This window comes from Pseudomonas sp. Root71 (assembly GCF_001429045.1).
Taxonomy (GTDB): Bacteria; Pseudomonadota; Gammaproteobacteria; order Pseudomonadales; family Pseudomonadaceae; genus Aquipseudomonas; species Aquipseudomonas monachiensis.
The window spans coordinates 286436-327776 of record NZ_LMHY01000029.1 but is presented as its reverse complement, the minus strand read 5'-3'; the positions used below and the strand labels follow the sequence as shown (position 1 = coordinate 327776).

At 60.3% G+C, this 41341-nt stretch carries 26 protein-coding genes and 4 pseudogenes (1 of these 30 only partly in view); 14 read left to right on the top strand and 16 right to left on the bottom strand.

All coding sequences use genetic code 11. The features are described 5' to 3' along the window. A pseudogene (locus tag ASD95_RS29305) lies at nt 1–102 on the bottom strand (aldo/keto reductase); the annotation flags it as partial. 37 nt (nt 103–139) lie between these two features. On the opposite strand from ASD95_RS29305, the gene ASD95_RS25260 reads away from it, so the two are divergent. After that, nucleotides 140–1327 (top strand): ISL3 family transposase, encoded by a 1188-nt coding sequence (locus tag ASD95_RS25260; RefSeq protein WP_082587105.1) that lies wholly within the window; start codon nt 140–142, stop codon nt 1325–1327. Nucleotides 1328–1361: 34 nt separating this feature from the next. Here ASD95_RS25260 and ASD95_RS25255 read toward each other — a convergent pair whose 3' ends face one another. From ASD95_RS25255 to ASD95_RS25215, 9 genes are all read right to left on the bottom strand, one after another. After that, nucleotides 1362–2279, bottom strand: a complete 918-nt coding sequence (locus ASD95_RS25255) for a LysR family transcriptional regulator (RefSeq protein WP_056722740.1) — start codon at nt 2277–2279, stop codon at nt 1362–1364. A gap of 139 nt (nt 2280–2418) precedes the next feature. Continuing rightward, nucleotides 2419–3549 (bottom strand): glycosyltransferase family 4 protein, encoded by a 1131-nt coding sequence (locus tag ASD95_RS25250; protein WP_056722738.1) that lies wholly within the window; start codon nt 3547–3549, stop codon nt 2419–2421. Next, nucleotides 3550–4680: a glycosyltransferase family 4 protein gene (locus ASD95_RS25245; protein WP_056722736.1), complete on the bottom strand. Its 1131-nt coding sequence runs from the start codon at nt 4678–4680 to the stop codon at nt 3550–3552. Then, nucleotides 4664–6031 carry a glycosyltransferase family 4 protein gene (locus tag ASD95_RS25240; RefSeq protein WP_056722734.1) on the bottom strand — a complete coding sequence of 456 codons (1368 nt, stop codon included), beginning with the start codon at nt 6029–6031 and terminating at the stop codon, nt 4664–4666. Before ASD95_RS25240 ends, ASD95_RS25245 begins: the two co-directional genes overlap by 17 nt. Next, complete coding sequence (locus ASD95_RS25235; protein WP_056722732.1) at nt 6028–7281, bottom strand: ABC transporter ATP-binding protein; 1254 nt, start codon at nt 7279–7281, stop codon at nt 6028–6030. Before ASD95_RS25235 ends, ASD95_RS25240 begins: the two co-directional genes overlap by 4 nt. Further along, nucleotides 7281–8078, bottom strand: coding sequence for an ABC transporter permease (locus tag ASD95_RS25230; RefSeq protein ID WP_056722729.1), 798 nt, complete (start codon nt 8076–8078; stop codon nt 7281–7283). The genes ASD95_RS25235 and ASD95_RS25230 overlap by 1 nt, the downstream gene beginning before the upstream one ends. Next, a complete protein-coding gene (locus tag ASD95_RS25225) occupies nt 8079–9521 on the bottom strand; it encodes a mannose-1-phosphate guanylyltransferase/mannose-6-phosphate isomerase (protein WP_056722725.1) in 1443 nt (480 codons plus the stop codon). It lies immediately after the preceding gene. Nucleotides 9522–9524: 3 nt separating this feature from the next. Next, on the bottom strand, nt 9525–10496 hold the full coding sequence (gene gmd / locus ASD95_RS25220; protein WP_056722724.1) for a GDP-mannose 4,6-dehydratase: 972 nt from the start codon (nt 10494–10496) through the stop codon (nt 9525–9527). Next, on the bottom strand, nt 10493–11407 hold the full coding sequence (locus tag ASD95_RS25215; protein ID WP_056722753.1) for a GDP-mannose 4,6-dehydratase: 915 nt from the start codon (nt 11405–11407) through the stop codon (nt 10493–10495). Before ASD95_RS25215 ends, gmd begins: the two co-directional genes overlap by 4 nt. A 425-nt stretch (nt 11408–11832) precedes the next feature. Between ASD95_RS25215 and ASD95_RS25205 the strand changes: the two genes are divergently transcribed. From ASD95_RS25205 to ASD95_RS25185, 5 genes are read left to right on the top strand one after another with little or no spacing between them, the layout of a single operon-like run. Continuing rightward, nucleotides 11833–13410, top strand: a complete 1578-nt coding sequence (locus ASD95_RS25205; RefSeq protein ID WP_056722721.1) for a glycosyltransferase — start codon at nt 11833–11835, stop codon at nt 13408–13410. Beyond that, nucleotides 13404–14699, top strand: coding sequence for a glycosyltransferase (locus tag ASD95_RS25200; RefSeq protein ID WP_056722717.1), 1296 nt, complete (start codon nt 13404–13406; stop codon nt 14697–14699). The genes ASD95_RS25205 and ASD95_RS25200 overlap by 7 nt, the downstream gene beginning before the upstream one ends. Then, nucleotides 14696–15580 carry a class I SAM-dependent methyltransferase gene (locus ASD95_RS25195; RefSeq protein ID WP_056722716.1) on the top strand — a complete coding sequence of 295 codons (885 nt, stop codon included), beginning with the start codon at nt 14696–14698 and terminating at the stop codon, nt 15578–15580. Before ASD95_RS25200 ends, ASD95_RS25195 begins: the two co-directional genes overlap by 4 nt. Beyond that, a complete protein-coding gene (locus tag ASD95_RS25190) occupies nt 15577–16734 on the top strand; it encodes an acyltransferase family protein (protein WP_056722714.1) in 1158 nt (385 codons plus the stop codon). The genes ASD95_RS25195 and ASD95_RS25190 overlap by 4 nt, the downstream gene beginning before the upstream one ends. After that, nucleotides 16728–17561 (top strand): class I SAM-dependent methyltransferase, encoded by an 834-nt coding sequence (locus tag ASD95_RS25185; RefSeq protein ID WP_056722712.1) that lies wholly within the window; start codon nt 16728–16730, stop codon nt 17559–17561. Before ASD95_RS25190 ends, ASD95_RS25185 begins: the two co-directional genes overlap by 7 nt. 74 nt (nt 17562–17635) lie before the next feature. On the opposite strand, the gene ASD95_RS25180 is transcribed toward ASD95_RS25185, so the two are convergent. The 5 genes from ASD95_RS25180 to ASD95_RS25160 form a co-directional block, all read right to left on the bottom strand. Next, nucleotides 17636–18424, bottom strand: a complete 789-nt coding sequence (locus ASD95_RS25180) for an SDR family oxidoreductase (protein WP_056722710.1) — start codon at nt 18422–18424, stop codon at nt 17636–17638. 46 nt (nt 18425–18470) lie between these two features. Then, nucleotides 18471–20018: an amino acid ABC transporter permease/ATP-binding protein gene (locus ASD95_RS25175; RefSeq protein WP_056722708.1), complete on the bottom strand. Its 1548-nt coding sequence runs from the start codon at nt 20016–20018 to the stop codon at nt 18471–18473. Between the two features lie 64 nt (nt 20019–20082). Continuing rightward, on the bottom strand, nt 20083–20889 hold the full coding sequence (locus ASD95_RS25170; RefSeq protein ID WP_056722706.1) for an ABC transporter substrate-binding protein: 807 nt from the start codon (nt 20887–20889) through the stop codon (nt 20083–20085). A 46-nt stretch (nt 20890–20935) separates the two neighbouring features. Then, nucleotides 20936–22006 carry an isopenicillin N synthase family dioxygenase gene (locus ASD95_RS25165; RefSeq protein ID WP_056722704.1) on the bottom strand — a complete coding sequence of 357 codons (1071 nt, stop codon included), beginning with the start codon at nt 22004–22006 and terminating at the stop codon, nt 20936–20938. Between the two features lie 14 nt (nt 22007–22020). Beyond that, nucleotides 22021–22872 carry a sugar phosphate isomerase/epimerase family protein gene (locus ASD95_RS25160; RefSeq protein ID WP_056722702.1) on the bottom strand — a complete coding sequence of 284 codons (852 nt, stop codon included), beginning with the start codon at nt 22870–22872 and terminating at the stop codon, nt 22021–22023. Nucleotides 22873–23557: 685 nt separating this feature from the next. On the opposite strand from ASD95_RS25160, the gene ASD95_RS25155 reads away from it, so the two are divergent. Next, complete coding sequence (locus ASD95_RS25155; RefSeq protein WP_056722700.1) at nt 23558–24268, top strand: response regulator; 711 nt, start codon at nt 23558–23560, stop codon at nt 24266–24268. Nucleotides 24269–24313: 45 nt separating this feature from the next. On the opposite strand, the gene ASD95_RS25150 is transcribed toward ASD95_RS25155, so the two are convergent. Further along, on the bottom strand, nt 24314–25810 hold the full coding sequence (locus ASD95_RS25150) for a sensor histidine kinase (RefSeq protein ID WP_056722698.1): 1497 nt from the start codon (nt 25808–25810) through the stop codon (nt 24314–24316). Nucleotides 25811–25882: 72 nt separating this feature from the next. Here ASD95_RS25150 and ASD95_RS28930 point away from each other — a divergent pair, with 72 nt between their 5' ends. The 7 genes and pseudogenes from ASD95_RS28930 to ASD95_RS25125 all read left to right on the top strand — a co-directional run. After that, complete coding sequence (locus ASD95_RS28930; RefSeq protein WP_082562905.1) at nt 25883–26350, top strand: hypothetical protein; 468 nt, start codon at nt 25883–25885, stop codon at nt 26348–26350. 298 nt (nt 26351–26648) lie between these two features. After that, a pseudogene (locus tag ASD95_RS25140) lies at nt 26649–36755 on the top strand (peroxidase family protein); the annotation flags it as partial. Between the two features lies 1 nt (nt 36756). Further along, nucleotides 36757–37568 (top strand): annotated as a pseudogene (locus tag ASD95_RS30460) (calcium-binding protein); the annotation flags it as partial. Nucleotide 37569: 1 nt separating this feature from the next. Continuing rightward, nucleotides 37570–37851, top strand: a pseudogene (locus tag ASD95_RS30020) (calcium-binding protein); the annotation flags it as partial. A 390-nt stretch (nt 37852–38241) separates the two neighbouring features. Further along, the gene (locus tag ASD95_RS25135; RefSeq protein WP_056722695.1) at nt 38242–39552 is read left to right on the top strand and encodes an MFS transporter; all 1311 of its coding nucleotides are present in this window, start codon (nt 38242–38244) and stop codon (nt 39550–39552) included. 22 nt (nt 39553–39574) lie between these two features. Next, nucleotides 39575–40804, top strand: coding sequence for a Zn-dependent hydrolase (locus ASD95_RS25130; protein ID WP_056722693.1), 1230 nt, complete (start codon nt 39575–39577; stop codon nt 40802–40804). A gap of 70 nt (nt 40805–40874) precedes the next feature. Then, nucleotides 40875–41341: the 5' end (the start) of a histone deacetylase family protein gene (locus ASD95_RS25125; protein ID WP_056722691.1), read on the top strand. The gene runs 559 nt beyond the window's last position; the window shows 467 of its 1026 coding nt (coding positions 1–467); its start codon is at nt 40875–40877; its stop codon lies beyond the right edge, outside the window.

The window sequence follows — 41341 nt, the reverse complement described above, 5'->3', positions numbered from 1 at the left end:
TACCTGTTGCACCAGCAGCAGGTTTTTCGCGAAGTTTTCGCCCTGGAAGCGCGGGCTGAAACGACGATAATCGTCGGCCGCGAAATCATCCGGGCTTTTTATTGGTTCTTTGTCCCGTCCTGAATAAGGTTTACACCTTCTGATCTATTTTCAGGAGGGCTTTTCTGTTGTCACCATCAAGCCTGATGGCGATACCCTACAAATCGATCTAACCCCTCACGCCACCCGGTTCCCATCCTGTGGCGGGTGCCAAAAGCCCTGTTCAACCACTCATGAGTATTGCGAGCGAACCGTTCGTGATTTGCCCATCCTCGGCCATGCGGTGCGTCTCAGCGTGTTGCTCAGACGTGTTGGCTGCCGTGATTGCGGCAAACGCATGGAAGCCGTCAGTTGGCTGGATCGCTATGCCCGCATGACGCGCCGCCTGTCTGAGGCCGTCATTCAAGCCTGCGAGCGGCTGCCCACGCTGCACGTGGCTCAGATGTTTGGGCTGCATTGGGACACCGTGCGGCTGCTGGAGCGTCGAGCCTTGCAAGCGGCGTTGAGTATTTTGCCGAAGGCGCAGCCCCGGCGCCTGGTGATGGACGAATTCGCGCTGTTCAAAGGTCATCGTTACGCCAGCGTGGTGCTGGATGCGGATACCCGGCGCGTGCTGTGGATCGGCGAAGGCCGCAGCCGAGCGGCGGTCAGGCCATTCTTCGAAGAGCTGGGGCCAGAGGGCTGCGCTCGCATCGAAGCAGTGGCGATGGACATGAACACCGCATTTGACCTGGAGGTTCGCCAGCATTGTCCAAACGCGCGAGTGATCTACGACCTCTTTCATGTGGTGGCCAAATATGGCCGAGAGGTGATTGATCGAGTCCGCGTCGACGAAGCTAATCGGCTACGCCACGACAAGCCTGCGCGCAAGGTCATCAAGCAAGCGCGATGGCTACTGCTACGCAATCCGCAGAACCTGAAAACGCCGGAGCAAACGGTCCGTTTGGAGGATCTGCTAGCGGCCAACCAAGCGTTGATGACGGTCTACTTAATGAAGGCTGAACTCAAAACGCTTTGGACGCCGAGCACCGCCTGGGGCTGGCGATCAGCCTGGAAGCAATGGCTGAGCCATGCTCAAGAAAGTGGAATACCGGCTCTGATCCAGTTCGCAAAGCGACTAAAGGGTTACTGGCGGGGCATCGTCAGCCGGGTTCGCTGGCCAATGCACACGGGCCAGCTGGAAGGCATGAACAATCGAATAAAGGTCATTAAGCGGATGGCGTACGGTTACCGGGACAGCGAATTCTTTTTCATGAAGATCAAGAGCGTCTTTCCCGGTAATCCGTGAAGAACCATAAAAATCCCCGGCTCGCTCGCTGCGTTTAGTCCGTCAGCCGTTGTTGCAGGCTTTCGAGAAAGATCGTCTCGGCCCGGCTCATGCGCTGCTCACGGTTCCACAGCAAATGAATGTCCACATCGGCAATCCCTTCGTGGGGCGGCAGGCGCCAGAGCAATCCGGCGTCGACGTCCGCCGCCACCACGTGTTCGGGTAAGCAACCGATACCGAAGCCGGCGATCACCAGTCGCCGGACTTCTTCCAGGCTCGGTGACGACGCGACGATACGGCCGCTGAAACCCTGCTGATCGCGAAAAATCGTCAGCGGCGAGAGCATGCCGCCGATCTGGTCGCTGGTGAAGCTGACGAAGTTTTCCCGCTGCAAATCCCCTTCGGCGACGTCCTGTTGGCCGAACAATGCATGATGCTTGCCGCAGAAAAACGCATAGCGCTGACGCAGGAACAAACGCTGCTCCAGGCGCGGTTGCGGGCGCCGATTGAGGCTCAGGCCAAGGGTCGCGGTTTTTTCCTGGAGGGCGCTGACGATGTCGGAACTGCGCATCACATCGACTTCCAGATCCACTCGCGGGTGCTGTCGATGAAAGTCCGCAAGGAAGTCGTCGAAGCGCTCGGAGAAGATCCGGCTGATGATCAGCAACCGCACTTTGCCGATCACTTCATCGGCCGGTTGTTCCAGCACGCTGCTGACCTGGGACATTTGCCCGTAGATTTCCCCGGCCAGGGCGAAGATCTGCTCGCCGACTTCGGTCAGGGCAAAGCGTGGCCCGCGACGGGCAATCAGTTGGCGGCCCAGTTGTTCTTCCAGGCGCTTGAGTGCCTGGCTCACTGCCGGTTGCGTCAGGTGCAGGCGGGCGGCGGCGCGGCTGATGCTCTGCTCCTGGCCAATCACCCGAAAGGTGCGCAGCAGGTTCCAGTCCAGGCGGTCATTGAGCAGGCGTTGCATAGGCGCTCAGCAGAAAGTCAGGGGCCAATAGGGAGAGTCGACGGCTTGCACACATTCTGCGCAAGCCGTGGAGAATCTGCAGTCGCGGGATCGTAACACTGTTGGAGCGCAGCTGAGGCAATTCGGATCTGCAAAAAACTCATGCGTAGGCGAGGGCTTTTTCTTCCAGCAGTTCCTCATACAAGGCCGTCCATTTGCGGCCCATTTCATCCGCCGTGAACAGATTTTGATAACGGGCCTGGGCCTTCTCGCCCATTTGCGCCGCCAGCACCGGTTTTTCCCAAAGCGTGCGCATCGCCTCGCGAAATGCCGGTGGATTGCTCGGTGGCACCACCAGTCCGGTCTCGTTATGAATGTTGATGTAACTGGTGCCAGTGCCAATTTCACTGGAGATCATCGGTTTACCATACATCGCGCCTTCCAGCAGCGAAATGCCAAAGGCTTCGGAGCGCAGGTGCGATGGAAACACGATGGCATAGCTCAGTTGCAGCAGCGCTACTTTGTCCTCGTCCCCCAGACGCCCGAGGAAGTGAACATTGCGCAAACCCAAGGCGGCCGCCTGGGCATGCAGCTCTACTTCCAGCGGGCCGGCACCGACAATCACAGTCGGGTAATCCAGGTCCTTCAGGGCGTCGAGCAGGATGTGCAAACCTTTGTAGTAGCGCATCACACCCACAAACAGAAAGAACTTATCGCCTAGCTTTTGCCGCCAGTGAGCCGTTCGATCACTGTCCGGCTGAGGGTAACCTGTCTTGTTCAACCCATAGGGGATCACTCGGGTCTTGTGTTGAAACTGTTGCAACACATCACTGGTGTGCAGGTAATTGGGCGATGCAGCGACGATCCGGTCGGCGCTGTGCAGAAAGCGATTCATCAGCGGCCGGTAAAGTTTGAGCAGGTGTTTCTGGCGGATGATGTCCGAGTGGTACGTCACCACGCTGGGTTTGTTCAGGCCACTGGCGAAATGCACCAGGTCCATGAATGGCCATGGAAAGTGGTAATTGACCACGTCGGCCTCGGCTGCCAGCTCGCGAAACTGTTTGAAGACGCTCCAGGAAAACCCTGTGGAGGCGAACTGAATGTCGAGCCTGGCTCGATGGACTTCATGCTGGGCGATCTGCATCACCGGCGGTGTCGGATCGGCACTGAGCGTCAGCACCTTGCCTTCAACGCCGTGCAGGGCACCGCTTTCGCACAACTGGAAAATCACTTGTTCGATCCCGCCGACCGAGTCAGGCAGGTACGTCTTGAAAAAATGAAGAACTCGCATTCAACCTCCCATTGCCTGGCGGTAAGCGCTGGCCGTGACTTGCGCACAGCGTTCCCAGGTAAAAAGCCTTGCCTGTACCAACCCGGCTTCTCGGCATGCCTGCCAATGCGCTAGATCCTCGATCAGACGACTCATTGCATCGCGCAAGCCGTCGGTTTCATCCGGTTCAACATAGTTACCCGCAGAGCCTGCCACTTCGGGCATGGCTGAGCGACTGGTCAGAATGACCGGCGTGCCGCAGGCCATGGCCTCCAGCACCGGCAGGCCAAAACCTTCGTAAAGCGACGGAAAAATCAATGCCCGGGCACCGGCCAACAGCTGCGCAACGTGCTCGTCAGGCAGATAGCCGAGCAAACAGACATGACCGCAGGCCAGGGCCTGATGCAACTCTTCGCTGAACTGCTCGCGCTGCCAGCCGGCCATGCCGACGATCAGCAATGGAAAACGCTGACGGACTGATTCCGGCAATCGCGCGTGGGCGCGCAGGGCGAGGGACAGGTTCTTGCGCGGTTCCAGGGTACCGACACAGAGGAAGTATTCCCGCGCTTCGACGCCATGGGTCTTGAGTACGGCGTCGATAGCCTCGGGGAATCGCGGGTGAAAACGCGCGGCTACACCCAGCGGTGCGACGACAAATCGCTCGGCCGGTAATCCGAAATGCGCCTGGGCTTCGTCAGCAATGAACTGCGAGTCGGTAAGAATCAGGCTTGCCTGTCGCACGCCATCGGTCACGCGCCGTTCGATTTCTCGCAAGCGCGCCGGTGGCTGCGTTTCGGGATAGTGCAGGTGAGTCAGGTCATGCAGGGTGATGACGGTCGGGCCGTCGAACGACAGCGGCCACAAACTCGGTTCGTGATAGAGATCGATGGCTTGCGCGCGGCCTTGATCGAAGCGTTTCTGCTCCAGCCACCGTCGGGCCTGATAGGCGCCCGGGATCTGTCGCAGCAATGGTGTCAGCCGGGAATAGCCGGGCATGGCTGCCTCAGGCAGCACAGAGCTCCAGCCCCAGCCATGAAACAGCGCCAGTTCAACATCCGGTTCACTCGCCAAGGCGTTCGCCAGTTCGGCGACGTAATGGCCGATGCCGGTACGTGGCGCCTGGAGTATCCGCGCGTTAAGGGCAATTCGCATGTTGCCTCTCTTGCATGAGCGGCACGTCGACAAGATTGCGCAGGGTGCGTTCAGCCAATTGCGCACTGGCTTCACGCCAGCCGATCCAGCGCCAGTCCACGACGTCGCGAGTGGCCGGGAATTGACCGCTGTTCTCGAAACCAATGACCAGATCAGCCAGGCTTTTTGGCTCGGCCAGATCGAAGTACGCCATGAACTCGCCGCCTATTTCACGAAAGACCGCAATGTCGCTACCCATGGCCGGCAGTCCACGCTGCATGGCTTCTACCAGCGGCAGGCCGAAGCCTTCCACAAAAGACGGAAACACCAGTGAGCTGGCATGGTGGTAGGCATGCTCGAGGCTGGTGTCGCTCAGGTCATTGAACATGAACAGTCGTTGGTTCAGTTGGGGGTGATTGCGTATCCGGGCCAGCAGCGCATCGCATTTCCAGCCGATTCGCCCGGCAATGCACAGGCGGGCATTGGAGCCTGCCGCCCAGGCCCGTTCGAAGGCGTCCAGCAGGTAGTCGTGGTTCTTGCGCGGTTCGATGGTACTGACCATCAAAAATACCGGTTCCGGCGTCGCGAACAGCCGCGCAAGACGCGGTTCCACGGCTTCGCTGACTTCGCTCAAATCAAGTTCGGAGCCCAGGTGGAAATAGTCGAACCACAATGCATTGGCCTTGGCCGAGCCCAGGCGGCGCTGAACCTCATCACGCACCTGGTCACGCACCGTGGCGGAAATGGCCACGTAGCCATCGGCGGTTTGAGTGATCCAGTCGAACCACTCGTTGAACACCTGCACCAGCCGTGTGTCGTAGAACTGTGGGTGAGTCAGGGGAATCAAATCGTAGATCACAGAAACAATGCCCACGCCTTCACGTTTGAGCTGTTCGGCAAACGGGAAAAAGTCGGTGTGCCAGGACGAATCCAGCAACACCAGTTGATCTCCCGGTTGGTGCTGCAGCGGCGTGCAACGTTTGGGCAGTTGATACTGGTTGATGCCCTCGATCACACGCAGTGGAAGGCCGAAACAGGTAACCGCTGTCACCCGGTAGGCCACGTGCAGCAGGCGCTTGATCACTCGCGAGTTGCTTCGGTTGTGCAGGCGCTGATGCAGTTGCCAGAAGCGGTGAGCCAAGCGCCCAAGTCGTCCGCCAAAGGTCATCAAGGCATCGAAAATCGGAATGTTCAGCGCGCCGAGTTTCAGTACCCGATAGAGTTTGCCTTTAAGCAATACAACCGGGATGCATTCAACGCCGTCCACAGACCCCGGTAGCTGATTGACGACGTTGCGCACCACTCGCTGAATGCCCGAATTGACCTTGGGGTGCTGGAATACGTGCGTGCACTCCACCAAAAGACGCGTCATGGCGTGATCTCCGGAGTGACCGGCGCGCTCGAGCGCGAGACAGTGGTCTTCGCGGCCAGCCACGAGCAGCCGACAAAATCTTCGTGCCGGTTGTTGATCACATGGAACACCAACCCGTAATCGCGCCACTCGAAGTTGCGGTCCAGGTGCGAGTCCAGGCGTGACAAGCTCAACGCCACGGAATAGTTACCCTTGCCCAACCCCATGACGAAAGCAAAGCGATAAGTCACGCGCTCGCCAGCCTGCAGATCGGTCAGCGCCTGATCCTGGCGATGGGTGTTGATGCCGTACATGGCCTGGCCCAGGCGATCCTTGATCATGAAGCCCAGTACCAGCCGTTCGATGTCCTGGCGAACCTCGACATTCACCTCCAGCACGACCGGCTGGCCGACTTCGGCGGCGTCGATGGAGCGTTCATTTTTGTCGAGCAAGCGTACGGTCAGAATCCTGGCTTCACCCGTTCCCGAAATGGTACTGAACTGGCCGCCGGCGAGAGCTTCCTGGCGCACGGTCTGTCCCTCACGCTCGGCGAGCAGGGCGTTGTAGTAATCCATGACGGTTTCGGGCTTGTCGTGCATGGCCATATGGCCGTTTTCCAGGAGAATCGCCGAGTCGCAGATCGACTGAATCGCCCCACGGTCATGGGAGACGATCAGCAGCGTGGTACCGGCTTTGCGAAAGCTGCGGATGCGGTCGAAACTTTTGTGCTGAAAGTAGGCGTCGCCCACCGACAGTGCTTCGTCGACGATCAATATGTCCGGGCGCCGCGCGGTGGCCACGCTGAACGCCAGACGCATTTGCATACCGCTGGAATAGGTGCGTACCGGGTGGTCGATGGCGTCGCCTATTTCCGCGAAACGTTCGATTTCCGGCATCAACGCTTCTATCTCTTCGACCTGCATGCCCAGCAGTTGCCCGGCCATGACCGCATTCTGCCGACCGGTAAAGTCCGCATGAAAACCCATGCCCAATTCCAGCAGGGCGGCGACGCTGCCTTCGAGCTCAATGGTTCCGCAGGTGGGTTGGGTGGTGCCGGTGATCATCTTCAACAAGGTGCTTTTGCCGGCACCGTTGATCCCGACGATACCCACCGATTCTCCGGGGGCAATCTGGAAGGTCACGTCCTGTAGCACCCAGTGCTGACGATGGCGGATCGGCGAGAACGGGACTAGCCATTCAACCAGTCGACTCCAGCGTGTAGGGTATTGTTTATAGGCCTTGCCCAGGCCGGTGACGCGTATGTGTCCCATCAGAGTTCATCCACCATTTCACCGACTCTCTGCCGAAACAGCCGCAGCCCGATGAAGAAGAGCAATACGCTGGCGACCATGATCGGCAGCAGCGAACTCCAGACAGGCCATTGGCCGTACAGGAAGATGTTCTGGTAGCTGGTGATCAGGTTGGTCAGGGGATTGAGTTGCAGCAAGCGCTGGACCCAATCGGGCAGGATGCTCATCGGATAAACGATTGGCGTCAGCCAGAACCAGAATTGCAGACAGATGGCGAAAAATTGCCCGACATCGCGAAAAAACACATTCAATACGCCAAGAATAATCCCCAGCCCGGCACAGAACATCACCTGTAATACCAATAGAGGAATGAGCGCCAACAGCACAAGGCCCGGTAGTCGACCGGTGATCAACAGAAAACCGAGGAACAGGCTGATGATGATTGCGAAGTTGATACCGGCATTCAACAGCACGATCACGGGCAAGCAGATCCGTGGGAAGCTGATTTTTTTCAGCAGATTGGCGTTATCCAGAAACATGTTCTGGCTGCGCACCGTGATTTCTGCAAACAGTCCCCAGGTCAACAACCCGGCGCAGAGATAGATGCTGTAGGCCATGCCGTCATCTACCCCTGGCAAACGGGCACGCATGATGTGGGAAAAAATCACGGTGTAGACAATGATCATCGACAGCGGATTGAGCACGGTCCACAGGGCACCGAACAACGAATTGCGATAACGCGCCTGAAACTCTCGCTGGACGCTACCGAGGATGAACCCCCGATAGCTGCTCAGCGTGCGGTAAAGGGAAAGCAGCATTCAAACCGTCCTGCCGTATTGATCTTCGAAGCGGACGATGTCGTCCTCTCCCAGGTATTCGCCGCTTTGCACTTCGATGATCACAAGGTCGATCACGCCGGGATTCTCCAGGCGATGCTTGTGACCGGCGGCAATGAAGGTCGATTCGTTCTTGGCCACCAGATGAGTGCCGGTGCCATTGTTGGTGACCTTGGCCATGCCTTCGACCACCACCCAGTGTTCATTGCGATGGTGGTGCATCTGCAACGACAACTTGGCACCGGGCTTGACCACGATGCGTTTGATCTTGAAGCGCGGGCCTTCCTCCAGCACGGTGTAGGTACCCCATGGCCGGCTGACCGTACGGTGCAGGCGATAGGCTTCGTGCTCTTTGTCCTTGAGTTGCCTGGCCACCCGGCGCACATCCTGGGCGCGGTCGGCGTGGGCCACCAGCACCGCGTCGGCGGTGTCGACGATAATCAGGTTATCCACGCCCACGGTCGCGACCAGACGGTTGTCGCTCTGGACGAAGTTGTTGTGGCTGTCGATGAAAACCGACTCGCCGACGGTGCGGTTGTTTTGTGCATCCGCCGGTACCAGTGCGGCCACCGCACCCCAGGAGCCGATGTCGCTCCAGTCGAAACGGGCGGGCACGACGACCACCTTGTCGGAGCGCTCCATCAACGCATAGTCGATGGAAATGTCCATGATTTCGCCGAACAGGGCCGGCGACAGTTCCTGCTGCAGGCTCCCCGCGTTTTCCACTGCGGCGCTGGCGGCCATGCAGGTCTGCGCCTGCTCCAGCAAATCGGGAGCATGGATTTGCAGTTCGGCCAGTACGCTGGCAACCGAGAAGCAGAACATCCCGGAGTTCCACAGGAAATTGCCGCTTTCCAGGTAATGAGTCGCGGTTTGCAGGTCCGGTTTTTCGACGAAACGCCGCACGCCGGCAGCGCCTTTGTCGTCCAGCGGTGTGCCGGCTTCAATGTAGCCAAAACCGGTTTCCGGAGCGGTCGGCACCACACCGAAGGTCACCAGGTGACCGCTCCTGGCCAATGTCATGGCATGCTCGACCGCCTCCTTGAGCGCATCGACATTGACGATCAGATGGTCGGCGGGCATGACCAGCATGATCGCCTCGTCGCCATGCAGGGCCTGGAGGGAGAGGGCGGCGGCAGCGATGGCCGGCGCCGTGTTGCGCCCCGTCGGCTCCAGCAGGAAGTGCCCGCGATGACGGCCCAGGTGCGCGTCCCGAAAGTGATCCTTGCTCTGGAAGTAGTATTCGCGGTTGGTCACCGTGACGATATCGCCCCAGCCGTCGAGCAGGTCCGCGGCACGCCGATAGGTCTTGCCCAGAAGCGACTGGCCGTCAGGCAAGGCCATGAACGGTTTGGGATGGCCTTCACGCGACACCGGCCACAACCTTGTCCCGGCACCGCCGGAGAGAATCACGGGAATCAGCATGGCCTACTCCTTGGCGACGCGTTTCATGTCCGCATCCATCATCATGCGGATCAAGGTATCCAGGTCGGTTTTTGGTTTCCAGCCCAGCACACGCTGGGCCTTGGCCGGGTTGCCGAGCAGCACTTCGACTTCGGCCGGGCGGAAGAACGCCGGGTCGATCTTCACGAAGTCGCGGTAGTTCAGGCCTACGTGATCGAAGGCGATCCGGCACATCTCGCGCACCGTGGTGGTCACGCCGGTGGCCACCACGAAGTCGTCGGGTTTGTCCTGTTGCAGCATCAGCCACATGGCTTCGACGTAGTCCCCGGCAAAGCCCCAATCGCGCTTGGCGTCGATGTTGCCCAGGCGCAGTTCCTGCTGCTTGCCCTGCTTGATGCGGGCGGCGGCGTCGGTGACTTTGCGCGTCACGAACTCGATGCCGCGCAGCGGAGACTCATGGTTGAACAGAATGCCGCTGCTGGCATGCAGGTTGAAACTTTCGCGGTAGTTCACGGTGATCCAGTGGCCGTACAACTTGGCCACGCCATAAGGGCTGCGTGGATAGAACGGCGTGTTCTCGTCCTGCTGCTCGGCCTGGATCAGACCGAACATTTCGCTGGTGGACGCCTGGTAGAAACGCGTGTGCGGGCTGAACTGACGAATCGCTTCGAGCAAGTGGGTAACACCCAGGCCGTCGACGATGCCGGTGGTCACCGGTTGATCCCAGGAGGCCGCGACAAAGCTTTGCGCGGCGAGGTTGTAGACCTCGTCCGGCGCCGACTTGATCACCGCGCGCTGCACAGAACAGGCATCGGCCATGTCGCCATCCAGGTAGACGATGTCCGCCTCGACCCCCATCTCGCGCAAGCGCCAGCGCGAGTCGCTGCTGCGGCGCGCGACCAGGCCGTGGACCTTGTAACCCTTGTCGAGCAGCAGCTTGGCCAGATACGCGCCATCCTGGCCGGTGATGCCTGTGATCAATGCACTTTTAGTCATACTTGTCGTACTCGCGTCTCCCAGTCGGACAGGATCGCCCGCAGGGATTGTTGTGTTGTGATTTCAGATTTCCATCCAGTGGTTTCGACCAGCCTGGCAGGGCTGCCGCACACGCGGCGCTGATCCGCGCGGCGAAGTCGCGCAGGGTCCTGGACCAGTTGCAGGTCGACCTGGGCAAGATCTGCCAGCTGTTCGATCAGGCGGCGAATGCTCTGCTCGCGCCCCGAGCAAATGTTGTAGACCTGCCCCGGCGTACCTTTTTCCAGCAAGGCCAGGTAAGCCGAGACCACGTCCCCGACATCAAGGAAATCGCGCGTGACGTCGATGTCCCCGACCTCCAGTTGGGGCCCTTGCAGGCCTTGCTTGATCCGGCAGATCTGACGTGCGGCGCTGGCGATGACGAAGCTGTCTTTCTGCCCTGTGCCGATGTGGTTGAACGGGCGGGCGACCAGTACGGGCCAGTCTTCGCTCAGGCCCCACTGCAAGCTCAGGAACTCTGCCGACAGTTTGCTCACGGCATAGGGATTGCGCGGGCAGGGTGGTTGCAATTCAGTGATGGGCAGATGCTCTTCAGCGACCTGGCCATAGACATCGCCGGAGCTGACGTACAGAAACGTGCCGTTGAAGCCGCGCGCCTTGAGAGCTTGCAGCAGGTTCAGGGTGCCCAGCAGATTGATGTTCAGCGTGCGCGCCGGATCACGAAAGGCCTCCGGGACGAAAGTCTGGCCGGCCAGGTGGATCACCGCATCGGGCATTTCCGGCCACAAGCCTTCAAGGCTGTCCGGCGCAGAGAGATCGTAGCGGCAAGGAACAGGCAGCAGCTTCCATTCCGAATTCTCAGCCTGCAAACGCGATTGGATGTGTTGTCCTACAAATCCAGTCAGACCCGTGACAAATAGACGTTTTCTCAACAGCGACCCCCGGGTCATACATTTCATCCATTTCCTAAAGGCTTAATGGAAGGGTCTCACGAACCAACAGGATTACTCATGAAGACGGACGAAATGTTTTGTTGTAGTTGTTTGGTATCCAATCTGTGCCATTTGCTCGGCAATTTCAACAAGTCCAATAGTGACTGGCCAGTTCTCGTCAGCGTAGCCTGATTTATTCTCGTCGGGCGGTTCACGAATCCTCAACGGATGTGGTTAGAATGCCCCTCGTCACGATTATCCGGGGTTCGGCAGCGTCGCTTCGAAACTGCGAGAAACTGACCACTAAAACAAGAACGAAGACGGGCAGCAAGACGATGGGCGAGCGCCAGTAAACACTGACTCGAACCGTATCCTCCCCGTCATAGCGTGAGGCTGCCGGGATGGCGGCCTCACCGTGGGATGCCATGAATTTCATTCTTTACTCCGACGTCAACGACAGCTCCATCAGCCAGAGCCTCGGTCGTCCCGAATACAGTTACTACTTCGTGCTCAAGGCCTATCGCCCTGTGCTCGAAAGCCTGGGGCGAGTGCATGTGGTGTCCTCCACCGCCGAGGTCGATCCGCTCTACAAACAATTATTGGCCGCTGGCGAAGACAGTCTGTTCCTGTCGTTTACGCCGCCGCAGAAAACCCCGAACGACCTTGAGTGCCCGACGATTTGCGTGGTGGCCTGGGAGTTTGATTCGATTCCCGATGAACAATGGGATAACGACCCGCGCCAGGACTGGACGCAAATGCTGGCGCGGCAGGGCCGGGTGATCACGCTCTCCAGCCATACCGCCCGGGCGATTCGTCGGGCCATGGGCGAAGACTTCCCGGTACTGGTGTTGCCGACGCCGTTGTGGGAAAACTTCGCCGACATTCGTAGTCGCCACACCAGCGTCCCGATCTGCGCCGGCTCGACCCTGGACATCAAGGGTTGCATCTTCGATACGCGCACACTCGGGCTGAGCGCCGATGCACTGATTCCCGTCGTGCCGACCGCCGAGGAACTGGCGGCGCTCGAGGCTGAACTGGAGGCATTGAAGCCACCGCCGCTGACACTCAAGCGCCGCTTGGTGATTGCCCGCCATTACCTGCATATGTGGCGCCTGGACAAAGGTAAATCGCTGCCGATCCCGGTGCATCGCACGCATTTTCTAAGCCAGTGGTACTGGGAAGGGATACGCGACTTGTTGTCGCAAGCCGCCCATGAGCGTCTCGCTGGCTGGTTGCCGGCCATCGCCGGCCCACAGACGATGGCAGTACCCGAGCCAGAACCGCGACAGTGGCCGGATACCACAGCCCTGGTCGAAACACAGGTTGACGGTGTGGTGTATGTCACCGTGTTCAACCCGCGTGACGGTCGCAAGAATTGGCATCAACTGATCACTGCATTCTGCTGGGCGTTCCGCGAAACGCCTGATGCGACACTGGTGCTGAAAGTTACCCAAAGCGATCTGTCGTCCTACCACGACGAACTGATGACGTTGCTCGCGCAGCTTTCTCCGTTCGCCTGTCGGGTGGTGGTCATGCACGGCTACCTGGACGACCCGCAATATGCCCGGTTGTACGAGGCCGCCAGTTACTACGTCAATGCCTCGCGCTGCGAAGGGCTGTGCCTGCCGCTGATGGAGTTCATGGCCAGTGGTAAACCGGTGATTGCCCCGGATCACACGGCCATGGAGGACTACATCGATGAACGTGTGGCGTTTGTGGTCAAGTCCAGCGAGGAGCTGACCATCTGGCCGCAGGACACTCGCATCATCTACCGCACCCTGCGTTACCGGCCGGATTGGGGTTCGCTGAAAACCGCTTACGAAAACAGCTACCGCCTGGCCAAGGAGCAACCGCTGGAGTATCGGCGCATGTCCCTCGCCGCCGTCGAGCGCATGCACGATTACTGCGCTTTCGCTCCGGTGCAGAAACGCATGGCGGATTTTTTCGGGCTGGCGCCACAGGCTTTGCCGACAGCAACCGTGACGGATACCGCCTCATGCTGATCATCATTCATTCGGAAACCAACCAGCACACCATTGCCCAGAACCTTGGCCGCTCGGAGTACAGCTATTACTTCGTGCTCAAGGAGTACCGACCCGTGCTGGAGCGGCTGGGGCGAGTGGTAGAAGTCAGCGACCCGCGGACCGAAGTCGATGTGTTGTACATGGACTGTTTGTCCCGTGGTGAAGCGTGCGTGTTCCTGTCGTTCTCACCGCCTCATCGCACGCCGGTCAATTTCGCCTGCCCGACGCTGCCGGTGTTCGCGTGGGAATTCAGCACCATCCCCAACGAACCCTTTGCCGGTGACCCGCTCAATGACTGGCGCACGGTGTTGCGGGCAGCGGGTGCGGCGATTACCCATTCCAGCTACACCGTGAATGCGGTGCGCGAGGCGATGGGCGACGACTATCCGGTCATCGCGGTACCGGCCCCGGTATGGGACCGTTTTTCCGAGCGCGGCGCCCACTTGCAACGTCAGCCCTTGGCCAGTCAGGTGCGTTTGACGCTCAAGGGGTTACTGGCAGACAGCCGCGAACTCGACTTGCGAGCCTTCGGCCCCGTGGCCACTCGCCAAGGTGCGGGTATTGATTTCAATGCCCCGCCGAGTGAGCACGAGTTGGTCCTCGACGGCGTGATTTACACCTCGGTGTTCAACCCAAGTGACGGGCGCAAGAACTGGGAAGACATGCTCAGTGCCTTTTGCGTGACGTTTCGCGAGGTGGACGACGCAACGCTGGTGCTCAAACTGACGCACCACGATGCCGAAGAAGCGCTGACCGATATCCTTCACCACTTGTACAAAAACCAGTCTTACCGCTGCCGGGTCGTGCTGATTTACGGCTATCTGGCTGACGCGGATTATGAGCAGCTGGTGCAAGCCACGAGTTACGTGGTCAACACGTCCTATGGCGAAGGCCAATGTCTTCCGCTGATGGAGTTCATGTCCTGTGGCAAACCGGCGGTGGCGCCACGGACCACGGCGATGCTCGATTATCTGGATGCCGATAATGCATTCCTGATTGACTCCACCGATGAGCTGACGGCCTGGCCTCATGACCCGCGCAGGGCGTTTCGCACCTTGCGCTACGTCACCAATTGGGCGTCGTTGTGCAGGGCTTACCAATCAAGCTATGACGTGGCCAAGGGGGATCCCGGGCGTTATGCACAGATGTCCGCGCACGCAGTGGCCAGCCTCAGTAAGTTCTGCAGTCAGGCCACTGCCGGGCAACGGCTTGGCGTATTTTTTGAGCGCCTGTTCGAGAACCGAGCCGTGGAAACCCCTGAGGCATGATTCGCGCATGGGTCAGACGTTTCTTTGCAGAGACGAAACCCGAGCCACGGCCCGCGCCGTCGCCGGTCGAGCAATCCCGTGTGTCGCCAAGAGACGTGGGCTTGCACGATGCAATGCATGACGGCTGGTTTTCGGGCGACAGCGGCGAATTGCTCAAAGGCTTTGCCATTACCGCCGACGACACTTTGCTGGATGTCGGTTGTGGCGAAGGGGTTGCGACCTTGTTTGCGGTGCGTCAAGGCGCGTCGGTGATCTTCACCGACAGTGAGCACGACAAGGTCCGCGACCTGGCGCGGCAAGTGGACGCGCAGTCGGATAAAGCGAATCTCGGTCTGGTCAGCAACAGCCTGCCGCTGCCTCTGGCCGATGGTTGCGCGAGCAAAGTCGTGTGCATGGAAGTGCTCGAACACATCGACCAGCCAGAACCCTTCATGGCCGAACTCGTGCGCATGGGTCGCCCCGGTGCACTGTACCTGCTGAGCGTACCGTCCCCGGTGGGCGAGCATCTGCAGAAAGGCATTGCCCCTGCCAGCTATTTTCAATCGCCCAATCACGTGCAGATTTTCAGCCCCGAGCGATTCGCCGCGCTGGTGGAAGACGCGGGCCTGGTCATCGAGCATCGTCAAGCCACCGGGTTTTTCTGGGTCATGGGCATGATTTTTTTCTGGGCCAGCGAGCGGGCTGCCGGGCGTGAACTGGGTGGCGCGGTTCGCGACCGGATTCAGGCGCCTTATCCGCCGCTGATGGAGAGCTGGGCGAAAACCTGGCAGGACTTGCTGGCCCAGCCCGACGGGTTGGCGATCAAGCAGATGCTGGACCGGTTCATGCCCAAGAGCCAGGTGATCATTGCCCGCAAACCCCATGTCCAGGAGGGCGCATGAGCAACGAAAAACGGATCATGGACATCGAGTTGCTGCGCGGCATAGCGGTGCTTGGCGTGCTGTTTCATCACCTGCAGGACAGCCTGTTCGCGGCGGCTGTACCGTTGTTCCAGGCCATCACGTTGTACAGCCAGCCGTGGTGGGGCGTGGATCTGTTTTTTGCGATCTCGGGCTTCGTCATTGCCCGCAGCCTGATCCCGGCCTTGCGCCGTTGCACCACGGGTCAAGAGTATTGGCAACAGACGCGCAATTTCTGGTTGCGCCGGGCCTTTCGATTGCTGCCGTCGGCCTGGCTGTGGCTGGCGCTGATGTTGCTGGCATGCCTTTTCCTCAACCGCTCCGGCGCGTTCGGTACCCTGCACGCGAACATTCAGGCGACGCTGGCCGGCATCGCCCAATACGCCAACTTCCGCTTTGCCGACAGTTTTTATCGCTACGAGTACGGCACCAGTTTCGTTTACTGGAGCCTGTCGCTGGAAGAGCAGTTCTACCTGCTGTTTCCACTGATGATCGTGCTGTTTCGCAAGCACCTGGTGTGGGCATTGCTGGCGCTGGTGGCGGTGCAGTTGTTGACCTTGCGCACGCCGATCCTGATGGTGGTGCGCACCGACGCACTGGCCCTTGGCGTGCTGTTGGCGATGTGGAGCGTGCAGCCTTCATACCGGCGCTGGGAGCCGACTTTCCTGCGTCGCCCCTGGGCCGGCTTGTCGGCATTGCTCGGCGTTGCACTGGTGCTCGGTTTCATGGCAACGGACCGTTTCACCTTTACCCATTACCGGATCGGTGTGATTGCGCTGTTGTGTGCGCTGCTGGTGTGGATCGCGTCCTACAACCGTGATTACCTGATGCCCAAGGGAATGTTCAAGAACCTGATGACCTGGGTCGGCAGTCGCTCCTACGGGATTTACCTGATCCATATCCCGGCCTACTTGCTGGTTCGTGAGTTCATTTTCCGGTTACAGGCTGCCGGGCTGCCCAGTCCGGCTGGCCATCCGATTCTGATGTTGCTGATGGCTGGCAGCCTGATCGTGCTGCTGAGCGAACTCAACTATCGCTTCATTGAAATGCCCATGCGCAACCGCGGCGCCTCGCTGGTCAAACGCCTGGGCACCTCCCGAACAGCCGTCCCATCCTCTGGAGCCACCTCATGCTGAGCCTTTTGAAGAAACTCACGGCGGGCACGCCCGCGCCTGTGCAGCCAGAGGCACCGCCCGCGGCGCCAGTGGCGGAGAAGGTCGATCCCTACATGCTCGGCCTGCACGACGCGATGCTCAGCGGCTGGTTCAATCAGCAGACTGGCGAACTGTTCACCGGTTTCCCGGTGACCCCCGAGGACACGCTGCTCGATGTTGGCTGCGGCGACGGCGGCAACGTGCATTTCTGCGGGATGCGCGGGGCGAAGATCATCATCGCCGATATCGACGCGGCCAAGGTCGAAGCGACCCGCCTGCGCCTTAGCGATACACCGGCCCGCGACGTCGAATGCCACGTCACCGACTGCAACCCGCTGCCGATTGCCGATGGGACCGCCACGCGGGTGGTGTCCACCGAAGTCATCGAGCACGTGGACGATCCGGCGCAGTTCCTCGCTGAGCTGGTGCGCGTCGGTAAACCGGGCGCGCTGTATCTGCTGAGCGTCCCGCACCCCAGCTCCGAAGACCTGCAGAAAGATATCGCGGCGGCCGAGTATTTCCAGAAGCCCAACCACATCCGCATTATCAGCGAAGCGCAGTTCAAGGCCATGGTCAGCGATGCCGGCCTGGAAGTGATCAGCCACAGCCAGTACGGGTTCTACTGGTCGATGTGGATGCTGTTGTTCTGGGAAGCCAAGGTCGATTTCAGCAACCCGGACCATCCGTTGCTCAACCACTGGGCGGATACCTGGCAGGCGATCCTGGCTTCGCCACGGGGCGCACAGATCAAGCAGGCGCTGGATGCGGTGGTGGCGAAAAGCCAGGTGATCATTGCGCGCAAGCCCTGATCAGCAAAGCTCACCCGGGCGAGGCCGCGAACTCAAGCCTGATCGCCCGGGTACACCCACATAGCTCTTGCCCATTATTGGCTAGAGCGAACAGCCCCACCATCAATCAACAGGTTCTGTCCGGTCAGGTAGCCCGCCTGGCTGCTGCAGACGAAGGCACAGAGGGCACCGAACTCCTCGGCTGAACCGAAGCGTTTGGCGGGAATTTCGCTACGGCATTGGTCAAGGAACACCTCACTGTCCTGCCCCGACTCCTGGGCCGCCGCGACCAGGTTGTCACGCAGTCGATCGGTGTCGAACGAGCCTGGTTGCAGGTTGTTGATCGTCACATTGCGACTGGCAATGTTTTCTTGCCGGGCAAGCCCTGCGACAAACCCAGTCAGGCCACTGCGCGCACCATTGGACAGGCCCAGGCTTTCGATAGGGGACTTCACGGCACTCGAGGTGATGTTGATGATTCGACCAAATCCACGTGCCGCCATACCGTCGATCGTTGCCTTGATCAACTCGATAGGCGTCAGCATGTTGGCATCCAGCGCCTTGAGCCAGATGTCGCGATTCCATTCGCGGAAATCCCCGGGGGGAGGGCCCCCGGCATTGTTGATCAGGATATCGAAATGCCCGTGGGCCTTGAGCGCTGCCGCCCGACCCTCGGGCGTCGAAATGTCTCCAGCGACGGCGATGACCGTCACTTCAGGGTTTATCGCCCTGAGCTGACGGGCTGTTTCATTCAGCGCCTGTTCGCCCCGTGCGGTGATCACCACGTTCACGCCTTCGTTGACGAGAGCCTGTGCACAGGCTTTTCCCAGACCTTTGCTGGCGGCGCATACCAGTGCCCAGCGTCCTGCTATTCCCAGATTCATGTACGTTTTCCTGAAAGAAGGAAGTTCGAAGAAAGCGGTTGCCTGTTCATGCATGATCCAGCGTTGCGGACAGGTTCGGCGATCGGGTACTGATGCCCATGAAGCGTCGCACGCGTTCTCCTTCGGCTTCGCATCGTATGGTTTGCGGTGCGGCATCCAGTTGGATATTACCGTTCTCCATGAATACGACCCGGTCGGATATCGACATGGCAAAGTCCATTTCGTGGGTCACGATCAGCATGGTCATGCCTTCTTTGGCCAGGTCGCGGATCACGTTCAGCACGTCGTTGACCAGTTCCGGGTCGAGGGCTGAGGTCGGCTCGTCGAACAGCATGATCTGCGGTTCCATCGCCAGGGCTCGAGCGATCGCCACGCGCTGTTGCTGCCCGCCGGAGAGCTGGTGCGGGTACTTGTGGGCATGGGCCAGCAGGCCGACCTTGTCCAGTAGCGCATAGGCACGATGTTCACTCAGCTCGCCCGGCTGACCGTGGTAACGCGGTGCCAGGGTGACGTTGTCGAGAATGGTGCGGTGCGGGAACAGGTTGAAGTTCTGGAACACCATGCCGATGTGCCGCACGCCTTTGCGCAGGCGGGTGCTGTTGGGTTTGTCCGACGCTTCGATGAATTTTTCGCCGAACAGCAGGATGTCGCCGGTATCGATGCTTTCCAGGCCGTTGACGGTGCGGATCAGCGAAGTCTTGCCGGAGCCGGATGGCCCGATGATCGAGACCACCTGGCCGTATTCGACATTCAGGTCGATACCCATCAGCACCTGGTGGGTGCCATAGCTCTTCTGGATGTTCTTCAGTTGCAGGATGGGCGTCGCGTTGTTGCCGGCGGCTTTGCGCGCAGTGTCGGGCAAGGCTTCGGCGCTGGCCTTGAACCTGGCGATGGTGGCCGCGTCGAGCGTGTGCGGCTTGCGGAAGTTCAGGTCCAGGTAGCGCTCCAGGCGCTGCAGGAAATAACCGAACACGGTGACGATCAACACGTAATACACGCCTACCGCCGCCAGGGTTTCCATGACCAGGAAGTTGGTGGCATAGAGGCGTTGGCCGACCGTGAGGATTTCGGTCAGGGAGATGACCGAGACCAGCGAGGTCAGCTTGACCACTGTGATGTATTCATTGATCAGCGTGGGCAGCGAAATGCGGAAAGCCTGGGGGATCACGATCAGGCGTTGCATGCCGAGCAGGCCGACACCCAGCGCGCGCCCGGCTTCCTTCTGGCCCTTGGCCACGGAGATCAGGCCACCACGATGGATTTCCGCCATGTACGCCGCTTCAGTGACCACCAGGGCCAGCAACCCTGCGTAGAAGGGGTTGGACAGAATCGGTCCGCTGCCGGGAAACAATTGCGGCAGGTTGTAGACGAAGACCACCAGCACCAGCAACGGGATGCTGCGGAAGAACCAGATGTAGACCGCGGCGGGAATGCGCAGCAAGGGCGACTGGGACAGCTTGGCCGTGGCCAGGACAAAACCCAGCAGCATGCCGATGAACCAGGCCAGGGCACTGAGCTGGACCACTGTGACGCAGGCCTTCCAGAAGTCCGGCAGGGAGAACAGGGATAAGAAATACGACCAATCGAATTGCATGGGGCACCTCGATCTGCCGCCCCGGAGCAGGGGAGGCAGATGACCAGACTACAAGGACAGGTTCTTAGTTGGCAGTCGGTTCTTCCAGGCCATATTTCTGGAGAATTGCCGCGTATTCACCGCTCTTTTTGCTCTCCTCGAAGGCCTTTTGCACGGCCTGGAAGGTTTCGTCGTTACCTTTCTTGACGAAGATGCCCAGGGTTTGTTGATAAATCGGATGCTCGGTGGTGATCACTACCCGGCCGTTGGTCTTTTCCGCGATCATTTTTGCCGCGCCGGCGATTTCAACCTGGGCCTGGATGTTTTTAGACAGCAGGGCCTGGGTCACTTCGGGTGCCGAAGGGTACTCGCTGACGGTGATCGCGCCTTTGTTGTTCGGCACGCAGTATTCGTCAGAGAGCTTCTTGAATTCCTTCACCCAGGTGGTGCCCTGTTCCAGGCCCAGTTTCAGGCCGCACAGGTCTTCAGGCTTCTTCGCATTGATCTCGCTGCCCTTGGGCACCATGACCGCGGCACCGGTGTTGGCATAGGCGATGGTCTGGGCCTGGGTCTGGCGCTCCGGTGTGATGTACATGCCGGAAATGATCGCGTCGTACTTGCCTGAGTTCAGGCCCAGGATCAGGCTCGGGAACTTGGTGTCGACGAACTCCACCTTGGCGTTCATGTGCTTGGCCAGTGACGTTGCCAGTTCGGGGTCGGAGCCCACCACGTTTTTGTCCTTGTCATAGGACTCGAAGGGCGGGTAGGTGATCTCCATGCCGACCTTGAACGTATCTGCCGCGGCCATGCTCACCGAGGCACCGAACATACCGGCTGCCAATACAGCCAGGCTCAAAAGGTTTTTCTTGTTGTTTTTCTTGTTGTTTTTCATGATGTGCTGACTCCGGCGTAGGTAGGGGATTAGCTGAAAACTTCAATCAGGACGGTTGGGCCTGATTTTTCAAATGTCCGAAACTGGCGGGCTTTCGTGCCTTGCCTGGCAGTTGAACGTCCCCGTTGGCCACCCTCTGGCGCAGATATTGATAGGTCTGCAGCGCCTGGCCATACATGTGTTCGCCGATGGTGATTTCTTCGTAGTCGTTGCCTGCCTGGGCGAACCCGGGCAGCGGTCTGATCTGGGTGTGATAGTCGCAGGCATAAAACAGCGGAAAGGAATAACGCTCCTCCTTCACGCTGCGTACCCGGTGCGCGGTGGCAACGAAAGCGCCTGCCGTCATCACTTCCAGCATGTCGCCGATGTTGACGACAAAGGCATCGGCAATCGGTGGGGCATCGATCCATTGGCCAAGATTGTTCATCACCTCAAGGCCCGGTTTGTCGGCCAAAAGGATGGTGAAACACTCGTAGTCAGTATGGGCGCCAAGACCCGGTGCGTCATGGGCTGCACCGTCGAAGGGGTAGTGGATCAGGCGCAGCTTGGACGGTGGACGGGTCACCAGGCTGTCGAAATAGTTTTCTTCCAGGCCCAGGGTCAGGGCGAAGCCACCGAACAGTCGCCGGCCCAGGGCGAAGATGGCTTCATAGTAGGCCTGCACCGAGGCCTTGAAACCTTGCAGCCGTGGCCAGTCGTTGGGCCCCAGCAATGGGGTATTGGCCAGCACCAGCGGGTCATCGGCCGGGACTTCGAAGCCGACGTCGAAGGCTTCCTTGTGGTCTGGCTTGCCCTTGGAATAGACCTCTTCGCCTTCGGGTACAAAGCCCTTGTGGGTTTGCGAGGTGCCGATGTAGTGGCGCATCTTGGCGTCCAGGGGCTGGTCGAAAAAGTCCTTGGCCGCCTTGCGCAGGTTGGCGATCAGTTGCGGGTCGATACCGTGATCGGTGATGTAGAGGAACCCGACCTCGCTGGCGGCGCGCCCCAATTGTTCGGCGACGGCCAGGCGGTGTTCCAGTTCAACGCTGAACAGGCCGGCGATGTTGACCACCGGGATGCTATTGAAGTTGGCTTTGTGAGTGTCAGTGCTTGCGCTGTTGTTTTTGTTGTCAGGCATGTCGCATCGGCTCCCTAAGGATGGCTTGAATGGCTGAAACGGTCGAAGTGTTCACGCTCGGTCTGGCCCATCCACACATTCAATGACCACAGGTCGGCGACCGGGACATTGGTGAAGGGCAGGTGATGCAGGTAGCCGTCGGCGCCGAACTCCGGGGTCAGGGTGCTGACCTGGTAACCGCGGGCTTGCTGCGAGCGCCAGATGCTTTCCCAGTGCTGCTGATGGAAGGCCAGTTCCCTTGCATATTCGGGAGCCGCCGGGTGCGGAACCTGCGGTCCCTGGTCATAACCGACCCGGGCCTGGATATGGTGAACCCGCTCGATGAAAGCGCTCAGGTCATCGGCCGGGTCATTCAACAGGCGCTCGCAGGTCACCACCCAATGGCTGATGTCGCTGGTGAACAACAGCTCGGGCAGTTGCCGGATCAACTCCAGGGTCACCCAGGGGTTGAACAGCGACCGCGAGCGGTGGGTTTCGAAACTGCAGACCTGGCCGTGCTTGCGCGCCAGATCCAGCGCCTGGCCAAAAAACTCCACTTGTTGTGGCAAGGACCAGCGATCGTTGCCCGCCAGCACATTGACGAAGCGCGGGCCGAGTTCAGCGGCCCAGGCGAGTTTTTGATCGAGATCATTGAGGTGGACGGCAGGGGTTGCCGACTGGTCCGGCAGCACGTCGTACGCGGTGAAGACCGTGCTGATATAGCCCAGGCGATTGGCCTGGAGAAAGGCGCCAAACTCGGCCCGCTCACGGGCGTCCAGTGGCAGGCGTGCCTCCATCCCGTCAAAGCCCGCTTGCAGCAACTCCTCGAGCGCCTGGGCCTTGCTGGCGGTGTAACCCCACAGCGTGCGGAAAATTTCCAGCTTCATCGGTGATCCTCAAAAATCCCAAGGCCTACTGCAAATGCACTTCGACGGCGCCAGGCTGCCAAGAGGCTGGTTCGCTGTGGAGTCGATGTTAGGCACAGGCCGCGCACTGAAAGAATCTGAAAGTTCAAAAGAATACTTCAGACTTTCATCAACAAATAGCTTGCTACTTATAGCGCTGGCCAGGAGGGGGGGTATCGGCGAGAACCTGTCTACGTTGGCTATTAGTGAGAGATGCCATTGTTACGGCATCATTTTGAAGAGTCCCAAGCGACACCGGGCCGCTGAGGGTTCCCTTTTGCCCGCCGCTGCCTGTCCCGACTCGTTAAGTCCACGTCGTCTCAGGGCAAGTAATCCCTACTAATAGCGGCCGTTGAAATAGAGTCTCCACTCTCTCCATAAATGGGGCATTACACCCACCCAACCGGGGGCTTACCACCTGATTTGAGGAATATTCCCCGCTTAGCCTTTCTCTCGTCCGAAGCATTCAGAAACAGCTTATTAATTAACCTGGGCTTTTTCTTCGCCCTGCGGTAGTGGCTCATTAGTTGCACCCCCCTTGGGTACCCGTAACGTCCCGGACATCATGGAGACCGCGGGTCTTGCCAGGTTCGGCATGCCGCGAGGGGTGAAAAATGAAACGCACGACCCCCCTTGCAGCGCCATCGCCGTTTAAGAGGAGCTTCTTATGAGTTCCATGATCAAGATTGGCATCGTTGATGATCACCCGCTGTTAAGGGATGGGGTCACAATGGCGCTGAAGAAAGTCGCTGACTTTCAGGTGGTCGAGCAGGGGGCGTCTGCCGATGATGCCCTGGAAATTGCCGCTCGTTTTGCTCCGGATGTATTGCTGATGGATGTAAATATGCCGGGCGATAGCTTTGCTGCTGTGCGAGCGATCTCAGCTTCTTCGCCGGCAGTTAAAATTTTGATGCTGACAGTGTCCGAGTCCATCGAGGATGCCTATTGCGCCCTCGAAGCGGGCGCGCAGGGATATGCGTTGAAAGGCATAAGCGGTCGTGAGCTGGTACAAGCCATCAGAAATGTTGCCGGTGGTGAAACCTTCATTACACCCAAGCTTGCCAGCAAGCTATTGAGCAATTTCGGAAAGCACGCGGCTGACAAGCAAAAGGTCGAGCTGACCCATCGCGAAGAACAGGTTATCCGGGAGGTATCGAAGGGCCTGACTAACCGCGAGGTTGCGATCAAGCTCGAGCTCTGCGAGAAGACCATCAAGCACTACATGACGAATGTCATGTACAAGCTGCGCGTTCGTAACCGGACACAGGCAGTCGCAGCAGTGAGACGGCATTGGGAGAGTGACCATATACCTGGCTTATGTGGTGCTCTTCAACGCCGCGACTTGAATGACAGTGGTAAGACAAGTAACGGGCGATAAGCGCTTGCGGTTACTTGGGTGCAATGATCATTCTGGCTCGGATGATCAGATTTTGAACTGCGCCCTGGCTTTGGTTCCGGCATGGGGCGCCGATTCAATGATGAATACTCCGCCGAGGGATTCGACGCGATAGCGCATGCCGACAAGGCCCAGATGAGTTCTACCTCGACCAGGCACACTCGGTTTCTCGGTTGGAATTCCCACTCCCGCATCCTCGACTTGTACTTCCAGTAGCCCTTCGCAGTGAGAGGCGCTGAGTTTTTGGCCCTTTCCTCCGGCGTGAATATAGGCATTGTTCAACGCTTCCTGGGCGAAGCGGTAAATACAAATTTTATGCGCTATCGGTACATCGTCTGGAAGAGCATCAAGCTCCAGTTCGACTCGCGTCTCGGTTCGCTCTTCGTGCCGCTCGGCAAGCAATACCAGCGCATCGTGCAGGGTCAGGTCAGTGACTTCCGGAAGTGCCAGGTCGAGTGATATTTCCCGCACTTCGTTTAAAGCATCCTCGCCGGCACGCCTGATCATTTCGAGAACTTCCTCATCCGAGGCGCCTTGTGAATTTTCGAGTTCTTCAAGGCGAAGGAGAATAAGTGACAACAGCTGGGCAGGACCATCATGAAGGTCGGCCCCGATCCGACGAAGAGTGAGTTCATTGATTCTGGAGAATTCGCGATTGGCTGTAGTGACTTTGTGTTGAAGGGCGGCATTGTTCGAGTGCAACCTGGCTTGCTCATCCATTCGCCATTCAAGTGCTGTTTCATGTTGTTTTATTATCTTGTCATCACGCCGAACGATAAAAAATAACAACAAAAGCATGGCCGTCGTTGCGGCACCAACAATCGCCCATACTTTCTTGCGAAGATTATTGATTTCGCGCTGTAACGCTTCCGCGGTTTCGTAGAACTCACCAACCGCAACAATCTTTCCAGTACCGGCTTCGCGCAGTGGAGCAAAAATTTCATAGAGCGGAATATTCAGGCTGCGCTCAAAAGCATCCTCATTATCACCCTCAAAATCATTGTCCAGTTCTGTATAGATCTTGCCTGTCAGCGCCAGTGAGATCTCCTCTGTCGGAAAGGTTTTCCGCACCGTGGACTTGTCGGTGCTGTAGACAATCGTGCCGTCTGGAAGCCAGATCTTCACCGAGACCACATGTGTACTCAACGAGGTGCTGGACAGCAGGTGATCAATGGTCTGAATGGTTGCATCGGGGAGTTCTTTGACAGTGGTCAGTCCCTGGACGAAAGGTTCGAGAAAGTTCTGCATATAACGCGCGCCCGTCTCTGCCGCCGTTTGAATCGTTGCATCTTCGATACTCTGGCTTACGAGCTTTCCAACGAACGTCATGGTCAAGCCCAGAATGATTGCGGCGCAGATTACGAACTGGGTCGAGCGGCTCAAATGGCGCAATTTCGCACGGGGGCTCTGTCCTCCCGGGCCTCCGCCACTGGACGTTTGGCCAGCCTCTGATCCGACCAAGGTCTGATCCGATTCTGCGACCAAGGTCTCAGAATTTGATTGGGCTTTTGTCTCTGTACACATCCGGGTAGCCCCTCAATACTCATTTTCAATGGAGTGTAAAGCTGGCATTTGAGGTTGAAGGCGGGAGGCGCGATGAATAGTTTAAAAAGATTCTCGATCCATCTGGATAATCGCTATTTCCGGCAACAACAGCTGGCGGTTATTACCAATAGTGTGGTCGGCCATTCGCACCCTGGCATTCAAGTCAAACTCGCTTCACTTGAATTCTCTGTTGAGAAAACGCTCCAGTCCAACAGTGCGGGTGCTCCACTCAATCAGAACCAAACCTGTGGTTCCAATGGTTTCCTGGCTCCGCCACCCAGCGTGCGGAGTCAGCCTCCAATACATACTAGTCAATTCGTAGTCGATGCCAGTTTTCTCATGGATAAAAGGCTTGTTGACGAAGCCGCATGGACGCAGAACCGTGCCATCACCCCTCAGGAAGTCCCGGAATATGGCGATCTTCGCGAGCATATTCCGGCCAATGCCTCTGTTCTCTGGATGTGTGGCATCTGTGACAAGCCCCCTATGCCTGAGAGAGCATCATGTACAGATGCATAGAGCCCCGATACGTGACGGGGCCGCGAGTAAGTTGCACCTTCTATTCAACCTGGGTTCATGGGCCGTCGCCTCCTTGAGGCGCAATACCAGCCTGTAAATACGGTTGTCATGGGGAATTGATCCTCAGTCGAGTTCTGCTGATTGCACGCAATTCAGTAGGGGCTCGGTGCGGCCGTTGTACCAGGTCCCGTCGTTCAAGTTTCGATTTTCATTTATGGGGTTCAGCACTCAACCACGCGTTTGCAGCCGTGTTTTATGCGAGTGGTTTCCTGATTGGTTAAGCATCGAGGAAATAGCCATGGCCAGCTTCATCAAGTCCGATCTTGAGTTCATTCTCGAACAAATTTTCATCGCTGAACGGAATGCGTCTGGCGCGAGTCTGGCTGACTTGCTGCAGAACGTAGAAGTCCCCTTCGGTCTGCGCACCGTCTCCGGCATCGACAACAACCTGGCCAATCCCCAGTTCGGTGCCGCCGACAATTTCTTTCCGCGCATGACGACGCCGGTGTTCAATACCGCGCAGGTCCAGCCGGCCGGCTTCTTCGGCCCCACCGATCCAGGCGGAACCACACCGACCTCCTACCTGCAGACCAGCGGTGCCGTCTTCGACTCGCAGCCGCGCACCATCAGCAACCTGATCGTGGACCAGACCGCCAACAATCCGGCGGCGGTCGCGGCCGCAGCGGCCAATCCGGATTCACAGTTGGTCACCAGTCCCGGCCTGGATGGCCTGTTCGGTACCGCCGACGACGTTGCCGTTTTCCAGATTCCCAATATCACGCCGGACGCAGGCCTGACCGTGCCGTTCAACCAGTGGATGACTTTCTTTGGCCAGTTCTTCGACCATGGACTGGACCTTGTCACCAAGGGTGGCAGCGGCACCGTCTTCATTGCGCTGCAGCCCGACGATCCGCTCTTCGTGCCGGGCAGCCCGACCAACTTCATGGTGCTGACGCGCGCCACCAATTTGCCTGGCCCCGACGGCATCCTGGGCACCGCCGATGACATCCACGAGCAGAGCAACACCACTTCTCCCTTTGTCGACCAGAACCAGACCTACAGCTCGCATCCCTCGCACCAGGTGTTCCTGCGTGCCTATGAGCTCAACGCCGCTGGCGATCCGGTGGCCACTGGCAAGCTGATCACCAATCGCGACCTGGGTGTCGATGGGCATTTCGGCACCGCTGATGACGTCGAAATCGGCGGCATGGCCACCTGGGCAATCGTCAAGGCTCAGGCCCGAGATCTGCTCGGCATCAACTTGACCGATGCCGATGTGTTCAACGTTCCGCTGCTGGCAACCGATGCTTACGGCAACTTCATCAAGGGGCCTAACGGCCTTCCCCAAGTCGTGATGATGGGCGCGGATGGCATTGCCGGTACGGCCGATGATGTGCTCGTCGAGGGTAATCGGGCCGCGCCAATCAGCCTGACGAACGCCGTGCGCACCGGCCACCAGTTCCTGATCGACATCGCCCACAGCGCCGATCCGACCGGGGGGCTGGTGGCTGACGCGGACACCGTCATTGGCGGCCCGCAAGCACCCGGCACCTACGACAACGAGCTGCTCGACAAGCACTACATCGCCGGCGATGGCCGCGTCAACGAGAACATCGGCCTGACCACGGTGCATTCCATCTTCCACAGCGAACACAACCGGCTGGTTGAGCAGACCAAGGATACGGTGCTGGCCTCCGCCGACCTCGATTTCCTGAACAAGTGGCTGATGCCCGACGCCCAACTGACAGCGCTGCCAGCGACGCCGGCCGACATCGCGGCCCTGCACTGGAACGGCGAGCGGTTGTTCCAGGCGGCCAAGTTCGGCACCGAGATGCAGTACCAACACCTGGTGTTCGAGGAGTTCGCGCGCACCATCCAGCCGCAAGTGGACGTCTTCCTGGCGCCCATGGGCAACGACACCACGGTCAATCCGGCGATCGTCGCCGAGTTCGCGCACACGGTCTTTCGCTTCGGCCACTCGATGCTGCTGGAGACGGTCGATCGTTTCGACCCCAACTTCAATGTCGTTGGCGACGGCAATCCGGTTGACCCGGGCAATCAACAGACCGGCCTGATCGCGGCCTTCCTCAACCCGCTCGCGTTTGCTGCCAGCGGCCCCACCCCTGAGGAGGCGGCAGGCGCCATCGTGCGCGGCGTCACGCGGCAAGTCGGCAACGAGATCGACGAGTTTGTCACTGATGCTGTGCGCAACAATCTGGTCGGCCTGCCGCTCGACCTTGCCGCACTCAACCTGGCGCGCGGCCGAGACACCGGCATCCCGTCGCTGAACGCGGCGCGGCGCGAGTTCTACCACATGACCGGCGACAGCCAGTTGACCCCCTACACGAGCTGGGCCGATTTCGTGCAGCACATGAAGCATCCGGAATCGCTGATCAATTTCATCGCCGCCTACGGCACCCATTCAACCATCACGAGTGCTACGACGCTGGCGGACAAGCGCGCCGCGGCCGCGGATCTCGTGCTTGGCAGCGCCACGGCGCCGGCTGATCGCCTGGACTTCCTCAACAGTAGCGGCGCCTGGGCCAGCAACGCCGGTGCGGACGGTATTCTGCACACCGCCGACGATGTGACCATCACCGGCCTGGACGCCATCGACTTCTGGATCGGCGGCCTGGCCGAAGAGAAGATGCCCTTTGGCGGCCTGCTGGGTTCGAGCTTCAACTTCGTCTTCGAAACCCAGTTGGAAAACCTGCAGAATGGCGACCGTCTCTACTACCTGGCCCGCACCGCAGGACTCAACTTCGGCACTGAGCTTGAGAACAATTCGTTCGCCAACCTGGTGATGCTCAACAGCGACGCAGTACACCTGCCGGCCAACATATTCCAGACGCCGGCCTTCACCCTGGAGGTCGACCCGACGCACCAGTTCAACCCGAGCGTGGTGGCCGGCCCGGACGGCATCGTCGGCACGGTTGACGATCTGCCAGCCAACGCCGACCCCTTTGGCCCGTCGGAGCACCCGATTGGTTCACCACGGATTGACCGTATCACGCCGCTGGTGATTCGCGACAACCCCGACACAGTGGGCCCGGATACCAACTACCTGCACTACACCGGCGGCGATACGGTCGTGCTGGGAGGTACGGCTGGCGACGACATCCTCATTGCCGGCGACTCGGACGACGACACTGTCTATGGCGATGCCGGCAACGACCGGATCGACGGCGGCTACGGTAACGACAACCTCTTTGGCGGCGCCGGTGACGACATCATCACGGACATGGGCGGCGACGACGTCATCCACGGCGAGGACGGCAACGACGTCATCCAGGTCGGTAACTCGACCCTCGCCGGCAACAACCTGGTCCACGGCGGCGCGGGCAAGGATTTCATCATCACCACCGAAGACATCACCCTGACGTTCGCCGGCGCGGGCGACGATTTCATCCTCGGCTCCAAGGTCAACCTCGCGCCGACCGGCAACGAAGGCGATGACTGGATCGAGGGCGGCACCCAGGACGGTGCGCCCGGCGATAACGCGAGCCCAACATTGTCCGACGACGTGCCCGGCAACGACATCTTCATTGGCACCGGTGGATTCGATGAAATGATTGGTGAAGGCGGCGACGACACCTTCGTCGCCAGCGACGCACAGGACAAGATGGACGGCATGTCCGGGTTCGACTGGACCACCTACAAGAACGACAAGTACGGCGTGACCGTCGACATGGTCGTTCCCTTCTTCAGTCCGTATCACGCGGTGCCCGATGCCGCTGGCAATATCGTGGGCGCAGTGGCGCAATCGCCCGATTCGGTCTATGACCGGTTCGCGGAAGTGGAGGGCCTGTCGGGGTCGGCCTTCGCCGACTTCCTGCGCGGCGATGAACAAAACGCGGCCATCATCGCCAACGTCACGGCCAGGGGCAGCATCCTCACCAACTTCGATCTCGTCAGCGGCCTGCGGGCTTTCGTTGGCAGCGCCGGTTTCGGTGCCGACGGTATCGGGGGGACGGCCGACGATCAGTTCGGCGCGGGTAACATCATCCTCGGCGGCGATGGCAGCGACATCATCGAAGGCCGTGGCGGCAGCGACCTCATCGACGGCGACAGTTGGCTCAACGTGCGCATCAGCGTGCGTCAGAACGTGGATGGCTCCGGGCCGGAGATCGCCAGCTTCGACAGCATGACGCCGATGATCCCGCTCATGCTGAACGGCACCTACAATCCCGGCCAGCTCGTCGCCGTGCGTGAGATCCTGCCAGGCGTGGGCGGCTTCGACACCGTCAATTTCATGGGCCCGCTGGCGAACTACTCAGTCACCGTCAACGATAACGGCACTGCGCTCGATTTCACCGACGACATCGTTACCGTGACCGACAATGTCGGCAAGGAAGAAACCGACCGTCTCACCCACATCGAACGGCTGCAGTTCTCCGATCAGTCCATGGTCCTCGTGCCCGGGCTCAACGCTGAGCCGGTGGGGGCGCTGACGGTGGATAACACTGCACCGACCGTTGGCCAGATACTGACCGTGTCGGCGGCAGGCCTCACCGATGGCGACAACGCAGGCGGGGCGATCCACAATTCCATCAGTTACGTATGGCAGTTTGAAGCCGCACCGGGCTCGGGCGTCTTCGAGGACATCATCCTCGGGCCAGGCCGCATCGGTATCGGATTTGTGAGGGCGGACGCGCCCACGTTCACGGTGACGTCGGATCTTGCCGGCCTGGCAATTCGCGTCAAAGGCATCTATGCGGACGATCATGGCGTGACCGAGCAGGTATTCTCGGCACCGACCACGGCCGTAGTGGCCGGGGCGCCGACCCCTGCAGCGGCGCCTTCGCTGATCGATCCACAGACCACGGCTCCCAGCAACGGTGTGCGCTACACGCAAGCCGACCTGGCGTTCATCCTTGACCAGATCAAGCTGGCGGAACACCACGCGGCCGGTGAGAACCTGAACTCGTTGCTCCCCAATATCCGGATGCCGTTCGGATTGCGTACCGTCGAAGGGACGGAAAACAACCTGCTCCATCCCGAGTTCGGTGCCGCCGATAACGTATTCCCGCGCCTGACCACACCGGACTTCCGCCCGGCCGATGCCGGCACCAGCTACACCCAGACCAGCGGCCTGGTAATCGACTCGCAGCCGCGCACCATCAGCAACCTGATCGTCGACCAGACCGCCAACAACCCGGCGGCGGTCGCGGCCACCTTCGATCCGGGTCTTGATGGTGTCCTCGGCACTGCTGACGATGTCCTCAAGGCCGGTGCGCAGGTGGTGACCGGAACCCGTACTGACGGCACGACGTTCCAGACTTTCTTCGACCCGAACGTGAGCCCCGACGCGGGCCTGACCGCACCCTTCAACCAATGGATGACGTTCTTCGGCCAGTTCTTCGATCATGGCCTGGACCTCGTCACCAAGGGTGGGTCGGGCACTGTGTTCGTTCCGCTGCAGCCGGATGACCCGCTGTTCGTGCCCGGTAGCCCGACCAACTTCATGGTGCTGACGCGCGCGACCAATCAGCCCGGCCCCGACGGCATCCTGGGCACGGCCGATGACATCCACGAGAACACCAACACCACCTCGCCGTTTGTCGACCAGAACCAGACGTACAGCTCGCATCCTTCGCACCAGGTGTTCCTGCGTGCCTATGAGCTCAACGCAACGGGCGATCCGGTGGCCACCGGCAAGTTGATCGAAAATCGTGATCTGGGCGCCGATGGCGTGTTCGGTACGGCCGACGACGTCGGGATCGGTGGCATGGCCACCTGGAAGGTGGTCAAGGCGCAAGCCCATGATCTGCTCGGCATCAATCTCACCGATGCCGATTTCGACAACGTGCCATTGCTGGCGACTGACGCCTACGGCAATTTCATCAAGGGTCCGAACGGTTTTCCGCAGGTGGTAATGAAGGGCGCGGACGGCATTGCCGGCACGGCCGATGATGTGCTGGTTGAAGGCAATCCGGCCGCGCCCATCAGCCTGGTCAACGCCGCGCGCACCGGCCATGCCTTCCTCAACGACATCGCGCACACCGCGGTGCCGGTGGACGACCAGACCGGCGCGGCACTCCTGCCCGATGCGGACAATGTCGTTGGCGGTACACCTGCGGCGGGCTTCTACGACAACGAACTGCTGGACGCGCACTACATTGCCGGCGACGGCCGGGTCAACGAGAACATCGGCCTGACCACCGTCCATTCGATCTTCCACCATGAGCACAACCGCCTGGTCGATCACACCATGGCGGTGGTCCTGGCGACAGCGGCAAGTGGCGATGTGTCGTTCCTGAACGAGTGGCTGCTGACGCCTGTCACTGCCGTACCCGCCGACACCTCGACCCTTGACTGGAACGGCGAGCGCCTGTTCCAGACCGCGAAGTTCGGCACCGAGATGCAGTACCAGCACCTGGTGTTCGAAGAGTTCGCGCGCACCATCCAGCCGATGGTCGATCCGTTCTTCGCCCCGGGCCAGGTGTACGACACCGCGATCGATCCGAGCATCGTTGCCGAGTTCGCACACACCGTCTATCGCTTCGGGCACTCGATGCTGCTGGAGCAGGTCGACCGGCTGGATCCGAACTTCGCGTCGAGCGATATCGGGCTGATCCAGGCCTTCCTCAACCCGCTCGAGTTCGCAAGCAGCGGCGCCACTCCGGAGGAGGCGGCCGGTGCCATCGTGCGCGGCGTGACCCGCCAGGTGGGCAATGAGATCGACGAGTTCGTCACCGAAGCCCTGCGTAACAACCTGCTGGGACTGCCACTCGATCTGCCCGCCATCAACCTGGCGCGCGGTCGCGATACCGGCATTCCGTCCCTGAACGCGGCGCGGCGGGAGTTCTATGGGCCCACCGGTGACGCAGAGCTCAAGCCCTACACCAGTTGGGCGGATTTCGTGCAGCACATGAAGCATCCGGAATCGCTGGTCAACTTTATCGCCGCCTACGGCACGCACGCGACCATCACCGGCGCCACCACGCTGGCGGACAAGCGCGCCGCGGCTGCGGACCTGGTGTTCGGCGGCGCGACCGCACCCGCCGACCGTGTCGACTTCCTCAACAGCACGGGTGCCTGGGCCAGCAACGCTGGTGCGGACGGCGTACTGCACACGGCAGACGATGTGACCATCACCGGTCTGGATGATGTCGACTTCTGGGTTGGCGGGCTGGCCGAGGAGAAGATGCCTTTTGGCGGCATGCTCGGCTCGACCTTCAACTTCGTCTTCGAGAACCAGATGGAGAAACTCCAGGACGGCGACCGCTTCTACTATCTGGAACGCACCGCCTCGATGGACTTTGGCGCGGAACTTGAGAACAACACGTTCGCCAATCTGGTGATGGCCAATACCGACGCAACACACCTCTCGGCCAGGGTTTTCCTGACGCCGGCCTACACTCTGGAGGTCAATCAGGCGAACCAGTACAACCCGAGTGTGATTGCCGGTCCCGACGGTATTGTCGGCACCCTCGACGATCTGCCGGCCAATGCCGATCCGTTTGGCCCGTCGGACCACCCGATTGGCTCACCACGCACTGACTTCCTCACGCCACTGGTGATCCGCGACAACCCCGCCACGGCGGGGCCGGATACCAACTACCTGCACTACACCGGTGCCGATACGGTCGTATTGGGCGGTACGCCCGGCAACGACATCCTCATTGCCGGCGACTCGGACGACGACACGGTCTATGGCGATGCCGGTAACGATCGGATCGATGGCGGCTACGGCAACGACCAGCTCTTTGGCGGTACCGGTGACGACATCATCACGGACATGGGCGGCGACGACGTCATCCACGGCGAAGACGGCAACGACGTCATCCAGGGTGGCAATGGCCTCAACCTGATCCTTGGCCAGGCTGGCCAGGACTTCATCGTTACCGGCGAAGACGCGGCCGACAGCAGCGGCGGCCTGGGCAACGACTTTATCCTTGGCAGCAAGGCCAACGAGTTCGCGCGCGGTGGCGAAGGCGATGACTGGATCCAGGGTGGATCCGCCGATGGCGTTGCCGGCGATAACTTCGACCCATTCGGAAACGATCCGATCAATGGCAACGACGTCTTCCTGGGCGATGGCGGACCGGACAACTTCGACGGAGAGGGCGGTGATGACATCATGGTCGGCAGCCCCAGCGAGGCGGACCGTTTCATCGGGTTCTCGGGTTATGACTGGGCGACCTACAAGGACGATCAGGTCGGCGTGACCATGGACCTGAACTCCAGGCTGCGCTTCTTCGATCAACCGGCAGTGCCTGGCTCCACCGCGTCGATCCTTGCCCGGTTGGACCTGGTGGAAGGAATGTCAGGATCGTCCCACGCCGATTTCCTCGGCGGCGATGACTCCACTGCCGATTTGCTCGCCATCGCCGGCGCCAAGGGCAGCGTGCTCACCAACTTCGACCTCATCAGCGGTCTGCGGGACCTCGTTGGCAGCGCCGGCAACGGCGCGGATGGCATCGCCGGTACAGCCGACGATAAGTTCGACGGGGGCAACATCATCCTGGGTGGCGACGGCAGCGACGTCATCGCGGGCCGTGGCGGCGATGACCTCATTGACGGCGACAAGTGGCTCAACGTGCGCATCAGTGTGCGGCAGAACATCGATGGCACCGGGCCGGAAATCGCCAGCTTCGACAGCTTGACACCGCTGGTTCCGCTCATGATGAACGGCACCTATAACCCTGGCCAGCTCCAGATCGTCCGTGAAATCCTGACGGCGGCCGGTCCCGACTTCGACACGGCGTTGTTCTCCGGCAATCTGGCGGATTACACCGTGGTCAACAACGTCAACGGCACCGTGACGGTCACCGACAATGTCGCTGGCAGGGATGGGACCGACACCCTCAGCAATATCGAGCGGTTGCAGTTCTCCGATCAAGCGGTCGTGCTCGGCGGTTTGAATTCGGCGCCCGTCGGTTCGCTGAGGATCGACGATCCCACGCCCGCCGTCGGCCAGGTGCTGACGGTCTCGGCGGCAGACATCACGGATGCTGACAATAGCGCGACCGGAGGCGCGATCGCCGGGCCCATCAGTTTCTTCTGGCAGTTCGAGGCGCGCCCGGGCTCGGGCGTCTTCGAAGACATCACGTTCTTTGCCGCCGGAGAGGTCGCGCGCGCAGAGGGCACGACTGTCACGGTGGGCTCGGAACTCAGGGTGCCACCACCGGCGACCCTCATTGGTGCCGTGCCGGCCATACCGGAACTCGTCGTGGCAGCCGGGCTGGCGCTGCGCGTCAGGGCGGTCTACAAGGACGCCAATGGCGTGCTGGAGGAGGTGTTCTCGGCGCCGACCGCACCGATCACACCTGCCGGCACCGGCACCGTCAATGTCCTGCCGGTCGGAACGGTGCTGATCAGCGATACGACTCCGGCGGAAGGCTCGGCCTTGACCGCAACGGATGCGTTCACCGACGCCAACGGGACCACGACCTCGGTGATCAGCCATCAGTGGCAGGTGGGGAGCGGTGCGATCTTTGCCGATATCGCCGGTGCGACCGGCACGACCTTCACGCCCGACCAGGCGCAGGTTGGTCAGCAACTGCGTGTCGTCGCGAGTTACGCCGATGACCTGGGCACGCTTGAGCGCGTGACTTCTGCCGCAACGACAGTGGTCAGTGATGTGTTTGTCGGTACCGCCGGTGCCGATATATGGAACGGTACGGCAGGCGACGACGTGGCCAGCGGAGGTGATGGCAACGATATCCTGAATGCCTTGGGCGGCAACGATATCCTCAATGGTGACGCGGGCAACGACTTCCTCAATGGCGGTGCGGGTAATGACCAGATGCTGGGCGGAACCGGCAACGATACCTACCGCGTCGATTCAATCGGGGACGTGGTGCTCGAGTTGACGGGTGAGGGGCAGGATTCCGTACAGACCACGCTGGCCAGTTACACACTGGGCGCCAATGTCGAGCATCTGCTCTACCTCGGAGTCGGCAACTTTGTCGGCACCGGCAACGCGTTGAACAACGTCATCACCGGTGGGGTGGGTAATGACACCCTCAACGGCGGAGCCGGCAACGACACATTGCTGGGTGGCCTGGGCAACGACCTCCTGATTGGCGGTACGGGTAATGACCGGATGGTGGGCGGAGTCGGCAACGATGGCTACATCGTCGATTCAGCCTTCGACCTGGTGGTCGAGGCGACGGGTGAGGGTGCGGATTCCGTACAGACGTCGCTGGCCAGCTACACACTGGGCGCCAATGTCGAGCATCTGCTCTACACCGGAACCGGCAATTTTGTCGGCACCGGCAACGCGTCGAACAACGTCATGACCGGTGGGGTGGGTAATGACACCCTCAACGGTGGAGCCGGCAACGACACGTTGCTGGGTGGTCTGGGCAACGACATCCTCACTGGCGGTACGGGTAATGACCGGATGGTGGGCGGAGTCGGCAACGATGGCTACATCGTCGATTCAGCCTTCGACCTGNTGGCGGTACGGGTAATGACCGGATGGTGGGCGGAGTCGGCAACGATGGCTACATCGTCGATTCAGCCTTCGACCTGGTGGTCGAGGCGACGGGTGAGGGTGCGGATTCCGTACAGACGTCGCTGGCCAGTTACACACTGGGCACCAATGTCGAGCATCTGCTCTACACCGGAACCGGCAACTTCGTCGGCACCGGCAATGCGTCGAACAACGTCATGACCGGTGGGGTGGGTAATGACACCCTCAACGGTGGAGCCGGCAACGACACATTGCTGGGTGGTCTGGGCAACGACATCCTCACTGGCGGTACGGGTAATGACCGGATGGTGGGCGGAGTCGGCAACGATGGCTACATCGTCGATTCAGCCTTCGACCTGGTGGCGGTACGGGTAATGACCGGATGGTGGGCGGAGTCGGCAACGATGGCTACATCGTCGATTCAGCCTTCGACCTGGTGGTCGAGGCGACGGGTGAGGGTGCGGATTCCGTACAGACGTCGCTGGCCAGTTATACACTGGGCACCAATCTCGAGCATCTGCTCCACACCGGAGCCGGCAACTTCGTTGGCAGCGGCAACGCGTCGAACAACGCCATCACCGGTGGGGTGGGAAATGACTCCCTCTTCGGCGGCGACGGCAACGACACATTGCTGGGTGGCGCCGGCAACGACTTCCTCGATGGTGGTGCCGGCAGCGATAGCGTTGCCGGTGGGGCTGGCAACGACACGATGGTTGCTTCTAATGGCGACGATATCTTCGTGTTCGCCGCGGGCTTCGGCAATGACCGGATCCTCGGCTTCGATACCGACGCGGCNGGCAACGACACGATGGTTGCTTCTAATGGCGACGATATCTTCGTGTTCGCCGCGGGCTTCGGCAATGACCGGATCCTCGGCTTCGATACCGACGCGGCCGGAGGCCAGGATCTGCTCAATATCGCCGCGCTCAACATCACGGCGGCGACCTTTGGCAGCAGTTTCAACATCGTTGATCTCGGTGCGGATACGATGCTCAGCTTCGCGGCTGGCAACATCACCCTGGTAGGTGTGGGGGATCCAAACACCATCTCGGCCACAGACTTCATTCTGGCCTCTTGAGGTCCTGGCAAGGACTGTCGCAGGGAGCGTGTGGACGACGGAGGGGGAGGGCATTGGATGCCCTCCCTTTTTTTTCAGCCAGGGCGGCTTGCTGCATGGGTGCCGAAATCTCACGCAGGTGCAGGTTGTGGCACCAGACTCATGGTTTGGTTCGCACATCCTGGATGCTGGTGACATCGTTTACTTTCTGCTGAACGCCTACGCCTGGGCGTTGCACGCCGCATTTGGCTGCCACCTTCGATTATAAGTTGTAGTAATACTTCGAATAATAAATAGAAAATTGACTAATCATGGTCCCGAAACGAAAAATCATCCCCAGACCGGCGCCGCCAGAGCGCCGAGGATTTGCCGTTTCTCTCCTGCCAGAAAAATAACCAAAGGAGTCCCCCCATGAAGCCTCCCGCTTCGTCCCAGCCGCGCCGTGCGGCAGCCGCTGCCTTCATTGGCACCATGATCGAGTGGTACGACTTTTACATCTATGCCACCGCCGCCGCGCTGGTGTTCGGCGCGCTGTTCTTCCCCTCCGACGACAAACTGTTCAGCACCATGGCCGCTTTCGGCACCTTTGCCGTGGGTTTCTTTGCGCGGCCGTTGGGCGGGATTGTCTTCGGTCATATCGGTGACCGCATCGGCCGCAAGAAGTCGCTGATCATCACCTTGTTGATGATGGGCGTGGTCACGGTGTGCATCGGTTTGCTGCCGACCTACGGGCAAATCGGCGCCGCTGCGCCGGTGCTGCTGATTGTGCTGCGTATCGTCCAGGGCATCGCCGTGGGTGGCGAGTGGGGCGGTGCGGTGTTGATGGCCGGCGAGCATGCGCCGAAAGGCCGGCGCAATTTCTTCGCCTCGTTTGCGCAACTGGGCAGCCCGGCGGGTTTGATCCTGTCGCTGCTGGCCTTCAGCGCCGTCACCCGGTTACCGGAAGAGGACCTGATGAGCTGGGGCTGGCGCTTGCCGTTCCTCGCCAGTTCGCTGTTACTGCTGGTGGGCCTGGCGATTCGCCTGGGGGTCAATGAATCGCCGGAGTTTCTTGCCAGCCGCGAGCAGGCCGGCAAAAGCCAGCGCAAGGAGCAGGCGCCGGTCATGGAAGTGCTGCGCACAGCGTGGCGTCCATTGCTGCTGTGCATCGGCGCCAACACCCTGGGGATCGCCGGGGTGTATTTCACCAACACCTTCATGATCGCCTACACCACCCAGCAACTCGAGCTGCCGCGCTCATTGATCCTGGAGTGCCTGTTCGTCGTCGCGATCATCCAGTTCTGCATTCAGCCGCTGGCGGCCTGGGTCGCCGAGAAGATTGGCGCGACCCGCTTCCTGTGCCTGGTCTCGCTGCTGGCCATGGCCTCGCCGTACCCGATGTTCGTGCTGGTCAGTTCGGCCCAGGCGCCGCTGATCATCCTCGGCATTGCGTTGGCGGTGGTGTGCATGGCGTCGTTCTACGCGGTGATTGCCGGTTACGTCAGCGGTATGTTCGAGACCCGTGTGCGCTACACCGCGATTTCCCTGGCGTACCAGATTTGCGGCGCGCTGGCCGGTGGCCTGACGCCGCTGATCGGCACGATGCTGGCGCACAGATTCGCCGGCCAGTGGTGGCCGATGGCGGTGTTCTACAGCCTGATTGCCGCGACTTCGCTGCTGTGTGTGCTGTCCCTTGCCCGTCGCCATGCCAGTGCTGAACGTATGGAACTGGCCAAGGCCTGAGCTGAATTTCCTGGAGAAACACATGTTGAAGATCAATGGTGAACGCCTCTGGGCGAGTCTGATGGCGATGGCCGAAATCGGCGCCACCACCCGTGGCGGCAGCTGCCGCCTGGCCTTGAGCGACGAGGACAAGGCCGGCCGCGAACTCTTTGCCCACTGGTGCCGCGAAGTCGGCATGACCCTGAGCGTGGATGCCATCGGCAACCTGTTCGCCCGCCGCGTCGGCACCGACCCTGACGCAGCACCGGTGATGATGGGCAGCCACCTCGACACCCAGCCCGAAGGCGGGCGGTTCGATGGCGTGTACGGCGTGCTCGCCGGCCTGGAAGTGGTGCGTTGCCTGAACGATCTGGGCATCCAGACCCGCAAGCCGCTGGAGGTGGCGGTGTGGACCAACGAAGAAGGCGCGCGCTTCACCCCGGCGATGTTCGGCTCGGCGGTGTTCACCGGCATCATGGCGCTGGATGCCGCGCTGGCGGTGCGCGACATCGATGGCATCAGCGTCGCCGAGGCGCTGCAACGCACCGGTTATGCCGGCGAGCGCCCGCTGGGCGGCGCGGTGGATGCGTACTTTGAAGCCCACATCGAACAAGGGCCGATCCTCGAAGACAACGCCAAGAGCATCGGCGTGGTCAGCGGCGGCCAGGCGATTCGCTGGCTCGACGTACGGGTCGAAGGCATGGCGGCCCACGCCGGCACCACGCCGATGCCCCTGCGCAAGGATGCCCTGTACGGTGTGGCGCAGATGATCCAGGCCATCGAAAGCCTGGCGGCGGACTTCGCCCCCGAAGGCCTGACCACGGTCGGTGAGTTGAGCATCAACAAATCGTCGCGCAACACCATTCCGGGTCTGGTGAACTTCACCGTCGACCTGCGTCATCACCGTGATGAAACCATCGAGGCCATGGAGCAACAAGTCCGTGCGCGGCTGCAGGCGATAGCCGACGCTCGCGGCTTGACACTGGCGATCACCCCGCACTGGATCAGTCCGGCGACACCGTTCGACGCGGACTGCGTGGCGGCGGTGCAACAGGCCGTGGACGCCCTGGGCTACGCTCAGCAATCGATCGTCAGCGGCGCCGGACATGACGCGATCCACCTGGCGCGGTACTGCCCGACGGCCATGGTGTTCATCCCGTGCGTGGGCGGCCTGAGCCACAACGAAGCCGAAGATGTGCTGCCCGAGGATGTGCGCCAGGGCACAGATGTGCTGCTCAACGCGGTGTTGGCACGCGCCGAAAAAATCGACTGAACGCAGGCCCGCTCCCACAGTAGTGCGTGTCCGGTTTCAAGATTTTCGTTAACTGACAGGTAATCACTCCATGCGCAGTTTTTTCCACCCCGAACAATTGCTCCACCATCCTCGCAGTTACTACTCCCGTGGCCAGATGCGTACGCCGCAGGAAGTGCCGGAGCGTGCGCAGCGCCTGGTGCAGGCGTCTCATGCATTGGGTTTCAAGGTCGAGCAACCGGTCGATGCCGGGTTCGATCCGCTGCTGGCGGTGCACGGCGCACCGTACCTGAGGTTCTTGCAGGAGGCCCATCAGCGCTGGAAAGAGATTCCCGAGGATTGGGGCGACGAAGTGATGTCGAACATCTTTGTCCGCGAGCCCAATGCCCTGCGCGGGATTCTCGCGCAAGCCGCGTGCTATCTGGCCGATGGCAGCTGCCCGGTGGGCGAGCAGACCTGGCGTTCGGCCTACTGGTCGGCGCAAAGCGCCATCGCCGGCGCCCGGGCATTGCTCGATGGCGAGCCGGCAGCCTATGCCCTGTGCCGTCCACCGGGTCA

Coding starts and splice junctions, on each gene's coding strand:
- ASD95_RS25255 (WP_056722740.1), bottom strand. CDS start 2,279: ATGCAACGCCTGCTCAATGACCGCCTGGACTGGAACCTGCTGCGCACC.
- ASD95_RS25250 (WP_056722738.1), bottom strand. CDS start 3,549: ATGCGAGTTCTTCATTTTTTCAAGACGTACCTGCCTGACTCGGTCGGC.
- ASD95_RS25245 (WP_056722736.1), bottom strand. CDS start 4,680: ATGCGAATTGCCCTTAACGCGCGGATACTCCAGGCGCCACGTACCGGC.
- ASD95_RS25240 (WP_056722734.1), bottom strand. CDS start 6,031: ATGACGCGTCTTTTGGTGGAGTGCACGCACGTATTCCAGCACCCCAAG.
- ASD95_RS25235 (WP_056722732.1), bottom strand. CDS start 7,281: ATGGGACACATACGCGTCACCGGCCTGGGCAAGGCCTATAAACAATAC.
- ASD95_RS25230 (WP_056722729.1), bottom strand. CDS start 8,078: ATGCTGCTTTCCCTTTACCGCACGCTGAGCAGCTATCGGGGGTTCATC.
- ASD95_RS25225 (WP_056722725.1), bottom strand. CDS start 9,521: ATGCTGATTCCCGTGATTCTCTCCGGCGGTGCCGGGACAAGGTTGTGG.
- gmd (WP_056722724.1), bottom strand. CDS start 10,496: ATGACTAAAAGTGCATTGATCACAGGCATCACCGGCCAGGATGGCGCG.
- ASD95_RS25205 (WP_056722721.1), top strand. CDS start 11,833: ATGAATTTCATTCTTTACTCCGACGTCAACGACAGCTCCATCAGCCAG.
- ASD95_RS25200 (WP_056722717.1), top strand. CDS start 13,404: ATGCTGATCATCATTCATTCGGAAACCAACCAGCACACCATTGCCCAG.
- ASD95_RS25195 (WP_056722716.1), top strand. CDS start 14,696: ATGATTCGCGCATGGGTCAGACGTTTCTTTGCAGAGACGAAACCCGAG.
- ASD95_RS25190 (WP_056722714.1), top strand. CDS start 15,577: ATGAGCAACGAAAAACGGATCATGGACATCGAGTTGCTGCGCGGCATA.
- ASD95_RS25185 (WP_056722712.1), top strand. CDS start 16,728: ATGCTGAGCCTTTTGAAGAAACTCACGGCGGGCACGCCCGCGCCTGTG.
- ASD95_RS25180 (WP_056722710.1), bottom strand. CDS start 18,424: ATGAATCTGGGAATAGCAGGACGCTGGGCACTGGTATGCGCCGCCAGC.
- ASD95_RS25175 (WP_056722708.1), bottom strand. CDS start 20,018: ATGCAATTCGATTGGTCGTATTTCTTATCCCTGTTCTCCCTGCCGGAC.
- ASD95_RS25170 (WP_056722706.1), bottom strand. CDS start 20,889: ATGAAAAACAACAAGAAAAACAACAAGAAAAACCTTTTGAGCCTGGCT.
- ASD95_RS25165 (WP_056722704.1), bottom strand. CDS start 22,006: ATGCCTGACAACAAAAACAACAGCGCAAGCACTGACACTCACAAAGCC.
- ASD95_RS25160 (WP_056722702.1), bottom strand. CDS start 22,872: ATGAAGCTGGAAATTTTCCGCACGCTGTGGGGTTACACCGCCAGCAAG.
- ASD95_RS25155 (WP_056722700.1), top strand. CDS start 23,558: ATGAGTTCCATGATCAAGATTGGCATCGTTGATGATCACCCGCTGTTA.
- ASD95_RS25150 (WP_056722698.1), bottom strand. CDS start 25,810: ATGTGTACAGAGACAAAAGCCCAATCAAATTCTGAGACCTTGGTCGCA.
- ASD95_RS28930 (WP_082562905.1), top strand. CDS start 25,883: ATGAATAGTTTAAAAAGATTCTCGATCCATCTGGATAATCGCTATTTC.
- ASD95_RS25135 (WP_056722695.1), top strand. CDS start 38,242: ATGAAGCCTCCCGCTTCGTCCCAGCCGCGCCGTGCGGCAGCCGCTGCC.
- ASD95_RS25130 (WP_056722693.1), top strand. CDS start 39,575: ATGTTGAAGATCAATGGTGAACGCCTCTGGGCGAGTCTGATGGCGATG.